This is a genomic window from Lentzea miocenica, from assembly GCF_033949945.1.
In the GTDB taxonomy this organism is placed as follows: domain Bacteria; phylum Actinomycetota; class Actinomycetes; order Mycobacteriales; family Pseudonocardiaceae; genus Lentzea; species Lentzea miocenica.
On record NZ_JAXAVW010000007.1, the window covers coordinates 115,344 to 173,014 of the forward strand.

Genomic DNA, 57,671 nt, shown 5'->3' on the forward strand with positions numbered 1-57,671 from the left:
CGGCCAGGGCCTGGTGGCGACCTCAGTGCAGTGGGGCGCGTGGGCCGAGGCCGGCATGGCGACCGATCCGGAGGCCTACGACCAGCTGCGCCGCCACGGCGTGCTGCCGATGGACCCGGAACTGGCCCTGACCGCGCTGGTGCAGGCGGTGTCGGACGGCGAAACGGTGCTGACCGTCACGAACACCGACTGGGCCCGGTTCGCGCCCGGCTTCACCGCGTCACGCCCGTCACCACTGTTCTCCGCGATCCCCGAGGTTCTTTCAGCCTTGTCCGCGAATGCGAATGTGGCCGGCGCCGAGGTGGCGTTGCAGGAGAAGCTCGCCGGACTGTCCGAGGCCGACCGGTCGCGCGTGCTGCTCGACCTGGTGCGCTCCGAGGCCGCCGCCGTGCTCGGCTACGCCGGCGTCGAGGCGATCCACGCGGAGAAGGCGTTCCGCGACCAGGGTTTCGACTCGCTGACCGCGGTCGAGATGCGCGACCGGCTGAAGGCCGCGACGGGCCTGCCCGTGCCGTCGGCCCTGATCTTCGACTACCCGACGCCGCGCCTCGTCGCCGAGCACCTGCTGTCCGGCCTGTCCTCTGCCACTGATGGTTCCGCGCTGGCCGAGCTGACCCGGTTCGAGGCCGCCGTGGCGTCTTCGCCGGTGGACGACCACGACGTGATCCGCGAGCGTCTGGAGAAACTGCTCGGGCGCCTGAAGAAGCCTGTGTCCACTTCGGACGAAGACATCCGCAACGTCTCCGTCGAGGACCTCCTGAGCATCATCGACGACGAGTTGCTCGACCTCTCGTAGAACCAGTGTTGCCCGCACGAAATGAGGACGGACCAGTGCAGGAAGAGCAGCAGGACAAGGTTGCCGACTACCTGAGGCGAGTCACGGTCGAGTTGCGCCGGGCTCGTGAACGCGTCCTCGAGCTGGAGCAGAAGCACAGCGAGCCCATCGCGATCGTGGGCATGTCGTGCCGCTTCCCAGGCGGGGTGACCACACCCGAGCAGCTGTGGGAAGCCGTTGTCGCGGAACGGGACCTGGTCTCGCCGTTCCCGGCGGACCGCGGCTGGGACCTGTCGTCGTTGCGCGCCGGTGCCTCTTTGGCACAGGAGGGCGGTTTCCTGACCGATCTCGCCTCCTTCGACGCCGACTTCTTCGGCATCTCGCCGCGCGAGGCCCTCGGCATGGACCCGCAGCAGCGCATGATGCTGGAGCTGACGTGGGAGGCCCTGGAGCGCGCGGGCCTGGATCCCGCGGGCCTGCGCGGCTCGCAGACCGGCGTCTTCGTGGGCACGAACGGCCAGGACTACGCGGATCTGGTGTCGGTGGACGGCGACGGGCACGCCTCCACCGGCCTCATCGCGTCCGTGCTTTCCGGCCGTCTCTCCTACACCTTCGGCTTCGAGGGTCCCGCGGTTTCCGTCGACACCGCCTGCTCCTCCTCTTCCGTCGCCATGCACCTCGCCATGCAGGCGCTTCGTTCCGGTGAATGCTCGCTGGCACTGGCCGGCGGCGTCACGATCATGGCCACGCCGGACTCCTTCATCGAGTTCACCCTGCAACGCGGCCTCGCCGCCGACGGCCGCTGCAAGGCCTTCTCGGACTCCGCCGACGGCGTGGGCTGGGCCGAGGGCGCCGGCATGCTGGTGCTGGAACGCCTGTCCGACGCCGTTGCTCACGGCCACCAGGTCCTGGGCCTGCTGCGCGGTTCGGCCGTCAACCAGGACGGCGCCTCCAACGGCCTCACCGCGCCGAACGGCCCTTCGCAGCAACGCGTGATCCGCGCGGCGCTGGCCTCCGCCGGTCTCTCACCCGCTGACGTCGACGCTGTCGAGGCGCACGGCACCGGCACGACTTTGGGTGACCCGATCGAGGCCGCCGCCCTGATCGCGACCTATGGCCAAGACCGCGCGGTGCCGCTGTACGTCGGCTCGATCAAGTCGAACATCGGTCACACGCAGGCGGCGGCGGGCGTCGCCTCCGTGATCAAGGTGGTGCAGGCGATGCAGCACGGCGTCCTGCCGCGCACCCTGCACATCACCTCACCGTCGTCGCACGTCGATTGGTCCGCCGGCTCGGTGTCGTTGCTGACCTCCGCCACCCCGTGGCCTGTGGTGGACCGCCCCCGCCGAATCGGCATCTCGTCGTTCGGCGTCTCCGGCACCAACTCCCACCTGATCGTCGAAGCCGCAACCCCCACCCCCGAATCTGTGGACAACTCGGCGCCTGTGGACAACCCACCCGTTGTCGATCTCTCCCACCCGGATTCGTCGCCCCCTCGTGGGACGCTTGGAGTGGGGACCTCGGTCTCCCCCCGGGGGGCCCAGTCGGAATCGATTCCGACCCCGTGGCTGGTGTCGGCGAAGTCCGAGGCAGCGCTGGCCGGGCAGGTCGCGCAGCTGGCCGGGGTGAGCGCTGATCCGCGGGACGTCGGGTACTCGCTGTCGTTGCGCACGCTGTTCGACCACCGCGCGGTGGTGCTCGACGGTGCCGAGATCGCTCGCGGCACAGCCACCGAGAAGCAGCTCGCGATGCTGTTCACCGGGCAGGGTTCGCAGCGCCTCGGCATGGGGCGCGAGCTGTACGAGGCGTTCCCCGCGTTCCGTGCGGCGTTCGACGAGGTCGCGCAGCACCTCTCGGGTGTCCGCGAGGTCATGTGGGGCGACGACGCCGAAGCACTGAACCAGACCGGCCACGCGCAGCCCGCGATCTTCGCGCTGCAGGTCGCGCTCTACCGGCTGGCCGAGTCTTTCGGCATCCGGGCCGACCACCTCGCCGGCCACTCGATCGGCGAGATCGCCGCCGCGCACGTCGCGGGCGTGTTCAGCCTCGAAGACGCCGCGAAACTGGTCCAGGCTCGCGCGCGACTCATGCAGGCGCTGCCACGCGGCGGTGTGATGATCGCGCTTCAGGCCACCGAAGCCGAAGTCACCCCGCACCTCACGCCGGGTGTGTCCATCGCCGCGATCAACGGGCCCGACGCCCTCGTCGTCGCCGGTGTCGAAGAGGAAGCCCGCGCGGTCGTCGCGCAGTTCGACGGTCGCAAGACGAAGCAGCTGTCCGTCAGCCACGCGTTCCACTCGCCGCTGATGGACCCGATGCTCGACGACTTCCGTACCGCCATCAGCGACATCCGGTTCTCCGCTCCGGACATCCCCGGCCTGGGCGACGTCGCGAACGCCGAGTACTGGGTGCGCCACGTCCGCGCCACGGTCCGCTTCCACGACACCGTGACCAGCCTGGGCGACAAGAGGTTCCTGGAGATCGGCCCCGACGGCGTGCTGTCCGCGCTGGTCGACGGCGGCATCCCGACGCTGCGCAAGGACCGTCCCGAGCCACAGACGCTGATCACCGCCCTCGCCCGTCTGCACGTCGAAGGCACGAGCGTCGACTGGCAGCCGTTCTTCGCGGGCGCCACCAGGATCGGCCTGCCCACGTATGCGTTCCAGCGGCAGCGTTTCTGGCCGTCGACCAAGAAGAACGTCGACGCGTCCGGACTCGGCCTCACCGCGGTCGGCCACCCGCTGCTCGGCGCGGCGGTCGAGATGGCCGACGGCCAAGGCGCGCTGTTCACCAGCAAACTTTCCGTCGCGACCCAGCCCTGGCTCGCTGATCACGTCGTCGGCGGCCGGGTGTTGTTCCCCGGCACCGCTTTCGTCGAACTGGCGTTGCGCGCGGGCGACGAACTGGGCCTCGACCGCCTCGACGAGCTCACCCTGTCCGCGCCGCTCGTGTTCGACGACGCGGTGCAGATCCAGGTCGCCGTCGGTGCCGAAGACGCCACCGGACGCCGTGCCATCACCGTGTACTCGCGGCTCGACCCAGACACGCCGTGGCTCGAGCACTGCACAGGTTTCCTCGCTTCCGGCATCGCCACGACCGACATCGACACGTCGGTGTGGCCGCCTGCCGGTGCGGAAGCGGTTGCGCTGGAAGGGTTCTACGAGCGACTCGCGGACAACGGCTTCGCGTACGGGCCGGCGTTCCAGGGGCTGCGCGCGGCCTGGAAACTGGGCGACGACGTCTACGCCGAGGTCGCCATCGCCGACGAAGCCGACCGCTACGGTCTGCACCCGGCACTGCTGGACGCCGCCCTGCACGCCGCGGACCTCAGCACGTCCGAAGGCGGTATGCCCTTCGCGTGGCAGGGTGTTTCGCTGCACGCGACCGGTGCTTCCGCACTGCGCGTGCGCATCCGGCCCCAGGGTGAGTCGTTCGCGATCGCCGCGACGGACCCCGACGGCACACCGGTCGTCTCGATCGACTCCCTCGTCACCCGCCCGATCCCCACCGACGACTCCGGGATCGCGCGCGAAGCGTTGTTCCACGTCGAATGGACGCCCGTCGCGCTGCCCACCGAGACCGCCGAGGTCGAGGTAGAGCACGTCATGTCCGACGGTGGTGGCCCAATCGAGGCCGCGCACGCCCTGACCTCGCGGGTGCTCGCGCGCCTGCAGCAGTGGATCGCGGACGAGCGGCAGGACCCTCTCGCTTTCGTGACGCGCCCCGGCGACCTGGGGGCGGCGGCGGTGTGGGGTCTGGTGCGGTCGGCGCAGACCGAGCATCCTGGCCGTTTCGTGCTGGTGGAGGCGGACGGCGAGGTGCCGGCCGAGGTCTTCGCACTCGACGAGCCGCAGATCCGGTTGCATGCCGGTGAAACCTTCGTGCCGCGCCTGGCCCGGCTGGCGCCAGCCGACGGACTCTCCTGGCAGGGCAAGGTTCTCATCACCGGCGGCACCGGCGGACTCGGCCTGGTGATCGCCCGGCACCTCGTCGCCACGCACGGCGTCCGCGACCTGCTGCTCGTCTCGCGCCGCGGCGAGGCCGACGTCGCGGAGCTGGAAGCGCTGGGAGCTCAAGTAACCGTCGAGGCGTGTGACGTCGCCGACCGCGCGGCCGTCGCAGACCTGCTGGCACGCCACGAGGTCCGAGCCGTCGTACACACCGCCGGTGTCCTCGACGACGGCATCGTCGAGTCGCTCACGCCAGAGCGTCTGACGAACGTGTTGCGCCCCAAGGTCGACGCCGCGTGGCACCTGCACGAGCTGACCAAGGACCTCGACGCCTTCGTCGTGTTCTCCTCAGTCGCGGGCACGATCGGCACCGCCGGTCAGGGCAACTACGCCGCCGCGAACGCGTTCCTCGACGCCCTGATGGAACACCGCCGCAACGAGGGTCTCGCCGGTACGTCGCTCGCGTGGGGCCCGTGGATCGCGGGCATGCTGTCCGGCGCGGACGCGGAACGCATGGCGCGCACCGGAATCCCCGGCATCACCGTCGAGCAGGGCATCGAACTCTTCGACGCCGCGACGGGTGCGGCCAACGCCGTCCCGGTGCGCCTCGACCTGCCCGTGCTGCGCGGCCGCGGCGACATCCCGCCGATGCTGCGCGGCCTCATCAAGACCCGCCCGCGCCGCGTCGTCGCGGGTTCCGCCTCCGCGGTCTCGCTGGTCAGCCGGCTCGCCGGACTGGACGAGAACGGGCGTCTGGAAGCGTTGCTGGACCTCGTGCGCGGCCAGGTCGCCACCGTCCTCGGCCACGCGGGCACCGACGAGATCGACCCCGGCCGCGCCTTCCAGTCACTGGGCTTCGACTCGCTGACCGCCGTCGAACTCCGCAACCAGCTCACCACCGTCACAGGCTTGCGCCTGCCCGCGACGCTGATCTTCGACTACCCGAACGCCGGTGTGCTGGCCGAATACCTGCGCGACGAACTCTTCGGCTCCGACGCGATCGTTCCCGCCGCCGAGGTGCGTGCCGCGGTCTCCGACGACCCGATCGTGATCGTCGGCATGGCCTGCCGCTACCCGGGAGGCGTGTCGTCGCCGGAAGACCTGTGGCACCTGGTCGTCGACGGCGTGGACGCGGTCACCGACTTCCCGTCCAACCGCGGCTGGGACGTCGATGCGCTCTACCACCCCGACCCCGACCACATCGGCACCTCCTACACCCGCTCCGGCGGCTTCCTGCACGACGCACCGCTGTTCGACCCGGCGTTCTTCGGCATGTCCCCGCGCGAGGCCCTCGCCACCGACTCGCAGCAGCGCCTGTTGCTGGAAACCGCCTGGGAATCCCTGGAACGCGCGGGCATCGACCCGGTCTCGTTGCGGGGCAGCGCGACGGGTGTGTTCGCCGGCGTCATGTACACCGACTACTCGGTCGTGATCAGCGGCAACGAGTTCGAGGGCTACCAGAGCATGGGCAGCGCCGGCACGTTCGCGTCCGGCCGCGTCTCCTACACCTTCGGCTTCGAAGGCCCGGCCGTCACCGTCGACACCGCGTGCTCTTCCTCTTTGGTAGCACTGCACCTGGCCTCCCAGGCCCTGCGCAACGGCGAGTGCTCCCTGGCCCTGGCCGGCGGTGTGACGGTGATGTCGACGCCGTCCACGTTCGTCGAGTTCTCCCGCCAGCGCGGCCTTTCCGCGGACGGCCGCTGCAAGTCCTTCTCCGACGCGGCCGACGGCGTGGGCTGGTCCGAGGGTGTAGGCCTCCTCGTGCTCGAACGCCAGTCCGACGCGCTGCGCTACGGCCACACCATCCTGGCCGTCGTACGCGGCTCGGCGATCAACCAGGACGGCGCCTCCAACGGCCTCACCGCCCCGAACGGTCCCTCGCAGCAACGCGTGATCCGCTCGGCCCTCGCCTCCGCGGGCCTGTCGGTCGCCGACGTCGACGTGGTCGAAGCGCACGGCACCGGCACGACCCTGGGCGACCCGATCGAAGCCCAGGCGCTGCTCGCCGTCTACGGCCAGGACCGCCCTTCACCGCTGCTGCTCGGCTCCGTCAAGTCCAACATCGGCCACTCGCAGGCCGCGGCAGGCGTCGCCGGCGTGATCAAGATGGTGCACGCGATGCACCACGGCCTGGTCCCCGCGACCCTGCACGCCGACGAGCCCTCCACCCACGTGGACTGGGAGGCCGGCGACATCACCCTCGTCACCTCCGCCACCTCGTGGCCTGAGGTCTCCCGTCCGCGCCGGGCGGGCGTCTCGTCGTTCGGCGTCTCGGGCACGAACGCGCACGTGATCTTGGAAGCTCCGGGCGGCCAGGAATTGTCGGACCTGCCTGAGATGATTGGGATGGGGGGTGGATCCCCCCAGGGGGCCAGCCAACCCGGATCGATTCAGGCAGTTCTGCCGTGGCTGGTGTCGGCGAAGTCGGCGACTGCGCTGGACTCACAGCTGGCTCGAGTGCTGGAGCTGGACGGCGACCCGCGGGACATCGGGTACTCGCTCGCGTTGAAGACGCGGTTCGACCACCGGGCCGTGGTGCTCGGCGGGCAGGTCATCGCCCAGGGTGTGGTGAGCGGGAAGCCGCTCGCGTATGTGTTCTCCGGGCAGGGTTCGCAGCGGCTGGGCATGGGGCGTGAGCTGTACGAGGCGTTTCCCGTGTTCGCGGGCGCGCTGGACGAGGTGTTGGAGCACCTCGAAGGCGTTCGCGACGTCATGTGGGGCGACGACGCCGAAGCGCTGAACCGGACCGGGCACACGCAGCCCGCGATCTTCGCTATCCAGGTCGCGTTGTACCGGTTGCTCGAGTCGTTCGGTGTGCGGCCGTCGAAGGTCGCCGGGCATTCGATCGGTGAGATCGCCGCCGCGCACGTCGCCGGAGTGCTCAGCCTCGAGGACGCGGCGAAGCTCGTCCGGGCGCGGGCGAACCTCATGCAGAACCTCCCGGCCGGTGGCGCGATGGTGTCGGTCATCGCGTCCGAAGAAGAGGTGCGCGCGCACCTGACCGATGGCGTGTCCATTGCTGCTGTCAACGGGCAGCGGTCGATCGTGATCGCCGGCGTCGAAGAAGAAGTCCTCGCCCTCGCGGACAAGTGGAAGAACAAGCGCCTGAAGGTCAGCCATGCGTTCCACTCGCCGTTGATGGAGCCGATGCTGGACGACTTCCGCGCGGCGATCGCGGACATCGCGTTCCACGAGCCGGTTGTCCAGATGTCAACATCCGGACAAGTGAACACAGTCGACTACTGGGTCAACCATGTGCGTGACGTGGTGCGCTTCCACGACAACGTCACTCGGCTGGGTGACGTCACGCTGGTCGAGATCGGTCCCGACGCACAGTTGACGGCGATGGTTGACGGGTTGATTCCGACGTTGACGCGCGTCAATTCTGACGTTGAATCAATGTTGACTGCACTCAGTCATGTACACGTTGACGGAATCAATGTTGATTGGGCGCAGCTGTACACCGGCGGTCGACGAGTCGACGTGCCCACCTACGCGTTCGACCACCAGTCGTTCTGGCCGGAGAGCACCTCGAAGTCGGACGTCCGGTCGGCTGGGCTGGGCGCGGTGGAGCACCCGTTGCTCGGTGCCGCCGTCGAACTCGCAGGAGGAGCGGGCCACCTGTTCACGGCGCGACTGTCGCGCCGGTCGTGGTTGAGCGACCACACCGTGCACGGCGCGGTGCTCGTGCCGGGTGCTGCTCTCGTCGAGCTGGCGGTGCGGGCGGCGGACGAGGTCGGGCTCGATCGCGTCGAGGAGCTCACGCTGGCCGCGCCGCTGGTGCTGCCGGAGAGCGGTGGCGTCCAGGTTCAGTTGATCGTGGGCGTCGAGGAGAACGGCCGCCGGTTGATCTCCGTGTACTCGCGCGCCGAGAGCGCGGTCGACGAGCCGTGGACGGAGCACGCCACCGGTGTGCTCGGGTCCGGCGCCGTGATCGCCGATGTCGGCGAGTGGCCTCCCCGCGCGGAGGCGATCGACGTCGCGGACGCCTATGAGCGGTTCGCGGAGAACGGCTTCGTGTACGGGCCCGCGTTCCAAGGGCTGCGGGCGGCGTGGCGTGACGGCGACACCGTGTTCGCCGAGGTCGCGTTGCCCGAGGGCGTGACGGCGAGCGGCTTCGGGCTGCACCCGGCGCTCCTCGACTCGGCGCTGCACGCCGCGTTGCTCGTCGACGACAGCGCCGGGTTGCCGTTCTCGTGGGAAGGCGTCTCGCTGCACGCGACCGGCGCGACGGCGTTGCGCGTCAAGCTCACCCGCAACGGCAGCAACCTCGCCATCGCCCTCGCGGACACCAGTGGCGCGCCGGTCGCGTCGGTCGACGCGCTGGTGGTGCGCGCGGTGTCGGCCGACCAGCTGGCCACGACCAACCGCGACTCGCTGTTCCAACTGGACTGGGTCGACGTCGAGCTGCCGGAAGAGCCCGCGGCGAACGTTGTGGTGGAGCACGTCGTTGCTGAGGGCGAGGTCGTCGAGGCCACGCATGCCCTGGTGGCGCAAGCGCTGGCGCGGCTGCAGGAGTGGATCGCCGAGGAGCGGCCCGAGAAGCTGGTGTTCGTCACCGGCAAGGGATGCCTGGCGGGTGCGGCTGTGCGCGGCCTGGTGCGGTCGGCGCAGACCGAGCACCCCGGCCGGTTCGGCCTCATCGACACCGACTCGGGCGAGCTCGTCGCGCGGGCGTTGGGCGTCGACGAGCCCGAGCTGACCATCCGTGACGGCGTCGTGCAGGCCGCTCGCCTCGCGCGAGTGGCCGGAACCCAGCGTGAAGTCACTTGGCAGGGGCCGGTGCTGATCACTGGCGGCACCGGTGGCCTGGGCGGTGTCATCGCGAAACACCTTGTCGCGCAGGGTGTTGACGAGTTGGTTCTGGTCAGCCGTCGTGGCGAAAAGCCATCGTGGGTGGAAGAGCTGGACGCGCGTGTCACCGTCGCGAAGTGTGACGTGTCGGACCGCAAAGCCGTGCAGAAGCTGCTGAAGAAGCACCCGGTCCGGTCGATCGTGCACGCCGCCGGTGTGCTGGACGACGGCGTGATCGAGTCGCTCACAGCGGAGCGTCTCACGAACGTCCTCAAGCCCAAGGTCGACGCCGCCTGGAACCTGCACGAACTGGCGGGTGACCTCGACCGGTTCGTGCTCTTCTCGTCCGTCGCCGGCACGCTCGGCAGCGCGGGGCAGGGCAACTACGCCGCGGCCAACGCGTTCCTCGACGCCCTCGCCGCGCACCGGCCGAACACCGTGTCGCTGGCCTGGGGTGCCTGGGAAGGCGGCATGGCCGGATATCTGTCCGAAGTGGACGTCGAACGCATGCGCCGCGCCGGCATGCCACCGATCTCGGTCGAGCAGGGCGTCGAGCTGTTCGACACGGCCATCGCACACGGAGGCGCCGCGCTGGCGCCGTTCCGGCTCGACCTCGCGGTGCTGCGGGCGAAAGGCGAGGTGGCGCCGGTGCTGCGCGGCCTGGTCCGGACGCGCTCGAAGCGTGCGGTCGCGGGTTCGGACACCGCCGTCACACTCGTCTCCCGCCTGTCGGCGATGTCAGAGGCGGACCGGCTGGAGGCGTTGCTCGACGTCGTTCGCACTGAGGTCGCGGGCGTTCTCGGGCACGGCGGCGCACACTCGGTCGATCCGGCGCACCAGTTCCGCGACCTCGGCTTCGACTCGCTGACCGCCGTCGAACTGCGCAACCGGCTGACGGCGTCCACCGGCATCCGCCTGCCCGCGACGCTGATCTTCGACTACCCGACGTCCGGCGCGCTGGCGTCCTACCTGCGCGATGAACTGCTCGGTGGCGTTGCGCCCGCCCCGGGCCTGCCAGTGCTGCTGTCCACTTCGGACGATCCAATCGTGATCGTCGGCATGGCCTGCCGCTATCCCGGTGGCGTCACGACGCCGGAAGAGCTGTGGCGGCTCGTGATGGACGAGGTCGACGCGGTCAGCGGGTTCCCGGCCGACCGCGGCTGGGACCTCGAAGGCCTGTACCACCCGGATCCCGACCACATCGGCACCTCCTACACGCGCTCCGGTGGGTTCCTGCACGACGCGGCCGACTTCGATCCGTTGTTCTTCGGCATGTCACCGCGTGAGGCCCTGGCGACCGACACCCAGCAACGCCTGCTGCTGGAAACCGCGTGGGAGGCCATCGAACGCGCCGGCATCGACCCGACGTCGTTGCGGGGGAGCGCGACCGGTGTGTTCACCGGCTTGATGTACAACGACTACCAGTCCGTCGTCGGTGGCGGCGACATGGAAGGACACCAGGGCCAGGGCAGCGCGGGCAGCGTCGCGTCGGGTCGCGTGTCCTACGTGTTCGGGTTCGAGGGACCCGCGGTCACCGTCGACACGGCGTGTTCGTCGTCGCTGGTCGCGATGCACTGGGCGATCCAGTCGCTGCGGTCGGGGGAGTGCTCGCTGGCGCTGGCCGGTGGTGTGACGGTGATGTCCACGCCGTCGACGTTCATCGAGTTCTCGCGCCAGCGCGGCGTTTCCGAGGACGGCCGCTCCAAAGCCTTCTCCGATTCCGCGGACGGCGTCGGCTGGGCCGAGGGCATCGGCCAGGTCGTGCTGGAGCGCCAGTCCGACGCACTGCGCAACGGTCACCGGATCCTCGCGGTGGTTCGTGGTTCCGCGGTCAACCAGGACGGCGCCTCGAACGGGTTGACGGCACCGAACGGCCCTTCGCAGCAACGGGTGATCCGCGCCGCGCTGGCCTCGGCGGGTCTGTCCGTCACCGATGTCGACGCCGTCGAAGCGCACGGCACCGGAACGCCGCTGGGCGACCCGATCGAGGCCCAGGCGCTGCTCGCCACGTACGGCCAGGGCCGCGCCGAACCGCTGCTGCTCGGCTCCATCAAGTCAAACATCGGCCACTCCCAGGCCGCCGCCGGTGTCGCATCGGTGATCAAGATGGTGCAGGCGCTGCACCACGGCGTGCTGCCGCGCACCCTGCACGTCACCGAGCCGTCGTCACACGTCGACTGGGAGGCCGGTGACGTCGAACTGCTGACCTCGACGCGCTCTTGGCCCGAGGTCTCCCGCCCGCGCCGCGCGGGTGTCTCGTCGTTCGGTGTATCGGGCACGAACGCGCATGTGATCTTGGAAGCTCCGGGCGGCCAGGAATTGTCGGACCTGCCTGAGATGATTGGGATGGGGGGTGGATCCCCCCAGGGGGCCAGCCAACCCGTATCGATTCAGGCGGGGGCAGGCGCGCTCGGCGCGGCCAGTGCAGGCAGTGGCAGCGGTGACGACAGCTGGGACGGCGTGCCGTGGCTGGTGTCGGCCAAGTCGGCGGAAGCGCTGGCAGCCCAGGTCGAGCGGGTCAGGGCGGTGAAGGCTGACGCGGTCGACGTCGGGTTCACGCTTGCTGCGCGGGCGAGTTTCGATCACCGGGCGGTGGTGATCGGGGAGGACGTGATCACCGGTCAGGTCACGCCCGCGGGCAAGACCGTGTTCGTGTTCCCAGGCCAGGGTTCGCAATGGGTCGGCATGGGCCGTGAGCTGCTGGCCACCAACAAGGTGTTCGCGCGCCGGATCGCGGAGTGCGACGCGGCGCTGCGGCCGTTCGTCGGCTGGTCGTTGATCGAGGTGCTCCAGGACGAGCAGCCGCTGGACCAGGTCGACGTCGTGCAGCCCGTGCTGTGGGCGGTGATGGTGTCGCTGGCCGAGGTGTGGCGCTCGTACGGCGTTGAGCCGCATGCGGTTGTCGGGCATTCGCAGGGCGAGATCGCGGCGGCGGCGGTCGCCGGGGCGCTCAGCCTGGAGGACGCGGCGCGGGTGGTGGCGTTGCGCTCGCAGGCTGTCGACGAGGCGTTGTCGCGGCGCGGTGGCATGTTGTCGGTGTCGCTGCCCGTCGACGAGGTGCGGCCGCGGATCGCGCGCTATGAGGACCGGGTCGCGGTCGCGGCGGTCAACGGGCCGCGGTCGACCGTGGTCGCGGGTGAGGTGGAGGCGCTCGCCGAGATCGTGGCCGAGTGCGTGGCGCAGGACGTCCGGGCGCGGATGATCGCGGTCGACTACGCGTCGCACACCCCGCAGGTCGAGGCGATCCGCGAGCGGGTGCTGGCGGATCTCGCGAGCATCGAGCCGCGGACCGGCACGGTTCCGTTGTACTCCACGGTCACCGGCGAGCCGATCGACACCGCGATCATGGACGCCGGCTACTGGTTCACCAACCTGCGGCAGACCGTCGAGTTCCAGAACGCCACGAACGCCTTGCTGCGCGACGGTTTCCGGTTCTTCGTCGAGCCCAGCGCGCACCCGGTGCTGACGATCGGCGTCGAGCAGACCGTCGAAGCCGCGGACACCGAGGCCGTGGTGCTCGGGACGCTGCGACGCAACGAAGGTGGGCGCGCGCAGCTGATCACGGCGCTAGCGCAGGCTCACGTGAGCGGCTTGAACGTCACGTGGGACGAGTTCTTCAACGGCGGCAAGCTGATCGACCTGCCGACGTACGCGTTCCAGCGGCAGCGGTTCTGGCCGGCCGGGCAGCTGCGGTCGGGTGACCCGTCGGGGCTCGGCCTCAGCGCGGTCGAGCACCCGTTGCTCGGCGCGGAGGTCAGCGTCGCGGGCGGCGACGACGTGCTGTTCACGTCGAGGCTGTCGACGCGCTCGCACCCGTGGCTCGCGGACCACGCCGTCAGCGGCACGGTTCTGTTGCCCGGCACGGCCTTCGTCGAACTCGCGGTCAGGGCCGGTGACGAGGTCGGCTGCGACAAGCTCGACGAGCTCACGATTTCCGCACCGCTCGTGCTCGACGGATCAGTGCAGCTGCAGGTCGCGGTGCGAGCCGAGGACGCCGGCGGACGCCGTCCGGTCGTGATCTACTCGCGCGCCGAGGACGACGCGCCGTGGATCGAGCACGCGTCTGGCTCACTCTCGCAAGGCAGCACCACGAACGACTTCGACGCGAGCGTGTGGCCGCCGAGTGCGGAAAGCGTTGACGTCGAAGGAGCTTACGAACGGTTCACGGACATGGGCTTCGAGTACGGGCCCGCGTTCCAGGGACTGCGTGCGGTGTGGCGGGACGGCGACGACGTCTACGCCGAGGTCACCACGCCCGGTGACACCACGGGTTTCGGGCTGCACCCGGCGCTGCTGGACTCGGCGCTGCACGCCGCGTTGCTCGCGAAGGACGGCGCGGGGCTGCCGTTCTCCTGGGAAGGCGTTTCGCTGCACGCCACTGGCGCGACGGAGCTGCGGGTCCGGTTGCGCTCCCACGGTGACGCGATGGAGATCGCGCTCGCCGACACCACGGGCCAGCCGGTCGCGACAGTCGAGTCGCTCGTCGTACGGCCCGTTGCGTTGCCGCAGAACGAGGTCGACCGCGACTCGCTGTTCCGGGTCGAGTGGACGCCTGTCGCACTGCCGTCCGAGGTGGCGGAAGGCGTTGTGATCGAGCACGTCGTGGGTGACGGCAACGTCATCGAGTCGACGCGCGCGCTCACGACTCGCGTGCTCGCCAAGCTCCAGCAGTGGATCTCCGCTGAACGCACCGAGCGCCTGGCTTTCGTGACACGCGAAGGGGATCTGGCCGCGCAGGCGGTGTGGGGCCTCGTGCGGTCGGCGCAGACCGAGCACCCCGGCCGGTTCGTGCTGGTCGACATCGACGACGATGCCGTTCTGCCACAGGCGCTTGCCGCTGATGAGCCGCAGATTCGGGTCAGGCAAGGGCAGTTGCTGGCGCCACGACTTCAGCGCACCGTGGCGACGCGGGAGATCACGTGGGAGAGCCCCGTGCTGATCACCGGCGCCGGCGGGCTCGGCGGCGTGATCGCACAGCATCTCGTCGCCGAGCACGGCGTGACGGAGCTGATCCTGGCCAGCCGGAGCGGCAAGAAGCCCGACTGGGACGTCGAGGCGACCGTCAAGGTCGTCAAATGCGATGTCAGTGACCGCAAGGCGTTGCAGCGGTTGTTGAAGAAGCACACTGTGAAGTCGGTCGTGCACACTGCGGGCGTGCTGGACGACGGCGTCATCGAATCGCTGACGCCGGAACAGTTCGACACCGTGCTGAGGCCCAAGGTCGACGCCGCCTGGCACCTGCACGAACTGTTGCCGGAAGCCAAGATCGTGCTGTTCTCGTCCGCCGCGGGCATCCTCGGCGGTGCGGGACAGGGCAATTACGCGGCGGGCAACGCGTTCCTCGACGCGCTCGCCGAGCACCGCCCGAACACCGTCTCGCTCGCGTGGGGCACGTGGGAGGCCGCGGTCGGCCTCACCGGTTCGCTGACCGACGCCGACCGCGAACGCCTCGTCCGCGCCGGCATGCCGCCGATCACCCCGTCGCAAGGCACCGCGCTGTTCGACGCGGCCGTGGCCAGCGGTGAAGCTGTGTTGCTGCCCGCTCGCCTCGACCTCGCGACGCTGCGAGCACAAGGTGACGTACCTTCGTTGCTGCGCGGCCTGATCCGGACGCGCGCCCGGCGCGCGGTGGCCGGTTCGGACACCGCGACCGGCCTGGCCTCGAAGCTGCGACCGCTGGGCGACACCGAACGTCTCGACGCGCTGCTCGACCTGATCCGTGCGCAGGTCAGCGCGGTGCTGGCGCTGGAGAACTTCGACGCCGGGCGTGCGTTCCGCGACCTCGGGTTCGACTCGCTCACCGCTGTCGACCTGCGCAATCGGCTCACCGCCGTCACGGGGTTGCGGCTGCCCGCGACGCTCGTGTTCGACTACCCGACCGCTCATGTGCTGGCGACGTTCCTGTGCGACGAGCTCTTCGGCGCGGACAGCGGCGATGTCGTTGCCACGCGGACAGTCTCGGACGACGACCCGATCGTCGTCGTGGGCATGGCGTGCCGGTTCCCAGGTGGTGTCAGCACGCCCGAGGACCTGTGGCAGCTGGTGCTGGACGGCACGGACGCGATCTCCGAGTTCCCGTCCGACCGCGGCTGGGACCTCGACTCCTTGTTCTCCGGCAACGACATCGGCACCTCGTCGACGCGGCTCGGCGGCTTCCTGCACGACGCGGGCGACTTCGATCCGGCGTTCTTCGGCATGTCGCCGCGAGAGGCCCTGGCCACCGATTCCCAGCAGCGCCTGCTGCTGGAAACGGCCTGGGAGGCCTTCGAACGCGCCGGCATCGACCCGGTGTCATTGCGCGGCAGCGACACCGGCGTGTTCGCGGGCGTGATGTACAACGACTACGCGCAGCTGCTCGGCGGCGAGTTCGAGGGCCACCACGGCACCGGGTCGTCGCCGTCGGTCGCGTCCGGCCGAGTGTCCTACGTGCTCGGTCTGGAAGGCCCGGCCGTCACCATCGACACGGCCTGCTCGTCGTCCTTGGTCGCGATGCACCTCGCCGCGCAGTCGTTGCGGACGGGGGAGTCGTCGCTGGCGCTCGCCGGTGGTGTCGCGGTGATGTCGACGCCCGCGACGTTCATCGAGATCTCGCGGCAGCGCGGCGTGTCGTCGGACGGGCGGTGCAAGGCGTTCTCCGAGGGGGCGGACGGCACCGGGTTCTCCGAGGGCGTCGGCCTGCTCGTGCTGGAACGGCAGTCGGACGCCGTGCGCAACGGCCACAACGTCCTCGCGGTCCTGAAGGGCACCGCCGTCAACCAGGACGGCGCCTCCAACGGCCTGACCGCGCCGAACGGTCCTTCGCAGCAACGGGTGATCCGCAGCGCGCTCGCGTCCGCCGGGCTGTCGCCGCTGGACGTCGACGCCGTCGAGGCGCACGGCACCGGCACCTCGCTGGGTGACCCGATCGAGGCGCAGGCGCTGCTCGCCGTCTACGGGCAGGACCGCCCCGAGCCCCTCTACCTCGGCTCGATCAAGTCGAACATCGGCCACACGCAGTCGGCCGCCGGCTCCGCGGGCGTGATCAAGATGATCATGGCGCTGCGCAACGGCGTGCTCCCGCAGACCCTGCACGTCTCCGCGCCCTCGTCGCACATCGAATGGGACGCGGGCGCCGTCGAGCTGCTCACGTCGTCCCGCGACTGGCCGTCCGTCTCGCGCCCACGTCGCGCGGGTGTGTCGTCGTTCGGCATCAGCGGCACGAACGCGCATGTGATCTTGGAGGCGCCGAGTGGTCAGGAATTGTCAGACCTGGCTGAGATGATTGGGATGGGGGGTGGATCCCCCCAGGGGGCCGGCCAATCGGGATCGATTCCGACGGGCGGGCCGACCCCGCTGGATTCGCTGACTCCGCTGGCCGCGTCGGCCCCGCTGGCCGCGTCGACTCCACTGGCCGCGTCAAGCCCGCTGGCCGCGTCGACTCCGCTGCCGGTGTCGGCGAAGTCGCCCGGCTCGTTGCGTGCCCAGGTCGAACGCGTCAAAGCCCTGGTGGAGAGCGGCGTACCGGCGAACGACGTCGGGTTCTCACTGGCCACGCGCAGCAAGTTCGACCAGCGCGCGGTGATCGTCGGCGACGAGGTCGTCGAAGGTGCCGTCGTGCAGGGCGCAGGACCGGTGTTCGTGTTCCCCGGCCAGGGCAGCCAATGGCACGGCATGGCGGTCAAGCTGCTCGACGAGGACGAAACGTTCGCGCGGTGGATGACCGAAGCCGACCGCGCGATCGCGGAACACGTCGGCTGGTCGGTCATCGACGTCCTCAGGGGCGAGGCCGAACTGCTGGAACGCATCGAGATCCTGCAGCCCGCGCTGTTCGCGATCATGATCTCGCTCGCCCAGACGTGGCGCGCGAACGGCGTCGAACCCGCGGCCGTCGTCGGCCACTCGCAGGGTGAGATCGCCGCCGCCTACGTCGCGGGCGCGCTCACCCTGGAGCAGGCCGCGCTGATCGTGGTCAAGCGGTCCCAGCTGTTCGCGGACGAGCTCGTCGGCAACGGCGCGGTCGCGAGCATCGCCCTGCCCGCTGCGGAAGTAGAGAAGCTGCTGCCGGAGGAGTTGGCGATCGCGGGCGTCAACAGCCCGCACGCCTGCACGGTCGCCGGCGCGATCCCGGCGCTGGAGGAGTTCGTCGCGAGCTGCGTCGCGAAGGACATCCGCGCCCGCGTGATCGGATCCACGGTCGCCTCGCACTGCGCGCAGGTCGACCGCCTCCGCGGCCAGATCCTGGAGCTCTTCGCGGACATCACGCCGCAGACCAGCAGCGTGCCGTTCTACTCGACCGTCACGGCCGGGCGGATCGACACCGCGAGCCTCGACGCCGAGTACTGGTTCCAGAACGCCCGGCAGCCGGTCAGCTTCGCGAGGGTCGTCGAGCAGCTCGTGCGGGACGGCCACCGCGTGCTCATCGAGTCGAGCGCCCACCCCGTGCTCATGCTGCCCGCGCAGCAGACCGCGGAAGCGATCAGCACCGAGATCGTCGCGATCGGCTCACTGCGCCGCGACCAGGGCGACCGGCACCGGTTCACGACCTCGCTCGCCGAGGCGTGGGTCGCGGGTCTCGACGTCCAGTGGCGCTACCCCGGCGGCAAGAACACCCTGCTGCCCACGTATCCGTTCGACCACCAGCGGTTCTGGCCCGAGCCGCTGGTCAGGGACACCTCCGACCCGGTCGATGCCGAGTTCTGGGAGCTCGTCGACAACGGCGGCCTCGAGGACATGGGCGTCGAGCAGGGCGTCGCGCAAACGCTCGCGCAGTGGCGCAACCGCCGCAAGTCCGAATCCACAATGGACACCTGGCGGTATCGCGACAAGTGGACGCCGGTCACCGTCACCGGCACGCCGACCGGCACGTGGCTCGCCGTGACGTCCGGCACCGAAGCCCAGGACGTGATCAACGCGCTGGACGCCACGCACCTCGACGTCGACGAGCAGATCAGCCGCGCGGACCTCGTCCAGCGACTCCCCGAGACGATCGACGGCGTCATCGCCATGACCGGCCTGCGGGCGACGATCACGCTGGTCCAGGCACTGGCCGAAGCCGGCGTCACCGCACCGATCTGGGCCGTCACGCGCAACGCTGTGGCGGTCGGGACCGAAACCGTGGACCCGGCGCAGACCGCGATCTGGGGCCTCGGCCGCGTCGCCGCGCTCGACCTGCCGCGCCGCTGGGGTGGCCTGATCGACCTGCCCGAGACGCTCGAAGGCAAGACCGTGCAACGGTTCGCGGCCGCGCTGACCGGCTCCGAGGATCAGGTCGCCATCCGGGACAACGGAGTGTTCGCTCGCCGGCTCGTCCGCACGAACGCGCACCACAGCCCCGACTTCCAGGCGTCCGGCACGGTGCTGATCACCGGTGGCACGGGTGCGCTCGGCGGGCACGTCGCCCGCTGGATGGCCGAGGCCGGCGCGGAGCACCTGGTGCTCACCAGCCGCCGCGGGCTCGACGCTCCCGGCGCGGCGGAACTCAAGGCAGAACTGGAAAGCACCACACGTGTCACCATCGCGGCCTGCGACGCGGCGGACCGCGAAGCCCTGGCAGCCCTGCTCGCGGGCATCGACGACCTCACGACGGTCGTGCACGCGGCGGGCATCGGCACCGGTGACGCCCCGATCGACGAGCTGCGGTTCGAGGACGTCACCGCGCTGCTCGACACGAAGATCACCGCGGCCCGGCACCTGCACGAACTGGCTCCGCACGCGCGGTTCATCCTGTTCTCGTCGGGCGCGGCGAGCTGGGGCAGTGGCGGCCAGCCCGCGTACGGCGCGGCCAACGCCTACCTCGACGGCCTCGCCCACCTGCGTCGGTCGCAGGGTCTGCCGGCGACCTCGATCGCGTGGGGTGCGTGGGCGGAAGCCGGCATGGCCGCCGATCACGGCATGTACGAGGCGCTGCAACGGATCGGCATCGGCTCGATGCCGCCGGAGCTCGCGATGCGGGTGCTGCGTCAGGCTGTCGCGGACGACCAGACCCAGCTCACCGTCACCAACATCGACTGGGCGAAGTTCGCGCCGAGCTTCACCGCCGAACGCCAAAGCCCGCTGCTCACCGGCATTCCCGAAGTGCGTCAAGCGCTGGCGGAGGAGCCCGTCGAGGAGTCGGAGCTCAAGCAGCGGCTGGCGAAGCTCACCGAGGCCGAACGCGACCGGGCGCTGCTCGACCTGGTCCGCGCCGAGGCCGCCAAGACGCTGGGTTACGCGGAAAGCGACCAGGTCCCGGTCGGCAGGGCGTTCCGCGAGCTGGGCTTCGACTCGGTCACCGCGGTCGAGATGCGCAACCGCCTCAAGACCGCGACCGGCCTTGCGCTGCCCGCGACGCTCGTGTTCGACTACCCGACCGCGACAACGCTTTCCCAGCACCTGCGGGACGAGTTGTTCGGTGGCAGGCAACAGATCGAGGTGCGCGCGGCCACGATCGCCACCGACGATCCGATCGCGATCGTGGGCATCGGCTGCCGTTACCCCGGTGGTGTGACGACGCCGGAAGCGTTGTGGAACCTGGTGTTCGAGGGGCGCGACGTGATCTCCCAGTTCCCGACCGATCGCGGCTGGGACCTGGAACGGCTCGCCAGCACGACGTTCGAGGGCGGCTTCCTCGACGCCGTCGCCGACTTCGACGCGGGCTTCTTCGGCATCTCGCCGCGCGAGGCCGTCGTGATGGACCCGCAGCAGCGCCTGCTGCTCGAAACGTCTTGGGAGGCACTGGAACGCGCGGGTATCGACCCGACCTCGTTGAAGGGCAGCCTGACCGGTGTCTTCGTCGGCACCACCGGCCAGGACTACGAGTCGCTGCTCAACCGCTCGCTGGAGGAGACCGGCCCGTACGCGACGACCGCGTTCTCGGCTTCGGTGCTGTCCGGTCGCATCTCCTACCTGCTCGGCCTCGAAGGCCCGGCGGTCACCATCGACACCGCCTGCTCGTCGTCGCTCGTCGCCATGCACTGGGCCTCGCAGGCCTTGCGCAACGGTGAGTGCGACCTGGCGCTGGCCGGTGGTGTCGCGGTCATGACCACGCCCAACGCCTACTCGGCGTTCACCGCGGCCGGCGGACTTGCGCCGGATGGCCGTTGCAAGGCGTTCTCCGAAGCCGCGGACGGCACCGGCTGGTCCGAAGGTGCCGGTGTGATTCTGCTGGAACGGTTGTCGGACGCTCAGCGCAACGGTCACGAGGTGCTCGCGATCCTGCGTGGCTCCGCGATCAACCAGGACGGCGCCTCGAACGGCCTGACCGCGCCGAACGGTCCGTCGCAGCAGCGCGTGATCCGGCAAGCGCTGGCTAACGCCGGATTGCAGCCGTCCGAAGTGGACGCGGTGGAGGCCCACGGTACGGGCACCACCTTGGGTGACCCGATCGAGGCGCAGGCAGTGCTCGCGACGTACGGGCAGAACCGGGAAACGCCGCTGCTGCTCGGTTCCATCAAGTCGAACCTCGGACACCCGCAGTCGGCCGGCGGTGTCGCCGGTGTGATCAAGATGGTGATGGCGCTGCGCAACAACGTGCTGCCGCAGACGCTGCATGTCGACGCGCCCTCGTCCAATGTGGAATGGCAGACCGGCAACGTCGAGCTGCTCACCGAACGCCGCGACTGGCCGGTCAACGGTCACCCGCGCCGCGCTGGTGTCTCGTCGTTCGGTGTTTCCGGGACGAACGCGCACGTGATCATCGAGGAGGCGCCGGGACACACGGTATCGACTCCGGAGGTGACCAGTTCGGCCTCGGTGGTGCCGTTGATCGTGTCCGGACGTTCCGAGGAAGCGCTGGCTGACCAGCTCGCACGCCTTGGCTCCGTTGACGCTTCGCAGCTCGACCTCGCATATTCGCTCGCGGTGTCGCGCAGTGCGTTCGAGCACCGGGTGGTGCTCGTCGACGGCGTCGAGATCGCCAGGGGAGAGGCGGGCGAGCGTGACCTGGCGCTGTTGTTCACCGGCCAGGGCTCGCAGCGGCTCGGCATGGGACGTGACCTGTACGAGCGGTTCCCGGTGTTCGCCGACGCGTTCGACGCCGTGCTCGCGCATCTCGACCCGGCGCTGCGGTCGATCATGTGGGGCGAGGACGCCGAGGCGCTGAACCGGACCGGCAACGCCCAGCCCGCGATCTTCGCACTGGAAGTGGCGCTGTACCGGCTGGCGGAGTCGTTCGGGATCAAGGCCGACCGGCTCGCCGGCCACTCGATCGGCGAGATCGCGGCCGCGCACGTCGCCGGGGTGTTCAGCCTCGAGGACGCGTGCACGCTGATCGCCGCCCGGGCCTCGTTGATGCAGGCGCTGCCTACTGGCGGCGCGATGATCGCGATCGAGGCGAGCGAGGACGAGGTCACACCGCTGCTCACCGCCGATGTGTCGATCGCGGCGGTCAACGGGCCGAACGCGGTGGTCATCGCCGGCGTTGAACAAGAGGTTCGTGGGATCGCTGAACAACTCAGCAGTTCTACACCGCGCAAGTTCAAGCAGCTCAAGGTGTCGCACGCGTTCCACTCGCCGCTGATGGAACCGATGCTGGACGACTTCCGCGCGGCCATCGCCGGTATTTCGTTCAACGATCCAACGATCCCGTTGGTGACTGGTGGGAATGCTCAACAACCCGAGTACTGGGTGCGGCACGTTCGGGAGACCGTGCGGTTCCACGACACGGTGCGCGCGCTCGACGGCAGCACGTTCTTGGAGATCGGTCCTGACGGCGTGCTGTCCGCGATGGTCGACGGTATCCCGTTGCTGCGCAAGGACCGCGGTGAGGAGCGGGCGTTCGTTATCGGGCTCGCCCGCCTGCACGTCAGCGGCGCGTCCGTGGACTGGAGCGCGCTGTTCAAGGGCACGGGCGCACGGCGGGTCGACCTGCCGACATACGCGTTCCAGCACGAGCGCTACTGGCCGACCGTGCTCGACGTCGCGCCGGTCGATCGCTCCAAGTCCACTGTGGATTCATGGCGGCACCGCGAGTCGTGGGAACGGATCACCCCGCGCGGTTCTGCATCCGGTAACTGGCTCGTGCTCGGCACTGAGGACGACTTCGCTCGCGCGGTCGCGGAGGCTGTTGGCGGCACGGTCGTGCAGGAGGTTCCCGAGGCGCCGTTCGACGGGATCGTCTCGCTGCTGGCGTTGGACGACGAGGTCGACGCGAACGGCGTGCCGCGCGGTGTGATCGCGACGATGGAGCTGATCCAGTCGTTGGCCCGCAAGGGTGTCAGTGCGCCGGTGTGGGCGGTGACCCGGAACGCGCAGACCAGCGCGACGCAGAGTGCGGTCTGGGGCCTCGGCCGAGTCGCGGCGCTCGAACTACCCGCGCAGTGGGGTGGTCTGGTCGACGTCACCGGCGATGTCACGCAGCTGGCAGCGGTGCTCGTGGGCGACGAGGCCGAGGTGGAGATCAGGGAAGACGGCGTGTTCGCGCGGCGTTACGATGCCGCGCGCCCGACCGACGCGATGTGGGAGCCGCACGGCACTGTCATCGTCACCGGCGGCACGGGCGCGCTCGGCACGCACGTTGCCCGCGACCTCAAGGAACGCTGCGTCGAGAAGATCGTGCTGGTCAGCCGGCGTGGTCTCGACGCGCCGGGTGCCGCGGAACTGCAAGCCGAACTGGGCGCGGAGATCGTGGCGTGCGACGTCGCGGACCGAGCGGCCGTGCAGCAGTTGCTGCGGGAGTACTCGCCGAACGCCATCGTGCACACGGCCGGTGTGCTCAGCGACGGCGTGCTGGAAGGCCTTGCGCCGGAACGGTTCGCGGACGTGTTCCGCTCGAAGGTCGCCTCGGCGCTGGTGCTCGACGAGCTGACCCGAGAGCTGCAGCTGGACGCGTTCGTGTTGTTCTCGTCGGTCGCGGGCGCCCTGGGCAACCCCGGTCAGGCCAACTACGCGGCCGCCAACGCCGTGCTCGACGCGATCGCACGGGAGAGGCGAGCCGCGGGTCTGCCCGCGACGTCGATCGCGTGGGGCGCGTGGGCCGGCTCAGGTATGGCCGACGGCGTGGGTGCGGACCTGAGCGCGATCACGATGCGCCCGGACCTGGCCGTCGAGTCGATGTGGCGGGCGGTCGCGGAGGACGCGCCGACCGTTGCCATCGCGATCCTGCCCGAGAAGCCCAAGGCGCGTAAGAAGGTTACCGTCGGCGGCGACGTGCTGGAGATCGTGCGCACGGCCGTCGCATCGGTGCTCGGGTACGCGGGACCGCACGCGGTGGGTGTGGACAAGGAGTTCCGCGACCTCGGGTTCGACTCGCTGACCGCGGTCGAGTTGCGCAACCAGTTGTCGGCGGCGACCGGCAAGACGCTGCCCGCGTCGCTGGTCTACGACTACCCGACGCCACGCCGGCTCGCCGATCACCTGCGCGGCGGAGTGGCCGAGGACGTGGTGACGTCCGCTCGTGCCGACGAACCGATCGCGATCGTCGGGATGGCGTGCAGGTTCCCCGGTGACGTGAACACGCCCGAACAGCTGTGGCAACTGCTGCTCGACGGACGTGACGGCATGGGTGCGTTCCCCGTCGACCGCGACTGGGACGTCGAGTCGGTGCTGTCGACGTCGGTCACGCGGGAGGCCGGGTTCCTCGCCGGGACCGCGGACTTCGACCCGGCGTTCTTCGGGATCTCACCGCGTGAGGCGATGGCGATGGACCCGCAGCAGCGGTTCCTGCTGGAGACGACGTGGGAGGCACTGGAGCGGGTCGGCGTCGATCCGCAGTCGTTGCGCGGGTCGCAGACCGGTGTGTTCGTCGGCACGAACGGTCAGGACTACGCCACGCTGCTGACGTCGTCGGCGGAGGACACCGAGGGCCACGCGGCAACAGGTCTCGCGGCATCGGTGATCTCAGGCCGGCTGTCCTACACGTTCGGCTTCGAGGGGCCGGCCGTCACCGTCGACACGGCGTGCTCCGCCTCTCTCGTTGCGATGCATCTTGCGGTGCAGGCGTTGCGCGGCGGTGAGTGTTCGCTCGCGGTGTCCGGTGGCGCGACCATCATGACCACGCCGTACGCGTTCGCCGAGCTTACCCGGCAGGGCGCTCTCGCCGCGAACGGCCGGTCGAAGGCGTTCTCCGACGACGCGGACGGCGCCGGCTGGTCCGAGGGCGTCGGCATGGTCGTGCTGGAACGGTTGTCCGACGCGGTCCGCAACGGCCACCAGGTGCTCGCGGTGATCCGCGGTTCGGCGGTCAACCAGGACGGCGCGTCCAACGGCCTGACTGCGCCCAACGGTCCGTCGCAGCAGCGGGTGATCCGTGCTGCTCTCGCGAACGCCGGTCTGTCCGTTGGCGATGTCGACGTCGTGGAGGCGCACGGCACCGGTACGGCCCTGGGCGACCCGATCGAGGCGCAGGCTCTGATCAACACCTACGGCGCCGAGCGTTCGGCTCCGCTGTGGCTGGGTTCGGTGAAGTCGAACATCGGCCACACGCAGGCGGCGGCGGGCGTCGCGGGCGTGATCAAGATGGTGCTCGCGCTCCAGCACGACCTGCTCCCGCAAACGCTGCACGTCGCCGCGCCTTCTTCGCACGTCGACTGGTCCTCGGGCTCCGTCGAGCTGCTCACCTCCGCGCGCGAGTGGGCGCCGAACGGTCACGCGCGCCGGGCGGGCGTCTCGGCGTTCGGCATCTCCGGCACGAACGCGCACATGATCCTGGAGGAGGCGCCGCCGGTTCCCGCGAGCCAGGAATTGTCAGACCTGCCTGAGATGATTGGGATGGGGGGTGGATCCCCCCAGGGGGCCTGCCAATCGGGATCGATTCCGCAGGTGGCGGCCGTGCAGCAGGACGGCGCGGTGCCGTTCGTGGTGTCGGCGAAGTCCCCGGCCTCGCTGCGAGCGCGTATCGACCAGGTGCGCGCGCTGGAGGGCCGTGCGGAGGACATCGCGTTCTCGTTGCTCACGACGCGGTCGGTGTTCGACCACCGTGCGGTGCTCATCGGGGACGAAGTGGTGCAGGGCGTCGCGCAAGAGAGTGCGCCCGTGTTCATCTTCCCCGGTCAGGGAAGTCAATGGCACGGCATGGCGGTCGAGCTGCTCGACGAGGACGAGACGTTCGCGCACTGGATCCGCGAGTGCGACGCGGCGATCGGCAAGCTCGTCGACTGGTCGGTGATCGACGTACTGCGCGGCGAGGCCGGGCTGCTGGAGCGCATCGAGGTGCTGCAGCCGACCCTGTTCGCGGTGATGGTGTCGCTGGCCCAGACGTGGCGGAAGAACGGCGTCGAGCCCGCGGCGGTCGTCGGCCACTCCCAGGGCGAGATCGCGGCCGCCTACATCGCGGGGGCGCTCAGCCTCGACGAAGCGGCCAAGATCGTTGTGCTGCGGTCCCAGCTCTTCGCGGATGAGCTCGTCGGCAACGGCGCGGTGGCGAGTGTCGCCTTGCCGGTCGAGGAGACCCGCAAGCTCATCGAACAGTGGCCGGTTCTGTCCATCGCGGGCATCAACAGTCCCAACGCCTGCACGGTCGCCGGCGCGCTGCAGGAGCTCAACGAGTTCGTGGAACTGTGCCAGGCCAGGGAAATCCGGGCGCGCGTGGTGGCGAGCACGGTCGCCTCGCACGGTCCGCAGGTCGAGCCGCTCCGCGAGAAGCTCCTCGAAATGCTCGGCACGATCACGCCGCGATCGACGGACATCGCGTTCTACTCGACGGTCAAGGCGGACCGCGTCGACACCGCGACCCTCGACGCCGGCTACTGGTACGAGAACGCGCGCAGGCCCATCGAGTTCGTCGCGGTCACCCGGAAGCTGATCGAGGACGGCTACCGCGTGTTCGTCGAGTCGAGCCCCCACCCGGTGCTCACGATGCCCGCGCAGGCCACCGCCGAGGCGGACGGCACGGAACTGGTCACGGTCGGCTCGCTGCGCCGCGACCAGGGCAACAGCCACAGGTTCACCACCTCGCTCGCCGAGGCGTGGGTCGCGGGCCTCGACGTCCACTGGCCTCGCGCGGGACGCAGGATCGACCTGCCCACGTATCCGTTCAGCCGCACCAGGTTCTGGCCCAAGGCGGGCGCCAGGACGATCAACGCCGAGGACAGCGCGTTCTGGCAGCTCGTCGAGAACGGCGACCTCACCGAGGCGCTCGGCGTCGACGCGAACAACGTCCTCCCGGCACTCAGGGAGTGGCGCGCGAAGCGGCAAACCCAGTCCACTGTGGACGGCTGGCGCTATCGCGACTCGTGGCAGCTCCTGCGTGGCGTCCAGGCCACCGGCATCAACGGCACCTGGCTCGCCGCGGTCCCGGAGCAGGTCGACGACTGGACCGAGGCGGTTCTCCGCACATTCGGCGACGACGTCGTGCGGATCACCGTGCGGCCCAACGCCGAACGCGCGTTGCTCGCCACCGAACTGATCGGCATCGAGCCGGTGGGCGTGATCTCGTTGCTCGGCACCGAAAACACGCCGCATCAGGAGTTCGCGTCGACGCCGGTCGGACTCGCGCTGAACGTCCTGCTCGTCCAGGCGCTCGGCGACGTCGGCAGCACCGCGCCGTTCTGGGCGGTCACGAAGCAGGCGATCTCGACCGGCGCCACGGACCACGTCGCCAACCCGGATCAGGTCGCGCTCTGGGGCCTCGGCCGGGTCGCGGCACTCGACCTGCCGCGCCGCTGGGGTGGCCTGGTCGACCTGCCGGGGACGATCAACGGCCAGATCGAACAGGGGCTGGTCGCCGCGATCACCAACGGTGGTGGCGAGGACCAGCTCGCGGTTCGTGACACCGGCGTCTACGGCAGGCGGCTCGTCCCTGCCCAGCGTGCGCCGAAGCCGACCGAGTGGAACCCGCGCGGAACGGTCCTGATCACCGGCGGCACCGGCGCGCTGGGCGGTCACGTCGCACGTTGGGTCGCCGGTCGCGGCGCCGAGCACGTGTTGCTCACCAGCCGCCGCGGTGACCAGGCACCAGGCGCCCAGGAACTCAGGACAGAGCTCGAAGCGCTCGGAGCCCGTGTCACCTTCGCGGCCTGCGACGCGTCGGACCGGCAAAGCCTCAAGGCGGTGATCGACTCGCAGCCCGACATCAAGGCGATCGTGCACGCGGCCGGCATCGTCGAGGGCAACGCACCGACCGACGTGCTCGGCATCGACCAGCTGGACCGGCTGCTCAAGGCCAAGATGACGTCCGCCTGGCTGCTGCACGAGCTGACGAGCGACCTGGACGCGTTCATCCTGTTCTCGTCCGGTGCGGCGAGCTGGGGCAGTGGCGCGCAACCCGCGTACGCCGCCTCGAACGCCTACCTCGACGGCCTCGCACACTTCCGCAGGGCACAAGGCCTTCCCGCCACCTCGATCGCCTGGGGTGCGTGGGCGGACTCCGGCATGGCGTCGGAGAACGAGGAAGGCGCCGAACAACTGCGCCGGCGCGGCGTCCACACGATGAAGCCGGACCTCGCGATCACCGCGCTGCAGCAGGCGGTCGAGGACGGCCACACATCGCTGACGATCACCAACATGGACTGGGAGAAGTTCGCGCCGAGCTTCACCGCGTCCAGGCCGAGCCCGTTGCTGATGGGCATCCCGACGGTCCAGAAGGCACTGGAAGAGCCAGAGGCGACCGATTCAGGGCTCAAGGAGCGGCTGCTGGCGTTGCCCGAGGCGGAACGAACCAGGACGTTGCTCGACCTCGTCCGCACGGAGGCCGCCGCGACACTGGGCTTCGAGAGCGCCGAGGCGTTCGGGCCTTCGAGGGCGTTCCGCGACGTCGGCTTCGACTCCGTGACAGCGGTGGACCTGCGCAACCGGCTCAAGACGGTCACCGGCGTGGCGTTGCCGGCGACGCTTGTCTTCGACTACCCGACACCCGCCGCGCTGGCCCAGTTCATCCGCTCCGAGCTGCTGGGAGAGGTCGTGGCCACCGACCCGGAGGCACCCATCCGAGACGCGCTGGCGTCCATCCCGATCAGTCGGCTGCGCCAGGCCGGCCTGCTGGAGCTGGTGCTGCAACTTGCCCAGGAGAGTGGGGAAAACAACAGCGCTCCGGATGTTGTGCTTGCAGCCGAGGCGGAATCGATCGACGACATGGACGGCGAAGCCCTCCTGCGTCTGGCGATCGGGGACGCCATGAACTAGCGGGCGATCCGAGAAGGAAGCGCGATGACCACCTCTGCTAACCAGTACGTCGAGGCTCTGCGGTCGTCACTGAAGGAGATCGACCGGCTGCGCAAGCAGAACCAGCAGCTGATCGCGGCAGCGGTGGAACCGATCGCGATCGTCGGCATCGGCTGCCGGTATCCCGGCGGGGTGGCCTCGCCGGAGGACCTCTGGCAGGTCGTCGCAGAAGGCAGGGACGTGATCGGCGGATTCCCCGCCGATCGCGGATGGGACGTCTCCGACCTCAACAGCGCCACGATCGAAGGTGGCTTCCTCGATGACCCGGCGTCGTTCGACGCCGGGTTCTTCGGCATCTCGCCCCGCGAAGCCGTGGTCATGGACCCGCAGCAGCGCCTGCTCCTGGAGACCTCGTGGGAGGCCCTGGAGCGCGCTGGCGTGAACGCGCAGTCGTTGCGCGGCACCAAGACCGGCGTGTTCATGGGCACCACCTCGCAGGACTACGCCGACCTGCTCTCGCGCTCGGGCGAGGACGTCGGCCTCTACGCCACGACCGCGTTCGCCGCGTCCGTGTTGTCCGGCCGCATCTCCTACCTGCTCGGGCTGGAAGGCCCCGCCGTCACCGTCGACACCGCCTGCTCGTCGTCGCTGGTGGCGCTGCACCTCGCTTCTTCCGCTTTGCGCGCCGGTGAATGCGACCTGGCGCTGGCCGGCGGTGTCGCGGTCATGACGACGCCCGCCGGGTTCGCCGCCTTCACCTCGCAGGGCGGGCTCGCCGGCAACGGCCGCTGCAAGGCGTTCTCCGACGACGCGGACGGCACCGGCTGGTCCGAGGGCGTCGGTGTGCTTGTTCTGAAGCGGCTTTCCGACGCTCAGCGCGCCGGCGACAAGATCCTCGCCGTGGTCCGCGGTTCCGCGGTCAACCAGGACGGCGCTTCAAACGGCCTGACCGCGCCGAACGGGCCGTCGCAGCAACGCGTCATCCGCCAAGCCCTGCAGAACGGCGGTCTCGCACCGTCCGATGTGGACGCCGTGGAAGCGCACGGAACGGGGACCACGCTGGGCGACCCGATCGAGGCGCAGGCGATTCTCTCGGTGTACGGGCAGGACCGGGCCGAGCCGATCTACCTCGGGTCGATCAAGTCCAACATCGGACACCCCCAGGGCGCCGCCGGTGTCGCCGGGGTGATCAAGGTGGTCATGGCGCTGCAGAACGGACTGCTGCCCCAGACCCTGCACCTCGGCACGCCTTCCACGCAGGTCGACTGGACCAAGGGCAACGTGTCCCTGCTCGAGGACGCGCGGCCGTGGCCTTCCGTCGACCGTCCGCTGCGCGCCGGTGTGTCGGCGTTCGGCGTCTCGGGCACGAACGCCCACGTGATCCTGGAGCAGGCTCCGGCACTTGTCGTTGAGGCTTCCGAGGTTTCTTCATCACCTGCTGTGGTGCCGTGGATTCTGTCCGGGCGTACTCCGGGTGCGTTGGATGAGCAGCGGGTTCGGCTCCAGTCGGTCGTGGATGCGTTGGCGCCGCTGGACATCGCGTTCACCCTGGCGACGGCGCGGGCGTCGTTCGAACAGCGTGCCGTGGTGCTGCCGGACGGTACTGAGCTCGCGCGCGGTGTGGCCGCCGACGAGAACACGCTCGCGTTCCTGTTCTCCGGACAGGGATCCCAGCGCATCGGCATGGGACGTGAGCTGCACGCCAGGTTCCCGGTGTTCGCCGCCGCGTTCGACTCGGCCCTCGCGCACCTCGACCCCGACCTGCGCTCGGTGATGTGGGGTGATGACCCCGCGGTCCTGGACCAGACCCGCTACACGCAGCCCGCGTTGTTCGCCTTCGAAGTCGCCATGTTCCGACTGCTCGAGTCGTTCGGACTCGTGCCGGAGCAGGTGGCGGGCCACTCGATCGGTGAGATCGCGGCCGCGCACGTCGCTGGGGTGCTGTCGCTCGAAGACGCCTCCACGCTGGTCACCGCGCGGGCTTCGTTGATGCAGGCGCTTCCGGCCGGTGGCGTGATGATCGCCGTGCAGGCCACCGAGGAAGAGGTCCTTCCCTTCCTGACCGACGGTGTTTCCATCGCCGCGATCAACGGCCCGACGTCACTGGTCATCGCAGGTGTTGAACAAGAGGCACAGCGGGTTGTCGAACAACTCAACGGTGCTACGCCCCGCAAGTCGAAGCAACTGCAGGTCAGCCACGCCTTCCACTCGCCGCTGATGGAGCCGATGCTGGAGGACATCCGCGCGGCGATCTCCGGTATTTCCTTCAACGCTCCCTCAATCCCCTTGGTGGCTCGTGGGGTCGTTGACCAACCCGAGTACTGGGTGCAGCACGTCCGCGACGCCGTGCGCTTCCACGACACGGTGACGGCGATGGGGGACAAGACCTTCGTCGAGGTCGGCCCGGACGGTGTGCTGGCCGCGATGGTCGACGACGCGGTGCCCACCTCGCGCAAGGACCGCGGCGAGGAACTGGCGTTCGTGACGGCTTTGGCGCGCCTGCACGTCGTGGGCGTTCCCGTCGACTGGGCGCGGTTGTTCGAGGGCTCCGGTGCCGGGCGGGTCGATCTGCCGACGTATGCGTTCCAGCGCCAGAGGTTCTGGCCGCGCCCGAAGACCCAGTCCGGTGACGTGCGCGGCGCCGGACTCGGTGCGGTCGGCCACCCGCTGCTCGGCGCGGCCGTTGAGCTGGCAGGTTCGGCGGGACACCTGTTCACGTCCCGGCTGTCGTTGGCGACGCACCCGTGGCTCGCGGATCACGTGGTGATGGGCAGGGTTCTGTTCGCCGGCACCGCGTTCCTGGAACTGACCGTTCGTGCCGCTGACGAGGTGGGCTGCGACCGCGTCGAGGAACTGACGCTGGCCGCTCCGCTGGTGCTCACCCCGGATGTCGCGGCGCAGTTGCAGGTTTCCGTTGGTGCTGTTGACTCCGCGGGTCGACGTTCGGTGGCGATCTTCTCCCGGCCTGAGGGTTCCGTTGACACGCCTTGGCTTCAGCACGCCTCCGGTGTGCTCGGCTCGGGGGCGTCCGCTGTCTCGTTCGACGCTTCGGTGTGGCCGCCCGCCGGTGCCGAAGCCGTCGACATCGCGGGGTCGTACGAGCGCTTCACCGACATGGGCTTCGACTACGGCCCGGTTTTCCAGGGCCTGCAGGCGGTCTGGCGCGGTGGAGACGGCGTGGTGTATGCCGAGGTCACGCTGCCGGAAGGCGTCGACGGCGGGGCGTTCGGGCTGCACCCGGCACTGCTGGACGCCGGCATGCACGCCGCCGGGTTCGGCGACCTCGGCTCGATCAGCAGGGGCGGGCTGCCGTTCTCCTGGCAGGGCGTGTCCCTGCACGCTTCGGGCGCGTCCGCGGTGCGGGTGCGGCTGTCTCGCGGCGAGGACGGCTCGATGGAGATCGCCGTCGCCGATGCGACCGGTGCTCCCGTCGCGTCGGTCGAGGCTCTGCAGACGCGGCCGGTTCCGGTCGACGAGCTGGGTCCTCAGGTCGAGCGCGACTCGTTGTTCCGCATCGAGTGGGTGCCCGTCGAGCTGCCGGTGGGGTTCGCCGAGCAGACCGTCGCGGTGCTCGGGCCGGACGTGCTGTCGCTGGCCGCGGGACCGGTCGTCGCCGAGTTGACGGACGCCGATCTGACGCTGGTTCCTGTTGTCGGCACTGATGTTCGCGAGACGTGCGCGCGGGTGCTTTCGTTGATCCAGGAAGCGCTGCCCAGGTCCGGGCGGGTGGCGTTCGTGACGCGTGGCGCGGTCGACGGCGATGATCTCGCCGCCGCTGCCGCGCGGGGCCTGGTGCGGTCCGCGCAGTCCGAGCACCCCGGCCGCTTTGTGCTGGTGGATCTGGACTTCTCGGACGCCTCCGTCGGCGCGGTGTTGCACGCGTTGACGACTGACGAGCCGGTGCTGGCGATCCGCGACGGTGTCGTTCTGGCGGCACGGCTTGCGCGGGCGGCGCTGCCTGTCTCGTCGCTCACGTGGTCCGGCCGTGTGCTGATCACCGGTGGTACCGGTGGACTTGGTCAGTTGGTGGCCCGGCATCTCGTCGCCGAGCACGGTGTTCGTGAGCTGCTGCTGGTCTCTCGCAGCGGTTCTGCCGACGTTTCTGCGTTGCAGGAGCTGGGCGCGGACGTGATCGTTGAGGCGTGCGACGTCTCCGATCGTTCCGCGCTGGAATCGTTGCTGTCGCGGCACTCCGTCGGCGGCGTGGTGCACACTGCGGCGGTGCTCGACGACGGCGTCGTGGAGTCGTTGACGCCCGAGCGCATCTCCACGGTTCTGCGCCCGAAGGCGGACGCGGCGCTGCACCTGCACGAGCTGTTGCGCGACGTGCCTTTCGTGCTGTTCTCCTCGGCCGCGGGCACGTTCGGCGGTGCCGGCCAGTCGAACTACGCCGCTGCCAACGCTTTCCTCGACGCTCTGGCGCGGGTCCGCCGTGCTTCCGGGCAGCACGCCGTCGCGCTGGCGTGGGGTGCGTGGGAGCAGACCTCCGGCATGACCGCCGCGATGTCCGACGCCGACATGCAGCGCATCGCCCGTTCCGGTATGCCGCCGTTGAAGGTCTCCGAAGGCCTCGCGCTGTTCGACGCCGGCGCCGCCGGTTCCGACGCTTTCCTGTTGCCCCTCAGGCTGGACCTTGCCGCGCTGCGGCAGCAGGGCGCGCCGCCGCCGTTGTTGCGCGGCTTGATCAAGACTCCGAAGCGTCGTGCGGCCGCGCAGTCCGTTGCGGCGGAAGGCCTTGTCGCGGAGCTGTCGCGTCTCGGTTCCGACGCACGCCTGGAAGCGCTGCTGAACCTGGTCGCCACCGAGGTCGCCGCGGTGCTCGGTCACGGCAGTGCGTCCGAAGTGGACCGCACGCGCACGTTCCAGGGCCTCGGGTTCGACTCGCTGACCGCCGTCGAGCTGCGCAACCGCCTGACCGCGTCGACCGGCATCCGGCTGCCCGCCACCCTGATCTTCGACTACCCGACTGCCGGTGCCCTGGCCTCCTACCTGCTGGACGAACTGTTCGGCACGGACGTCCTCGTGCCGGAGGTCTTGCCTGGTGCGGTTTCCGACGACCCGATCGTGATCGTCGGCATGGCCTGCCACTACCCGGGCGGGGTGTCGTCGCCGGAAGACCTGTGGCGCCTGGTGTTCGAGGAGCGCGACGGCGTCACCGGCTTCCCGGCGAACCGCGGCTGGGACCTGGACTCCCTCTACGACCCGGACCCTGATGCCTCCGGCAAGACCCACGTCATGCAGGGCGGCTTCCTGCACGACGCCCCGTCGTTCGACCCGGACTTCTTCGGCATGTCCCCGCGCGAAGCACTCGCCACGGACGTCCAGCACAGGCTGTTGTTGCAGACCGCGTGGGAGGCGTTCGAGCGTGCGGGCATCGACCCGGCCTCGGTGCGAGGCTCCAAGACCGGTGTCTTCGCGGGCGTGATGTCCAACGACTACTCGACTTTGGTGTCCGACGACATCTTCGAGGGCTACCAGGGCACCGGCACCGCGCAGAGCGTCCTGTCCGGCCGCGTCGCCTACACCTTCGGCCTCGAAGGCCCCGCGGTCACCGTCGACACCGCGTGCTCTTCTTCCCTGGTCGCCCTGCACCTGGCATCTTCCGCGCTGCGCAACGGCGAATGCTCGCTGGCGCTGGCCGGCGGCGTGACCGTCATGTCGACGCCCGGTTCGTTCGTCGCCTTCTCGAAGCAGCGCGGACTCGCGATGGACGGCCGCTGCAAGTCCTTCGCCGACGCCGCCGACGGCACCGGCTGGGGTGAGGGCGTCGGCCTGCTCGTGCTGGAACGTCAGTCCGACGCGCTGCGCAACGGCCACACGATTCTGGCTGTGGTGCGCGGTTCCGCGATCAACCAGGACGGCGCCTCCAACGGCCTCACCGCCCCGAACGGCCCTTCGCAGCAGCGCGTGATCCGATCCGCTCTCGCTTCGGCTGGCTTGTCCGTCTCGGACGTCGATGTCGTCGAGGCCCACGGCACCGGCACCACTCTGGGCGACCCGATCGAGGCTCAGGCGCTGCTCGCCGTCTACGGCCAGGACCGCTCTTCGCCGCTGCTGCTCGGCTCGATCAAGTCCAACATCGGTCACACGCAGGCCGCCGCTGGTGTCGCCGGCATCATCAAGATGGTCCACGCGATGCGGCACGGCGTCGTGCCCGCGACCCTGCACGTCGACCAGCCCTCTACCCACATCGACTGGAGCGCGGGCGAAGTCTCCCTCGTCACCGCCGCGACCTCGTGGCCCGAGGTCTCCCGCCCACGCCGCGCGGGCGTCTCGTCGTTCGGCGTCTCCGGCACCAACGCCCACGTGATCCTCGAGTCCGCAACCCCGTCTCCGGCTTCTGTGGACAACTCGGCGCCTGTGGACAGCCCGGCCGTTGTCGATCTTGCCGCGCCAGATTCGTCGGCCTCCCGTGGGACGCTTGGAGTGGGGACCTCGGTCTCCCCCCGGGGCCCCCAGGCGGAATCGATTCCGATTCCGTGGCTGGTGTCGGCGAGGTCGGCGGTGTCGCTCGAGGGCCAGGTCGAGGCGATCAAGGCGTGGCCTGGGGAAGCGGCGGACATCGCGTTCTCGTTGCTGACCACGCGTGCGTTGTTCGATCACCGGGCGGTGGTGCTGGACGGCGAGGTGCTGGCGTCCGGGGTGGCGCGAGGCGGTGAGCTGGCGTTCCTGTTCAGCGGGCAGGGGTCGCAGCGGGTGGGCATGGGGCGCGAGCTTTATGAGGCGTTCCCGGTGTTCGCTGAGGCGCTCGATGCCGTGCTGGCGAACCTCGACCCGGCCGTTCGCGAGGTCATGTGGGGCGATGACCAGGAGAAGCTGAACCAGACCGGGTACACGCAGCCCGCGCTGTTCGCGTTCCAGGTGGCGCTGTACCGGCTGTTCGAGTTCTACGGGGTGAAGCCCAGTCGCGTTGCGGGCCACTCGATCGGTGAGATCGCGGCCGCGCACGTTGCCGGGGTGCTGTCGCTCGAGGACGCCTGCCAGCTCGTGACCGCGCGCGCTTCGCTGATGCAGGCGTTGCCGGCGGGTGGCGCGATGGTGTCGGTGGTCGCGTCCGAGAAGAAGGTGCGTGAGCACCTGACTGACGGTGTGTCGATCGCGGTGGTCAACGGACCTCGGTCCGTGGTGATCGCCGGTGTCGAAGAAGAAGTGCTCGCGATCGCGTCGAAGTGGAAGAACAAGCGGCTCAAGGTGTCGCACGCGTTCCACTCGCCACTGATGGAGCCGATGCTCGACGACTTCCGTGAGGCGATCAGCGGACTCAGCTTCCACGAGCCGCTTGTCCAGATGTCAACATCCGGACAAGTGGACACCGTCGACTACTGGGTCGACCACGTTCGCGACACCGTTCGATTCCACGACAACGTCACCGTGTTGGGTGACATGAAGTTCCTGGAGATCGGGCCGGACGGCGTGCTGTCCGCGATGGTCGACGGCTGCGTGCCCGCGGTGCGGCGCAACGTTGACGAGGTCAAGTCAATGTTGACTGCATTGAGCCGAATCAATGTTGACGGCGTCAATGTTGATTGGAACCGGTTCTGTCAACATGGCCGGAAGATTGACCTGCCGACTTACGCGTTCGAGCAGCGAACGTTCTGGCCTGAGGTCTCCACGCGCTCGGATGTCCGGTCGGCGGGTCTCGGTGCGATCGAGCATCCGCTGCTCGGGGCCGCTGTCGAGCTTGCCGGGCCAGGAGGAAACACAGAGGGCCTGCTGTTCACGAGCAGGCTGTCGCTGCGCACCCACCCGTGGCTGCGGGACCACTCGCTGCACGGCAAGGTGCTGGTGCCCGGTGCGGCGCTCGTCGAACTCGCGCTGCGGGCCGCGGACGAGGTGGGCCTCGACCGCGTTGACGAGCTGACGATCGCGGCGCCGCTCGTGCTGCCCGAGTCGGGCGCCGTGCAGGTGCAGATCCGCGTCGGCGCGGACGGGGACCGTCGGGCGATCGCGATTCACAGCCGTCCTGAGGACAGCGACCTGCCGTGGACCGAGCATGCGGCCGGCTTCTTGGCGTCGGGAGCTGCTGTCGCGGACTTCGACGCCTCCGTGTGGCCGCCTGCTGGGGCTGAGGCCGTGCAGGTCGAGGGTGTTTACGAGCGGTTCGCGGAGCTCGGGTTCGACTACGGGCACGCGTTCCAGGGACTGCGGGCCGCGTGGAAGCTGGCTGATCAGGTGTTCGCCGAGGTCGCGTTGCCCGAGGACGTGACCGCCACAGGCTTCGGGATTCACCCGGCGCTGCTGGACGCGGCGCTGCACGCGGTGGCGTTCGCCGACCAGCGGACCGAGGGCGCGGTGCCGTTCTCGTGGGAAAGCGTTGCGCTGCACGCGGTCGGTGCCACGTCGTTGCGGGTGCGCCTGCGGACCACCGGCGACAGCTCGATGGAGATCGCCATCGCCGACACCACCGGTGCGCCGGTGGCGACGGTCGGGTCGCTCGTGACGCGGGCCGTGTCGGCGCGGCAGCTCAGTGCGGCGCAGGACGCGTTGTTCGGGCTGGAGTGGGTGCCGATCACTCTCACCGAGGCGGTTCCGGCGGCTCACGTCGTCGAGCACGTTGCCGGGGAAGGCTCTCCGGTCGAGTCCGCGCATGCGTTGACGGCCGGCGTGCTCGCGAAGATCCAGGAGTGGATCGCGACCGAACGTGCCGAGAAGCTCGTGTTCGTCACGCGGCAGGGCGATCTGGGTGCGTCGGCGGTGTGGGGCCTGGTGCGGGCCGCGCAGTCGGAGCACCCCGGCCGGTTCGCGTTGATCGAGACCGACGGCGACCTGCCGGACGCGGCGCTCGCCAGTGCCGAGCCGCAGCTGCGAGTGCGTGGCGGCGAGGTGTTCGTGCCGCGCGTCGCCCGGATCGCCGCCGGTGACGGCGTGGTGCTGGAAGGACCTGTGCTGATCACCGGCGGTACCGGTGGGCTCGGCCAGGTGATCGCGCGGCATCTCGTCGCCGTACATGGTGTTCGTGACCTGGTGCTGGTCAGTCGACGCGGCGAGACGCCGGACTGGGTGGCGGAGCTGGACGCGTCGGTCACCGTCGCGGCCTGCGATGTCGCGGATCGGCACGCCGTTGCGAACCTCCTTGCAGGTCAACAGATTCGTTCGATCGTGCACACCGCCGGCGTGTTGGACGACGGCGTCATCGAGTCGCTCACGCCGGAGCGTTTGTCTGCGGTGCTGAGGCCTAAGGTCGACGCCGCGTGGAACCTGCACGAGCTTGCGGGCGATGTCTCGGCGTTCGTCGTCTACTCGTCCGGCGCGGGTGTCTTCGGTTCGTCCGGGCAGGGCAACTACGCGGCGGGCAACACGTTCCTCGATGCCCTGATCGAGCACCGGCGCGCTGCTGGACTGCCGGGGGTCTCGCTGGCGTGGGGTGCGTGGGCCGGGACGGGCATGTTGTCCGGTGCCGACGCCGAACGCCTGGCGAAGTCCGGCATGCCGCCGATCACACCGGAGGAAGGCGTCGAACTCTTCGACGCCGCACTGTCTTCCGGTGCCTCGCTGGTGCTGCCGCTGCGGCTGGACCTGGCGGTGTTCCGGGCGCGCGCCGAGGTTCCCGCGGTGCTGCAGGGCCTGGTGAAGGTCCGTGCTCGTCGCACGGCCGCTTCCAGCGCGTCGTCCTCGTTGGTGCAGAAGCTGTCCGGTCTTGATGAGGCCGCTCGCCTCGGCGCCCTGCTCGACCTGGTGCGTACCGAGGTCGGCGCGGTGCTCGGGCACAGCGGCGGCGAGACGATCGACCCTGCGCGCGCGTTCCAGTCGCTGGGCTTCGACTCGCTGACGGCCGTCGAGCTGCGCAACCGCCTCGGTGAGGTCACCGGATTGCGGCTGCCGGCCACGCTGACGTTCGACTACCCGACCTCCGCGGTGCTGGCCGGTTTCTTGAAGGACGAGCTGTTCGGGGCCTCGGACGCCGTCTCGGACCTGCCCGCGGTGTCCGCTGCGTCTACATCGGACGATCCGATCGTGATCGTCGGCATGGCCTGCCGCTACCCCGGAGGCGTGTCGTCGCCCGAGGACCTGTGGCGGCTGGTGGCCGACGGCGTCGACGCCATCACGGAATTCCCCGTCAACCGCGGCTGGGACATCGACGGCCTCTACCACCCCGACCCCGACCACGCGGGCACCACCTACTCGATCTCGGGCGGCTTCCTGCACGAGGCGGGCGCGTTCGACCCGGCGTTCTTCGGGATGTCGCCGCGCGAGGCCATCGCCACGGACTCCCAGCAGCGCCTGCTCCTGGAGACCACCTGGGAGGCGCTGGAGCGTTCCGGCATCGACCCGGCAACGTTGCGCGGCAGTGCGACCGGCGTCTTCACCGGTGTCATGTACAACGACTACGCGTCCATTCTGGACGGTGGCGAGTTCGAGGGACACCAGGGCCAGGGCAGCGCGGGCTCGATCGCCTCGGGCCGCGTCTCCTACACGTTCGGCTTCGAGGGCCCGGCCGTCACGGTCGACACCGCTTGCTCTTCTTCTTTGGTGGCACTGCACCTCGCTTCGCAGGCGCTGCGGTCGGGGGAGTGTTCGCTCGCTGTCGCCGGTGGCGTGACGGTGATGTCGACGCCGACCACCTACGTCGAGTTCTCCCGTCAGCGCGGCCTTTCCGTTGACGGGCGCTGCAAGGCGTTCTCCGACGAGGCGGACGGCACCGGCTGGGGTGAAGGTGTTGGTCTGCTCGTGCTGGAGCGCCAGTCCGATGCCCTCCGCAACGGACACACCGTTCTGGCGGTCGTGCGCGGCTCCGCGGTCAACCAGGACGGCGCCTCCAACGGCCTGACCGCGCCGAACGGCCCGTCGCAGCAACGTGTGATCCGCGCGGCGCTGGCTTCGGCGGGTCTGTCGCCCGCGGACGTCGACGCTGTTGAAGCGCACGGCACCGCGACGAAGCTCGGCGACCCGATCGAGGCCCAGGCGCTGCTCGCCGTCTACGGGCAGGACCGCTCTGAGCCGCTCTACCTGGGCTCGGTCAAGTCGAACATCGGCCACACGCAGGCCGCCGCGGGTGTCGCGGGCGTCATCAAGATGGTGCAGGCGCTGCGACACGGCGTGCTGCCCCGGACCTTGCACGTCGACACGCCGACCACGCAGGTCGACTGGCAGTCCGGCGCTGTCGAGGTGCTGACCTCGCCCCGCACTTGGCCTTCGGTGGACCGTGCCCGTCGCGCGGGCGTCTCGTCGTTCGGTGTCTCGGGCACGAACGCGCATGTGATCTTGGAAGCGCCGGATGTTCCGGAATTGTCAGACCTGCCTGAGATGATTGGGATGGGGGGTGGATCCCCTCAGGGGGCCGGCCAATCGGGATCGATTCCGCAGGTGGCGGCGGTGCCGTTCGCCGTGCCGTTGGTGGTGTCGGCGAAGTCTGCCGGAGCGTTGCGGACTCAGGTCGAGCGGATCGCGGCGTTGGTGGACGGCGGCGTGTCGGCGAGCGATGTCGGGTTCTCGTTGGCGACTACGCGCTCGTTGTTCGAGCACCGGGCCGTTGTGCTCGACGGTGAGGTTGTTGCCGAGGGCGTTGCCGGTGGGAAGCCGTTGGCGTTCCTGTTCTCCGGGCAGGGGGCTCAGCGGATCGGGGCTGGGCGGGAGCTGTACGAGGCGTTCCCGGTGTTCGCCGAGGCGTTCGACGCCGCGCTGGTGAACCTCGACCCCGCGTTGCGTGAGGTCATGTGGGGCGATGACCAGGAAGCACTGAACCAGACCGGGTTCGCGCAGCCCGCGTTGTTCGCGGTCGAGCTGGCGCTGTACCGGTTGATCGAGTCGTTCGGGGTGCGGCCCGACCACCTCGTCGGGCACTCGATCGGTGAGATCGCGGCGGCGCATGTCGCCGGGGTGCTGAGCCTGGAAGACGCCTCGCTCCTGGTGACGGCTCGTGCGGCGCTCATGCAGGCGTTGCCGGCCGGTGGCGCGATGGTCTCGGTCATCGCGTCCGAGGAAGAGGTGCTGCCGCATCTGACCGTCGGCGTGTCGATCGCGGCGATCAACGGGCCGCGCACGGTGGTGATCGCCGGTGTTGAAGATGAGGTCGTCAAGGTTGCGGGGCGGTGGAAGAACAAGCGGCTGAAGGTGTCGCACGCGTTCCACTCGCCACTGATGGAGCCGATGCTCGACGACTTCCGTGAGGCGATCAGCGGCCTGACGTTCCACGAGCCACTTGTCCAGATGTCAACATCCGGACAAGTGAACACCGTCGACTACTGGGTCAACCACGTCCGGGACGCGGTGCGCTTCCACGACAACGTCACCCGGCTGAGTGACGTCACGCTGCTGGAGATCGGACCGGACGCGCAGTTGAGCGCGCTGGTGGACGGTTCCACGGCGGTGTTGAGGCGGGATCGCGGTGAAGTCGCGTCAATGTTGACTGCACTCGGTCAAGTACATGTTGACGGAATCAATGTTGACTGGACGCAGCTGTACACAGGTGGACGGAAGGTTGATCTGCCCACCTATGCGTTCGACCACCAGATGTTCTGGCCGAAGGCGGTGCGCAGGGCCGGCGATGTCGGTGCGCTGGGGCTCACGCGCGTCGAGCACCCGTTGCTCGGGGCGTCGGTCGACGTCGCCGGACAGGACGGATACCTGTTCACGAGCCGGTTGTCGCTGGGGTCGCACCCGTGGCTCGCGGATCACACGGTGTTCGGGCAGGTGTTGCTGCCGGGCACGGCGTTCCTGGAGCTCGCGGTGCGGGCCGGGGACGAGGTCGGGCTCGACCGCGTCGACGAGCTGACGCTGGCCGCGCCGCTCGTGCTGCCGGAGCAGGGTGCGGTGCGGATTCAGGTCGCGGTGGGCGTCGAGGAGAACGGGCGTCGCGCGATCGAGGTGTTCTCACGGCCTGATGGCGCAGATGTGTCGTGGACGCAGCACGCGACTGGATTCCTGGCCAGCGGTACGAACACTAGTGACTTCGATGCACCTGTTTTTGATGCAACGGTGTGGCCGCCTGTCGGCGCACAGAGCGTTGACGTTGAGGGGGCATACGAGCGGTTCGCGGAGAACGGGTTCGAATACGGGCCGGTGTTCCAAGGGCTGCGAGGCGTGTGGCGCGCGGACGGCGAGGTGTTCGCGGAGGTCGCGCTGCCCGAGGGGGTGGACGGGGCGGCGTTCGGGCTGCACCCGGCGCTGCTCGACGCCACGCTGCACGCGGGTGGCTTCTTCGACGGGGCTGAGGCGGGGCTGCCGTTCTCGTGGGAGAACGTGTCGCTGCACGCCACCGGAGCCTCCGCGGTCCGGGTGAGGCTGCGACGCAATGGTGACGCGTGGGTGATCGCGGTCGCCGATATGACGGGTGCGCCGGTTGCCACCGTTGGGTCGTTGGTGACGCGGGCGGTGTCCGCGCAGCAGGTGAGCGCGGTGGATCGCGACTCGTTGTTCCGGCTCGACTGGGTGCCCGTGTCGCTGCCTCAGGCCGGTGCTGCCGCCGTGGTGGTGGAGGAGTTCGTTGGCGACGGTGATGTCGTCAAGCAGACGCACGCTCTCGCGGCCCGTGCGCTGGAGTTGGTGCAGCGCTGGATCGTCGAGGAGCGCGCGGAACGGCTTGTGTTCGTGACGCGTCAGGACGACCTGGCTGCGAGCGCGGTGCACGGTCTCGTCCGGGCCGCGCAGAACGAGCACCCCGGCCGGTTCACGCTCATCGACACCGATGCCGAGGTGTCCGATCAGGTTCTCGCGATCGACGAGCCGCAGCTGCGGGTGCGCGATGGCCAGGTGTTCGCGGCACGGCTCGCACGCGCCGAGGCGGCGGAGCCCGGCGAGTTCACCGGCCCGGTGCTGATCACCGGCGGCACGGGTGGGCTGGGGCGCGTGATCGCCAAGCACCTCGTCGAACGGTACGGCGTCAAGGAACTCGTGCTGGTCAGCCGCACCGGAAAAGCTGATGTGTCCGATTTGGACGCCAAGGTCATGGTGATCGCATGCGATGTGAGTGATCGCAAGGCGCTACAGAAGGTGTTGAGGAAGCACAAGGTGCGCAGCGTCGTGCACACGGCCGGCGTGCTGGATGACGGCGTGGTCGAGTCGCTCACTCCAGAGCGGTTGGCGAACGTGTTGCGGCCCAAGGTCGACGCCGCGTGGAACCTGCACGAGCTCGCGAAGGGCTTGGACAAGTTCCTCATCTTCTCCAGCGCCGCAGGGACGTTCGGTGCGGCGGGGCAGGCGAACTACGCGGCGGGCAACGCGTTCCTCGACGCACTTGCGTTGCACCGCAAGGCTCAAGGGCTTCCGGCCGTGTCGCTGGCATGGGGTGCTTGGAACCAGACTGGCATGCTGTCGGAGGCTGATGCCGAACGCATGGCACGAGGCGGCACGCCGCCGTTGTCGGTGGAGCAGGGGCTCGCGCTGTTCGACGCGGCGATCGGCGGTGAGGACGCGGTGTTGCTGCCGTTGCGACTCGACCTCGCGACGTTGCGCGACCACGCCGAGGTCCGTCCGCTGCTGCGTGGACTGATCCGGACGCGGACTCGCCGCGCCGCGGCCCAGGCCGACTCCGGGCTCGTCCAGCGGCTCACCGCGATGGCTCCGGAAAGGCGTCTGGTCACGTTGCTCGACCTGGTCCGCACCGAGGTCGCGGCCGTACTCGGCCACGACGGCGTTGCCGCGGTGGACCCGGCGAAGGCGTTCCAGGACCTCGGATTCGACTCGCTCACCGCGGTCGACCTGCGCAACCGCCTCACCGGCGTCACCGGGCTGCGGTTGCCGAGCACGCTGATCTTCGACTACCCGACGTCCGCGGTGCTCGCCGGCTTCCTGCGTGACGAACTGTTCGGCGCCGACGACACCTCGGCCGCTCTGCCGACGCTGGTGTCCACTTCGGACGATCCGATCGTGATCGTCGGCATGGCCTGCCGCTACCCCGGTGGTGTCGCCACGCCAGAACAGCTGTGGGACCTCGTGGTCGACGGCCGTGACGCCATCACCGAGTTCCCGTCCAACCGCGGCTGGGACCTCGACTCGCTCTACCACCCGGACCCCGACCACATCGGCACCTCTTACACGAAGTCCGGTGGCTTCCTGCACGACGCCGATCAGTTCGACCCGGAGTTCTTCGGCATGTCGCCGCGCGAGGCCGTGTCGACCGACGCTCAGCAGCGGCTGTTGCTCGAGGCGTCGTGGGAGGCGTTGGAGCGCGCGGGCATCGACCCGGTCGCACTGAAGGGCAGCTCGACCGGTGTGTTCGCCGGCGTCATGTACAACGACTACTCGCTGCTGCTGGAAGGCGATTCGGAGGGCTACCAGACGACCGGCGGCTCACCTTCGGTTGTGTCCGGCCGTGTCTCCTACACGTTCGGTTTCGAGGGACCCGCGGTCACTCTCGACACGGCGTGCTCGTCGTCGTTGGTCGCCATGCACTGGGCGATGCAGGCCCTCCGCGCTGGAGAATGCTCTCTGGCACTCGCCGGCGGTGTGACCGTTCTGGCCTCGCCGGGGGCGTTCATCGGGTTCTCGCGGCAGCGCGGGCTCTCGCCGGACGGTCGTTGCAAGGCGTTCTCCGACACGGCTGACGGTGTCGGCTGGTCCGAGGGTGTCGGTGTGGTCGTGTTGGAGCGTCTGTCTGACGCTGTGCGCAACGGCCACGACGTTCTCGCTGTCGTGCGTGGTTCCGCGGTCAATCAGGACGGTGCCTCCAACGGCTTGACCGCGCCGAACGGTCCTTCGCAGCAGCGGGTGATTCGACAGGCTTTGGCTTCGGCGGGACTGTCCACTGCGGACGTCGACGTCGTCGAGGCGCACGGCACGGGCACGACGCTGGGCGACCCGATCGAGGCGCAGGCACTGCTCGCGACCTATGGTCAGGACCGCGCCGAGCCGCTGCTGCTCGGCTCGATCAAGTCGAACATCGGCCACACGCAGGCCGCTGCCGGTGTCGCCGGTGTCATCAAGATGGTGCAGGCGCTGCGTCACGGTGTTGTGCCGCAGACGCTCCACGTCGACGAGCCTTCGTCCCACGTGGACTGGGAGGCGGGTGCCGTCCAGCTGCTCACGGGCAACGCTTCGTGGCCGGCGGTTTCTCGGGCCCGCCGCGCCGCCGTCTCGTCGTTCGGCGTTTCCGGCACGAACGCGCACGTGATCTTGGAGGCGCCGAGTGGTCAGGAATTGTCAGACCTGCCTGAGATGATTGGGATGGGGGGTGGATCCCCCCAGGGGGCCAGCCAATCGGGATCGATTCCGCAGGTGGCGGCCGTGCAGCAGGGCACGGCCGTGCAGCAGGGCACGGCGGGTTCGTTCGCGGTGCCGTTGGTGGTGTCAGCCAAGTCCGCGGCGTCGTTGAAGGCTCAGGTTGAGCAGATTCGGGCGTTGGTGGAGAGCGGTGCCTCGGCGGTGGACGTCGGGTATTCGTTGGCGACTACGCGCGCGCTGTTCGATCACCGGGCTGTGGTGTGGAACGGCGTTGAGCTTGCCAGTGGCGTGGTGCGGAACCGGCCGCTTGCCGTGGTGTTCTCCGGTCAGGGATCGCAGCGCGTCGGGATGGCGCGGGAGCTGTACGAGGCGTTCCCGGTGTTCGCTGAGGCGTTGGACGCCGCGCTCGTCAACCTTGATCCGGCGTTGCGGGACGTCATGTGGGGCGACGATCAGGAGGCGTTGAACCAGACCGGGTACGCGCAGCCTGCGATCTTCGCGGTCGAGGTGGCGCTGTACCGGTTGCTGGAGTCGTTCGGAGTGAGGCCCGCGCGGCTTGCCGGGCACTCGATCGGTGAGATCGCGGCGGCGCACGTTGCGGGCGTGTTCAGCCTGGAGGACGCATGCCTCCTCGTCACGGCGCGGTCCGCGCTCATGCAGAACCTCCCGGCCGGTGGCGCGATGGTGTCGGTCGTCGCGTCCGAGGACGAGGTGCGTGAGCACCTGACTGGCGGTGTGTCCATTGCCGCCGTCAACGGGCCGCGGTCGGTGGTGATCGCCGGTGTTGAGGACGAGGTCGTCAGGCTTGCCGAGCGGTGGAAGGGCAAGCGGCTGAAGGTGTCGCACGCGTTCCACTCGGCGTTGATGGAGCCGATGCTGGAGGACTTCCGTGAGGCGATCAGTGGGCTGACGTTCCACGAGCCGCTTGTCCAGATGTCAACATCCGGACAAGTGAACACGGTCGACTACTGGGTCAACCATGTGCGTGACGTGGTGCGATTCCACGACAACGTCACTCGGCTGGGTGACGTCACGGTGCTGGAAGTAGGACCGGACGCGCAGTTGACGGCGATGGTTGACGGGTTGATTCCGACGTTGACGCGTGTCAAGTCTGATGTTGAATCAATGTTGACTGCACTCAGTCAAGTACATGTTGACGGAATCAACGTTGATTGGGCGCGGTTCTACGGCGGCGGCAGGCGGATCGAGCTGCCCACGTACCCGTTCAACCGGCAGCGCTACTGGCCGGCGAGTGCGGGGAAGGTGTCGGACGCGTCCGGGCTCGGGCTGGTCGGCGTCGCGCACCCGTTGCTCGGGGCGGCGGTGGAGCTGGCCGAGGGCGAAGGCGTGGTCTTCACCAGCCGTATGTCGCTGAGCACGCAGCCGTGGCTGGCGGATCACGTGATCATGGGGCGCACCCTGGTGCCGGCCGCCGTGCTGATCGAGCTCGCGATGCGGGCCGCGGACGAGGTCGGGCTCGACAGGGTCGACGACCTCACGCTCGCCGCGCCGCTGGTGCTGCCGGAGCGCGGCGCCGTGCAGGTGCAGCTGAAGGTGGGCGCCGACAGCAACGGGCGCCGGCAGTACGGGATCTACTCGCGGCCCGAGGACGTGCCGGACGCGCCGTGGACGCAGCACGCGACCGGTTTCCTGGCGAGCGGTACGACGCGGAGTGACTTCGACGCAACGGTGTGGCCGCCTGCTGGGGCCGTGGCGATGGACTACGAGGAGTGCTACGAGCGGTTCGCGACTGTCGGGTTCGCTTACGGGCCCGCGTTCCAGAACCTGAAGGCCGCGTGGCGGGTCGTGTCCACGGACGCGAACGGTTCGCAGGTCTCCGAGATCTACGCCGAGCTGGCGCTGAACGAGAACGTCGATGGCTCCTCGTACGGGCTGCACCCGGCGTTGCTCGACTCGGCGCTGCACGCGGCGTTGCTGGACGAGACGCTCGACGCGGGTCTGCCGTTCTCGTGGGAGGGCGTGTCGCTGCACGCCACCGGTGCGAGCGAGCTGCGGGTCAAGCTGACCCGTGACGAAGGCGGCATGCGCAGGACGATCGCGCTGGCCGACGTCACTGGCGCGCCGGTCGCCACGGTCGAGGCCGTGGTCGTGCGGGCGGTGAACGTCGAGCAGCTCGGCGAGGCCAGGCGGAGCGAGCTGTTCGGGCTCGAGTGGGTGCCGGTCACGCAGGAGGACGTCGCGGCGCCCGAGTCGGTCGCGGTCATCGGGCCGGACGTGCTCGACCTCGGGTTCCCGGTCGTCGACACGGTCGCGGACGCCGAGGCCGGACTGGTTCTGGTGCCGATCACCGGCTCCGAGGACGTGCTCGGCAGCACGCACAGCAACACCGCGCGGGTGCTGCGCCTGGTGCAGGAGTGGGTCAGCAGCGGCAAGAGTGGCAGGCTCACCTTCGTGACGCGCGGCGCGACCACGGGTGAGGACATGGGCGCCGCGGCGGTCTGGGGTCTGGTGCGGTCGACGCAGTCGGAGCACCCCGAACGGTTCGGGCTGATCGACCTGTGCGGCAACAACCTCTCCACCGCGATGGTCTCGGTGGCGTTCGGTGTCGACGAGCCGCAGCTGGTGGTCCGGGACGGTCAGGTGCTGGCTGCACGACTGGCACGGGTCACCGGCGAAGCGGATGTCCGGTGGGAGGGCAAGGTTCTCGTCACCGGCGGCACCGGTGGTCTGGGCGCGGTGATCGCGAAGCACCTCGTCGAGACGCACGGTGTCAGGGAGCTGCTGCTCGTCAGCCGTCGTGGGCAGGCGGACACGACGGAACTGGAAGCGTTGGGGGCGCAGGTCACCGTTGCCGCGTGTGACGTGACCGACCGGAACGCGGTCGCGGAACTCCTTGCACAGCACGAGATCCGGGGTGTCGTGCACGCCGCCGGTGTGCTGGACGACGGCGTGATCGAGTCGATGACGCCCGAGCGCGTTGCGAACGTGCTCAAGCCCAAGACCGACGCCGCCTGGCATCTGCACGAGCTGACGAACGACCTGACGGCGTTCGTGGTGTTCTCGTCGGCGGCCGGTGTGTTCGGCAACGCCGGTCAGTCCAACTACGCGGCGGGCAATGCTTTCCTCGATGCCCTTGCCGCGCACCGCAAGGCGCAGGGGCTGCCCGCGAGCTCGATGGCGTGGGGTGTGTGGGCCGGGGTCAGCGGCATGACCGGCGAACTGACGGAGGCCGAGGCCGCGCGGATGACCACCGCCGGCATGCCGCCGATCACGGTGGAGCAGGGCCTCGAACTGTTCGACGCGGCGGTGGCGAGCGGGGCGGCGCTGACCGTTCCGGTGCGGCTCGACCTCGCGACGCTGCGGGCACGTGGTGCGGTGGCACCGTTGCTGCAGGGTCTGGTGCGGGTCAAGGCACGGCGTGCGGCGGCTGGTTCGGCAACGGCTTCCGGGCTCGTGCAGAAGCTCGGCGCGATGGACGTCACCGCTCGCCGTACGGCACTCGTCGACCTGGTGCGCACGCAGGTTTCCTCGGTGCTGGGCCACGCGTCGATCGACGCGGTGGATGCGACGCGGGCGTTCCAGGACCTCGGGTTCGACTCGCTGACCGCGGTTGAGCTGCGCAACCAGCTGACCGAGGCGACCGGGCTGCGGCTGCCGGCGACGCTGGTGTTCGACTACCCGACGGCGATCGCGCTGGCCGACCACCTGCACGCCGAACTGTTCGGTGCTGTGGACGTGGCCGACGCGTTGCCAGCGCTGGTGTCTACTTCGGACGATCCGATCGTCATCGTCGGCATGGCCTGCCGGTTCCCCGGTGGCGTGACGTCGCCGGAAACGTTGTGGGACCTGGTGGCCTCGGGCACGGACGCGATCACGCCGTTCCCGTCGAACCGCGGCTGGGACCTCGACTCGCTGTTCCACCCGGACCCCGACCACCTCGGCACGTCCTACGCCCGCGCCGGTGGCTTCCTGCACGACGCGGACCAGTTCGACCCGGCGTTCTTCGGGATGTCGCCGCGCGAGGCGCTCGGCACGGACGGGCAGCAGCGCATCCTGCTGGAGACGACGTGGGAGGCGCTGGAGCGGGCCGGTGTCGACCCGACCTCGTTGCGCGGCAGCAGGACCGGTGTGTTCGCCGGTGTCATGTACTCGGACTACGCGCAGATCCTCGAGGCCGACTCGGAGGGTCACCAGGGCGCTGGTACCTCACCTTCCGTGGTGTCGGGGCGCGTTTCCTACACCTTCGGGTTCGAGGGGCCGTCGGTGTCGATCGACACCGCGTGCTCGTCGTCGCTGGTCGCGATGCACCTCGCGGCTCAGGCGCTGCGGGCCGGTGAGTGCTCGCTGGCGCTGGCCGGTGGTGTGACGGTGATGTCGACGCCGGGTGCGTTCGTCGGGTTCTCGCGGCAGCGCGGTCTGTCGGAGGACGGGCGCTGCAAGGCGTTCTCGGACTCCGCGGACGGCGTCGGCTGGTCCGAGGGTGTCGGACTGCTGGTGCTCGAGCGTCAGTCGGATGCAGTGAAGAACGGCCACACGGTGTTGGCAGTCGTGCGGGGTTCGGCGATCAACCAGGACGGCGCGTCCAACGGATTGACCGCGCCGAACGGTCCGTCGCAGCAGCGGGTGATCCGCCAAGCGCTTGCGTCGGCCGGGCTGTCCACTCAGGACGTTGACGCCGTCGAGGCGCACGGCACGGGCACGACGCTGGGCGACCCGATCGAGGCGCAGGCGCTGCTCGCGACCTACGGGCAGGACCGTGAGGTGCCGCTGCTGCTCGGCAGCATCAAGTCGAACATCGGCCACTCGCAGGCCGCGGCGGGTGTCGCCGGTGTGATCAAGATGGTGCAGGCCATGCGGAACGGTGTTGTGCCGCCGACCCTGCACGTCACGTCGCCGTCGTCGCACGTCGACTGGAGCGAGGGCGCGGTCGAGCTGGTCACCGAGGCCACGCCGTGGCCTGCGGTTTCGCGGCCGCGCCGGGCCGGCGTCTCGTCGTTCGGGCTGTCGGGCACCAACGCGCACGTGATCTTGGAGGCGCCGGCGTCGGGGATCCCCCCAATTTCCAGCGTACCGGATGAAAGTGCTGGTCAAGGGGCCGCTGGGCGATCTGTGGACAACTCGGCGGCTGTGGACAACTCGGTGCCGTTCGTGGTGTCGGCGAAGACCGCGGAGGCGTTGCCGGGGCAGGTTGAGCGGGCTCGGGTGGCTGTGGGTGCGCCGGAGGACGTGGCGTTCTCGTTGCTGAGGACGCGGGCGCAGTTCGAGCACCGGGCCGTGGTGCTCGGGGACGAGGTGCTGGCGCGGGGGACGGCGCAGTCGCAGCGGTCGCTCGCGGTGCTGTTCTCCGGGCAGGGATCGCAGCGGGTCGGCATGGGGCGCGAGCTGTACGAGGCGTTCCCGGTGTTCGCCGAGGCGTTGGACGCCGTGCTGATGTACCTGGACCCGGCGGTTCGGGACGTCATGTGGGGCGACGACCAGGAGGCGTTGAACCAGACCGGGTACACGCAGCCGGCGTTGTTCGCGGTGGAGACGGCGCTGTACCGGCTGGTCGAGTCGTGGGGTGTGAAGCCGGATCAGCTGGCCGGGCACTCGATCGGTGAGATCGCGGCGGCGCACGTTGCCGGGGTGCTGAGCCTTGAGGACGCGTGCCTGCTGGTCACCGCGCGGTCGGCGCTCATGCAGGCGTTGCCGGAGGGTGGCGCGATGGTCGCGGTTCAGGCCTCCGAGGACGAGGTGCTGCCGCATCTCACCGAGAGGGTCTCGATCGCGGCGATCAACGGGCCCAGGTCGGTGGTGATCGCGGGTGACGAGACCGAGGTCCTGGCGATCGCCGAACGGTGGAAGAGCAAGCGGCTCAAGGTGTCGCACGCGTTCCACTCGCCGTTGATGGAGCCGATGCTGGACGACTTCCGCGAGTCGTTGGCGGAGGTGACGTTCAACCAGCCGCGCATTCCGGTTGTCGCCAGCGGGGACGTGACCACGGTCGAGTACTGGGTGAACCACGTCCGGGACGCGGTGCGGTTCAGCGAGAACGTGCAGAAGCTCACCGAGCAGGGTGCGACCACGTTCCTCGAGGTGGGGCCGGACGGAGTGCTGTCCGCGTTGGTGGACGGCGCGATCCCGTTGTTGCGCAAGGACAAGGGCGAGCGGGTGGCGGCGTTGACCGCGCTGGCTCGGCTGCACGTCGACGGGGTGAAGGTCGACTGGAGCGACTTCCACGTCGGCGGCAAGGTGATCGACCTGCCCACGTACGCGTTCGACCACCAGCGGTACTGGCCGGCGGTGCGGATCGGCGGCGACGACGCGTCCGGCATCGGCATGGTCGCGGTCGGGCACCCGTTGCTCATCGCGTCGGCGGAACTCGCTGACGGGGAAGGGTTCCTGTTCACCAGCAGGCTGGCGGCGCGCACGCATCCGTGGATTCGCCACCACACGATCATGGGGCGCGTGATGGTGCCGGGTGCGGCCCTCGTCGAGCTCGCGATGCGGGCAGGGGACGAGGTCGGGCTGGACCGGCTGGAGGAACTGACGCTGTCGGCGCCGGTGGTGCTGCCGGAGCACGGTGGTTTGGCGCTGCAGATGAAGGTGTCCGCCGGGGACGACCGCAGGACGTTCACGATCCACGCCCGGCCGGACGAGGTGGCTGACGCTGGGTGGACTCAGGTTGTCAGCGGTGTGCTGGCCAAGGGTGAGCAGCGAGTTGACTTCGATGCTTCGGTGTGGCCGCCGCAGGCGCAACCGGTTGATGTCGAGGGCTGCTACGAGAAGTTCGCGGAGGCCGGGTTCGCTTACGGTGGCCTGTTCCAGGGGCTGCGGGCGGCTTGGCGGGACGGCGACACCACGTACGCCGAGGTGGCGCTGCCGGACGACGTGAGCGTCAGGCAGTACGGGCTGCACCCGGCGTTGCTCGACGCCGCGCTGCACGCCTCGTTGCTCGACGAGAGCGGGTCGGCCGGGCTGCCGTTCGCGTGGGAGAACGTGTCGCTGCACGCGACCGGTGCGACGGCGTTGCGGGTCAAGATGACGCGCGACGACAACGGGTTGCGGATCGCGCTCGCCGACCCCGCCGGCAACCCGGTGGCGTCGGTCGAGTCGTTGGTGATGCGGGCGGTCGCGGCGGAGCAGCCTGCTGAGCTGGACGCGCTGTTCTCGGTGCGGTGGACGCCGATCGCGGTGCCGCCGGCCGAGGCGGGCAAGACGGTCAGCGTGCTCGGGCCGGATGTTCTCGGGCTGTCTGTCGGACGGGTCGAGGGCCTGCTTTCGCTGACCGACACGGATGTCGTGCTCGTGCCGGTCGCGGGGGAGCAGAACGCCGAGTCGGTGCGGGCGGTGACCCATCGGGCGCTGGAGCTCGTGCAGGAGTGGATCCGGGAGGACCGCGACGGGCGGCTCGTGTTCGTCACGCGCGGTGCGATCGAGGGCGACGACCTGGCCGGTGCGGCGGTGTGGGGTCTGCTGCGGACCGCGCAGACCGAGCACCCGGACCGGTTCGGATTGATCGACCTGGACGCCGAGGAGTCGTCGCTCGCGACGTTGCTCGGGGTGCTGGATCTTGAGGAACCGCAGCTGGTGATCCGGGATGGCGAGGCTCGGGCGGCTCGCCTCGGCCGAGTCGCCGCGGGTGCCGAGGCTGTCTGGGAGAGCCCGGTGTTGATCACGGGTGGTACCGGCGGGCTGGGCAGGATCGTGGCGCGGCACCTGGTGGAGAACCACGGCGTGAGCGAGCTGGTGCTCGTCAGCCGCAGCGGGCAGGGTGACGTGAGTGAGCTGGAGGCGTTGGGAGCACGGGTTTCCGTCGTCGCCTGCGATGCCGCAGACCGGGCTGCACTGTGGGAGTTGTTGAAGCAGCACAAGGTTCGGTGTGTCGTGCACGCGGCCGGTGTGCTCGACGACGGTGTGATCGAGTCGTTGACGCCGGAACGGGTCGACGGCGTGTTGCGCGCCAAGGTCGACGCTGCGCTGAACCTGCACGACCTCGCGACCGAGGCCACGCAGTTCGTGGTGTTCTCGTCGGCGGCCGGTGTGTTCGGCAACGCCGGGCAGGGCAACTACGCCGCCGGCAACGCGTTCCTCGACGCGCTCGCCGCGCACCGGCGGCTCAACGGGTTGCCCGGCGTGTCGCTCGCGTGGGGTGCCTGGGACACCGGCATGTTGCCGGCCGAGGACGCGGAACGGATGCGGCGCTCGGGCATGCCCGCGTTGGACGCGGAGCTGGGGCTGCGGTTGTTCGACGCGGCGGTCGGCGGGATCGAACCGGCGGTGGTGCCGGTGCGGCTCGACCTGGGTGCGCTGAAGCAGAACGGTGACGTGAAACCGTTGCTGCGCGGTCTGATCCGGGTCAAGGCACGGCGCAAGGTCGCCGGGTCGGAGACGGCTTCCGGGCTGGTGCGGCGACTGTCCGTTGTGGGCGAAGCCGGTCGGGTGGACGCGTTGGTGGACCTGGTGCGGGCTGAGGTCGCGGCCGTGCTCGGCTACGACACGATCGCGGCGGTCGACCCGGCGCGGGCGTTCCAGGAGCTCGGGTTCGACTCGTTGACCGCGGTGGAGCTGCGCAACAGGTTGACCGCGGTGACCGGGTTGAAGCTGCCGGCCACGGTGGTGTTCGACTACCCGTCTTCCGCGCAGTTGGCTCTCTACCTGAAGGACGAGTTGCTCGGCGCGGTCTCCGACGTCTCGGAGCTGCCCGCCCTGGTGTCCACTTCGGACGATCCGATCGTCATCGTCGGCATGGCTTGCCGTTATCCCGGCGGTGTCTCGTCGCCGGAGGACCTGTGGCGGCTGGTGGCGGACGGGGTGGACGCGGTCACGCCGTTCCCGACGAACCGCGGCTGGGACCTCGACACGTTGTTCCACCCGGATCCCGACCACCCCGGCACGTCCTACGTCCGGGCGGGTGGGTTCCTGCACGACGCCGACCTGTTCGACCCCGAGTTCTTCGGCATGTCGCCGCGGGAGGCCGTCGCGACGGACTCGCAGCAGCGGCTCATGCTGGAAACCGCGTGGGAGGCGTTGGAACGCTCCGGGATCGCGCCGGCATCGTTGCGTGGCAGCTCAACGGGTGTGTTCGCCGGTGTCATGTACAACGACTACACGCAGCTCATCGGCGGTGCGGACACTGAGGGCTTCGGTTCTACTGGTGCGTCGCCGTCGGTTATCTCTGGTCGCGTGTCCTACGCGTTGGGACTCGAGGGGCCGTCGGTGTCGATCGACACCGCGTGTTCGTCGTCGTTGGTGGCGCTGCACTGGGCCATGCAGGCTCTTCGGGCCGGTGAGTGTTCACTGGCGTTGGCCGGTGGTGTGACCGTGATGTCGACACCGGGTTCGTTCGTCGGGTTCTCTCGTCAGCGGGGTCTCTCGGAGGACGGACGTTGCAAGGCGTTCTCCGACACGGCTGATGGTGTCGGATGGTCTGAGGGTGTTGGTCTGCTCGTGCTGGAGCGTCAATCCGATGCGGTGCGTCTTGGGCACACGGTGTTGGCGGTTGTGCGTGGTTCCGCGATCAACCAGGATGGTGCGTCCAACGGACTGACGGCGCCCAACGGGCCGTCGCAGCAGAGGGTCATTCGTCAGGCGTTGGCGTCTGCTGGGTTGAGCGCTGCTGATGTTGACGCTGTTGAGGCGCATGGCACCGGCACTTCTTTGGGTGACCCCATCGAGGCGCAGGCGTTGATGGCGACGTACGGGCAGGACCGTGATGTGCCGCTGCTGCTGGGTGGCATCAAGTCGAACATCGGGCACACGCAGGCCGCGGCCGGTGTCGCGGGCATCATCAAGATGGTGCAGGCGATGCGGCACGGTGTGTTGCCGCGGACGCTGCACGCTGCCACGCCTTCGTCGCACGTCGACTGGAGCGAGGGTGCGGTCGAGTTGTTGCAGGAGAACACTGTTTGGCCTGCGGTCGGGCGGGCGCGGCGGGCGGCTGTGTCGTCGTTCGGGATCAGCGGCACGAACGCGCACGTGATCTTGGAGCAGGGCGCGGGGATCCCCCCAATTTCCAGCGTACTCGCCGAAAGTGCTGGTCAGGGGGGCGTGACGGAATCTGTGGACAACTCGGCGCCTGTGGACAACCCGGCACCTGTGGATCTTGGCGGCGCCGGGTTGTCGGTGCCCGGTGAGACGATTGGAGTGGGGACCTCGGTCTCCCCCCGGGGCCCCCAGGCGGGATCGATTCCGATTCCGTTGGTGGTGTCGGCGCGGTCCGAGGCGGCGCTGGACGGGCAGGTCGAGCGGATCCGGCAGGCCGGCGGCGAGGCGAGGGACATCGCTTACTCGTTGCTGACGGGCAGGACGCTGTTCGATCACCGGGCGGTCGTGCTCGACGGCGAGGTGGTGGCCCGCGGATCGGTGCGGAGGAGGCCGGTCGCGTTCCTGTTCAGCGGGCAGGGGTCGCAGCGGGTTGGCATGGGGCGTGAGCTGTACGAGGCGTTCCCCGTGTTCGCCGAGGCGTTCGACAACGCCCTGCGGCACCTCGACCCGGCGCTCAGGGACGTCATGTGGGGCGAGGATCAGGAGGCGTTGAACCAGACCGGGTTCGCGCAGCCGGCGTTGTTCGCGGTCGAGGTCGCGTTGTACCGGCTGGTCGAGTCGTTCGGGGTCACGCCGGATCACGTTGCGGGTCACTCGATCGGTGAGGTGGCGGCGGCACACGTGAGCGGCGTCCTCACCCTTGAGGATGCGTGTCAGCTCATCACGGCCAGGGCCGCGTTGATGCAGGCGTTGCCGCGGGGTGGCGCGATGGTGTCGGTGATCGCCTCGGAGGAGGAGGTGACGCCGTACCTGACCGGGAACGTGTCGATCGCGGCCATCAACGGGCCGCGGACGGTGGTGCTGGCCGGCGAGGAGGACGAGGTCCTCAAGATCGCCAAGCAGTGGAAGTACAAGCAGCTCAAGGTGAGTCACGCGTTCCACTCGCCGTTGATGGAGCCGATGCTGCCGGACTTCCGGGAGGCGATCAGCGAGATCACCTTCAGCGAGCCGCGGATCGCGTTCCAGGCCGCGGGCGACGTCACGAGCGTCGGCTACTGGGTCGGCCACGTGCGGGACGCGGTGCGGTTCCACGACAACGTGACCGCGCTCGGGGACAGGACGTTCCTGGAGATCGGGCCGGACGCCGCGCTCAACCCGCTCGTCGACGGGGCGATCCCGGCGCTCAGGCGCAACACCGACGAGGTCACGCAGATCCTGACCGCGCTGGGGCAGGCGCACGTCGAGGGCGTCAGCGTCGACTGGGGCCCGCTGCTCAAGGGTGCCAAGAAGATCGACCTGCCCACCTACGCGTTCCGCAGGCAGTCGTACTGGCCGAAGGTCGTGGAGGGCGCCAGCGATGTTAAGGCCGCGGGCTTGAGCGGTGTCGGGCACCCGTTGCTCGGCGCGGCGGTGCAGCTCGCCGGGCAGGACGGGCATCTGTTCACGAGCCGGATCGCGGTCAGGACGCATGGCTGGCTCGCGGACCACGTGATCATGGGACGGGCGCTCGTGCCCGGTGCGGCGCTGGTGGAGGTCGCGCTCAAGGCTGCCGAGGAGCTCGGGCTCGACACGCTGGAAGAGCTGACGATCGCGGCACCCCTGATGCTGCCAGAGCAGGGTGGCGTGCAGATCCAGGTCGCGATCAGCGCCGAGGAGAACGACAGGCGCGGCGTCACGATCTACAGCAGGCCGGAGGACAGCGACCTGCCGTGGACCGAGAACGCGAGCGGTGTCCTCGGTGGCAACGACAGCTCGGGAACCCGCCTCGACACGTGGCCGGTCGGAGAGCCGATCGAACTGGACGGCGTCTACGACAAGTTCGCGGAGATCGGGTTCGCGTACGGGGACACGTTCCAGGGCCTCAAGAACGCGTGGCGGCACGAGGGTGCGGTCTACGCGGAGGTCGCGTTGCCCGAAGGCGTCGAGCCCGGCTCGTTCGGCATCCACCCGGCACTGCTCGACGCCACGCTCCACACCGCTCTCCTCGCCGAGGGCGATCAGGGCGCGGGGCTGCCGTTCAGCTGGGAGGGCGTGAAGATCCACGCCACCGGTGCGGCGAGCGTCCGGGTGCTGATGAGCAGGGACGAGAGCGGCGCGATGCACATCGTGATCGCCGACCCGCAGGGCAACCCGGTCGCCGAGGTCGAGTCGCTGGTGGTCCGCGCGGTGAACGCGGGGCAGCTCAACGAGAACACCACCCGCGACGCGCTGTTCACGCTCGACTGGACGCCCGTCAACGCCACCGACCCGATCGACGCCACCGTGGCGATCGCGGGCGAGGACCACTTCGGGCTGGTCGACCACTTCGTCGCCGGGCGGGTCTACGACAACATCGAGTCCACCGACACCGAGATCGTCCTGACCGAGATCCAGGCGTACTCGGACGACGTCGTGGACTCCACGCACGCCGCCGTGTCGGACGCGCTGATCAACGTCCAGGAGTGGATCACCAGCCTCCGCCGCGGCAGGCTCTGGTTCGTCACGAAGAACGCCGTCGCGGCGACGGAGAACGACGTGCCGGACCCGGTCTCGGCCGCCGTCTGGGGCCTGGTCAGGGTCGCCCAGTCCGAACATCCCGGCAGCTTCGGGTTGCTCGACATCGACGACCAGCGTTCCAGCCTCGCGATCCTGCGCCAGGCGGTGAACGCCGACGAACCCCAGATCGTGCTGCGGGACGGGGAGATCCTCGGCGGCCGCCTCACCAGGGCGGAACGCCACGACACCACGGTCGAGCACGGCAAGGTCCTCATCACCGGCGGTACGGGCGGCCTCGGCCGAATCATCGCGAAGCACCTGATCGAGAACCACGGCGTCGAGGAACTCGTCCTGGCGAGCCGCGGCGGGCAGGCGGACACCGGGGACCTGCGAGCGAACGTCACGGTGGCCGCGTGCGACGTGAGCGACCGCGACGAACTCGCCGCGCTCCTCACCACCCACAGCCCGACGACGATCATCCACGCGGCGGGCGTGCTCGACGACGCCACCATCGAGTCGCTGACGCTGGACCGGGTCGACCCGGTGCTCCAGCCGAAGGTCGACGCCGCCTGGTACCTGCACGAACTGGCACCGGACGCGAACCTGATCCTGTTCAGCAGCGTCGCCGGCACGTTCGGCAACGCCGGGCAGGCCAACTA

Annotated in this window: 3 protein-coding genes (2 of these 3 cut by a window edge); all 3 read left to right on the forward strand. The window is 69.5% G+C overall.

Annotation, left to right across the window (positions count from 1 at the left end):
• Tightly spaced (at most 35 nt apart), the 3 genes in view from SK803_RS10545 to SK803_RS10555 form a layout consistent with a single transcriptional unit that may run on beyond the window.
• Nucleotides 1-796: the 3' portion of a type I polyketide synthase gene (locus SK803_RS10545; protein WP_319965664.1), read on the forward strand. The gene continues 6,998 nt to the left of window position 1, outside the view; 796 of the gene's 7,794 nt are visible here — the last part of the coding sequence; its start codon lies beyond the left edge, outside the window; the stop codon is at nt 794-796.
• A 35-nt stretch (nt 797-831) separates the two neighbouring features.
• On the forward strand, nt 832-28,533 hold the full coding sequence (locus SK803_RS10550) for a type I polyketide synthase (protein ID WP_319965665.1): 27,702 nt from the start codon (nt 832-834) through the stop codon (nt 28,531-28,533).
• Nucleotides 28,534-28,557: 24 nt separating this feature from the next.
• Nucleotides 28,558-57,671: the 5' portion of an SDR family NAD(P)-dependent oxidoreductase gene (locus SK803_RS10555; protein ID WP_319965666.1), read on the forward strand. It continues 826 nt past the right edge of the window; the window shows 29,114 of its 29,940 coding nt (coding positions 1-29,114); it begins with the start codon at nt 28,558-28,560; the stop codon falls past the right edge of the window.